Annotated in this window: 44 protein-coding genes and 1 pseudogene (2 of these 45 cut by a window edge); 21 read left to right on the forward strand and 24 right to left on the reverse strand. The window is 49.7% G+C overall.

The annotated features are described in order from the left end of the window. Window positions 1–1396: the 3' portion of a putative bifunctional diguanylate cyclase/phosphodiesterase gene (locus tag GE107_RS08760; RefSeq protein ID WP_219639298.1), read on the forward strand. 1298 nt of this gene lie to the left of the window's left edge; 1396 of the gene's 2694 nt are visible here — the last part of the coding sequence; its start codon lies off the left edge, out of view; the stop codon is at window positions 1394–1396. Beyond that, entirely contained in the window at window positions 1389–2714 is a 1326-nt protein-coding gene (locus GE107_RS08765; protein WP_219639299.1) for an ABC transporter substrate-binding protein, read from the forward strand. The genes GE107_RS08760 and GE107_RS08765 overlap by 8 nt, the downstream gene beginning before the upstream one ends. Here the strand turns inward: GE107_RS08765 and GE107_RS08770 are convergent. From GE107_RS08770 to GE107_RS08785, 4 genes are all read right to left on the reverse strand, one after another. Next, on the reverse strand, window positions 2660–3172 hold the full coding sequence (locus GE107_RS08770) for a hypothetical protein (protein ID WP_219639300.1): 513 nt from the start codon (window positions 3170–3172) through the stop codon (window positions 2660–2662). The genes GE107_RS08765 and GE107_RS08770 overlap by 55 nt on opposite strands. A gap of 211 nt (window positions 3173–3383) precedes the next feature. Beyond that, window positions 3384–4808, reverse strand: a complete 1425-nt coding sequence (gene araA, locus GE107_RS08775; protein ID WP_219639301.1) for an L-arabinose isomerase — start codon at window positions 4806–4808, stop codon at window positions 3384–3386. 53 nt (window positions 4809–4861) lie between these two features. Next, window positions 4862–5557 (reverse strand): L-ribulose-5-phosphate 4-epimerase, encoded by a 696-nt coding sequence (locus tag GE107_RS08780; RefSeq protein WP_219639302.1) that lies wholly within the window; start codon window positions 5555–5557, stop codon window positions 4862–4864. Between the two features lie 2 nt (window positions 5558–5559). Further along, window positions 5560–7176: a xylulokinase gene (locus tag GE107_RS08785; protein ID WP_219639303.1), complete on the reverse strand. Its 1617-nt coding sequence runs from the start codon at window positions 7174–7176 to the stop codon at window positions 5560–5562. 298 nt (window positions 7177–7474) lie between these two features. Here GE107_RS08785 and GE107_RS08790 point away from each other — a divergent pair, with 298 nt between their 5' ends. Together GE107_RS08790 and GE107_RS26505 are read left to right on the forward strand one after the other, a co-directional pair. After that, window positions 7475–8566, forward strand: a complete 1092-nt coding sequence (locus tag GE107_RS08790) for a GntR family transcriptional regulator (protein WP_219639304.1) — start codon at window positions 7475–7477, stop codon at window positions 8564–8566. A 321-nt stretch (window positions 8567–8887) separates the two neighbouring features. Further along, complete coding sequence (locus tag GE107_RS26505; RefSeq protein ID WP_255570325.1) at window positions 8888–11992, forward strand: CBM35 domain-containing protein; 3105 nt, start codon at window positions 8888–8890, stop codon at window positions 11990–11992. Between the two features lie 33 nt (window positions 11993–12025). Here GE107_RS26505 and GE107_RS08800 read toward each other — a convergent pair whose 3' ends face one another. Together GE107_RS08800 and GE107_RS08805 are read right to left on the reverse strand one after the other, a co-directional pair. Further along, window positions 12026–12808 carry a response regulator transcription factor gene (locus GE107_RS08800; protein ID WP_219639305.1) on the reverse strand — a complete coding sequence of 261 codons (783 nt, stop codon included), beginning with the start codon at window positions 12806–12808 and terminating at the stop codon, window positions 12026–12028. A 5-nt stretch (window positions 12809–12813) separates the two neighbouring features. Then, window positions 12814–14655: a sensor histidine kinase gene (locus GE107_RS08805; protein ID WP_255570347.1), complete on the reverse strand. Its 1842-nt coding sequence runs from the start codon at window positions 14653–14655 to the stop codon at window positions 12814–12816. Between the two features lie 200 nt (window positions 14656–14855). On the opposite strand from GE107_RS08805, the gene GE107_RS08810 reads away from it, so the two are divergent. From GE107_RS08810 to GE107_RS08825, 4 genes are all read left to right on the forward strand, one after another. After that, window positions 14856–16226, forward strand: coding sequence for an ABC transporter substrate-binding protein (locus GE107_RS08810; protein WP_219639307.1), 1371 nt, complete (start codon window positions 14856–14858; stop codon window positions 16224–16226). Window positions 16227–16319: 93 nt separating this feature from the next. Next, on the forward strand, window positions 16320–17189 hold the full coding sequence (locus tag GE107_RS08815; protein WP_219639308.1) for a carbohydrate ABC transporter permease: 870 nt from the start codon (window positions 16320–16322) through the stop codon (window positions 17187–17189). Next, the gene (locus GE107_RS08820; RefSeq protein ID WP_219639309.1) at window positions 17190–18011 is read left to right on the forward strand and encodes a carbohydrate ABC transporter permease; all 822 of its coding nucleotides are present in this window, start codon (window positions 17190–17192) and stop codon (window positions 18009–18011) included. 17 nt (window positions 18012–18028) lie between these two features. After that, entirely contained in the window at window positions 18029–20464 is a 2436-nt protein-coding gene (locus GE107_RS08825; protein WP_370636316.1) for a glycoside hydrolase family 31 protein, read from the forward strand. A 68-nt stretch (window positions 20465–20532) separates the two neighbouring features. Here GE107_RS08825 and GE107_RS08830 read toward each other — a convergent pair whose 3' ends face one another. The 7 genes and pseudogenes from GE107_RS08830 to GE107_RS08850 all read right to left on the reverse strand — a co-directional run bounded on the left by GE107_RS08830 (window position 20533) and on the right by GE107_RS08850 (window position 27398). Then, window positions 20533–21153, reverse strand: a complete 621-nt coding sequence (locus tag GE107_RS08830; RefSeq protein WP_219639310.1) for a TetR/AcrR family transcriptional regulator — start codon at window positions 21151–21153, stop codon at window positions 20533–20535. 65 nt (window positions 21154–21218) lie between these two features. Then, window positions 21219–21647: a VOC family protein gene (locus GE107_RS08835; RefSeq protein WP_219639311.1), complete on the reverse strand. Its 429-nt coding sequence runs from the start codon at window positions 21645–21647 to the stop codon at window positions 21219–21221. Between the two features lie 96 nt (window positions 21648–21743). Beyond that, window positions 21744–21927: pseudogene (locus GE107_RS26510) on the reverse strand (DoxX family protein); the annotation flags it as partial. Window positions 21928–21985: 58 nt separating this feature from the next. Next, window positions 21986–22981, reverse strand: coding sequence for a DUF1835 domain-containing protein (locus tag GE107_RS08840; protein ID WP_219639312.1), 996 nt, complete (start codon window positions 22979–22981; stop codon window positions 21986–21988). 180 nt (window positions 22982–23161) lie between these two features. Beyond that, entirely contained in the window at window positions 23162–23290 is a 129-nt protein-coding gene (locus tag GE107_RS26515) for a hypothetical protein (protein ID WP_255570326.1), read from the reverse strand. 38 nt (window positions 23291–23328) lie between these two features. Next, window positions 23329–24198: an SDR family oxidoreductase gene (locus GE107_RS08845; protein WP_219639313.1), complete on the reverse strand. Its 870-nt coding sequence runs from the start codon at window positions 24196–24198 to the stop codon at window positions 23329–23331. 263 nt (window positions 24199–24461) lie between these two features. Then, window positions 24462–27398, reverse strand: a complete 2937-nt coding sequence (locus tag GE107_RS08850; protein WP_219639314.1) for a helix-turn-helix transcriptional regulator — start codon at window positions 27396–27398, stop codon at window positions 24462–24464. 182 nt (window positions 27399–27580) lie between these two features. Here GE107_RS08850 and GE107_RS08855 point away from each other — a divergent pair, with 182 nt between their 5' ends. Beyond that, window positions 27581–28417, forward strand: a complete 837-nt coding sequence (locus GE107_RS08855) for a PEP/pyruvate-binding domain-containing protein (protein WP_255570349.1) — start codon at window positions 27581–27583, stop codon at window positions 28415–28417. Window positions 28418–28601: 184 nt separating this feature from the next. After that, window positions 28602–30053, forward strand: coding sequence for a PEP-utilizing enzyme (locus GE107_RS26920; protein WP_304516780.1), 1452 nt, complete (start codon window positions 28602–28604; stop codon window positions 30051–30053). A 53-nt stretch (window positions 30054–30106) separates the two neighbouring features. Here GE107_RS26920 and GE107_RS08865 read toward each other — a convergent pair whose 3' ends face one another. Genes GE107_RS08865 through GE107_RS08875 form a run of 3 tightly spaced genes read right to left on the reverse strand, consistent with a single transcriptional unit; the run spans window position 30107 to window position 31839 of the window. Beyond that, window positions 30107–30502: a RidA family protein gene (locus GE107_RS08865; protein ID WP_219639317.1), complete on the reverse strand. Its 396-nt coding sequence runs from the start codon at window positions 30500–30502 to the stop codon at window positions 30107–30109. Further along, entirely contained in the window at window positions 30499–31167 is a 669-nt protein-coding gene (locus GE107_RS08870; RefSeq protein ID WP_219639318.1) for a hemerythrin domain-containing protein, read from the reverse strand. Before GE107_RS08870 ends, GE107_RS08865 begins: the two co-directional genes overlap by 4 nt. 39 nt (window positions 31168–31206) lie before the next feature. Beyond that, window positions 31207–31839 (reverse strand): hypothetical protein, encoded by a 633-nt coding sequence (locus GE107_RS08875; protein WP_219639319.1) that lies wholly within the window; start codon window positions 31837–31839, stop codon window positions 31207–31209. 365 nt (window positions 31840–32204) lie between these two features. Here GE107_RS08875 and GE107_RS08880 point away from each other — a divergent pair, with 365 nt between their 5' ends. The 5 genes from GE107_RS08880 (at window position 32205) to GE107_RS08900 (ending at window position 39236) form a co-directional block, all read left to right on the forward strand. Further along, window positions 32205–33185, forward strand: coding sequence for an ABC transporter permease (locus GE107_RS08880; RefSeq protein WP_219639320.1), 981 nt, complete (start codon window positions 32205–32207; stop codon window positions 33183–33185). A gap of 15 nt (window positions 33186–33200) precedes the next feature. Next, complete coding sequence (locus tag GE107_RS08885) at window positions 33201–34115, forward strand: carbohydrate ABC transporter permease (RefSeq protein ID WP_219639321.1); 915 nt, start codon at window positions 33201–33203, stop codon at window positions 34113–34115. Window positions 34116–34181: 66 nt separating this feature from the next. Continuing rightward, window positions 34182–35783, forward strand: a complete 1602-nt coding sequence (locus GE107_RS08890; RefSeq protein ID WP_219639322.1) for an ABC transporter substrate-binding protein — start codon at window positions 34182–34184, stop codon at window positions 35781–35783. Window positions 35784–35865: 82 nt separating this feature from the next. Further along, window positions 35866–37602: a sensor histidine kinase gene (locus GE107_RS27095; RefSeq protein WP_219639323.1), complete on the forward strand. Its 1737-nt coding sequence runs from the start codon at window positions 35866–35868 to the stop codon at window positions 37600–37602. A gap of 8 nt (window positions 37603–37610) precedes the next feature. Continuing rightward, window positions 37611–39236 carry a response regulator gene (locus GE107_RS08900; protein WP_219639324.1) on the forward strand — a complete coding sequence of 542 codons (1626 nt, stop codon included), beginning with the start codon at window positions 37611–37613 and terminating at the stop codon, window positions 39234–39236. Between the two features lie 61 nt (window positions 39237–39297). On the opposite strand, the gene GE107_RS08905 is transcribed toward GE107_RS08900, so the two are convergent. The 3 genes from GE107_RS08905 to GE107_RS08915 form a co-directional block, all read right to left on the reverse strand. Continuing rightward, a complete protein-coding gene (locus GE107_RS08905) occupies window positions 39298–39900 on the reverse strand; it encodes a class I SAM-dependent methyltransferase (protein WP_219639325.1) in 603 nt (200 codons plus the stop codon). A gap of 46 nt (window positions 39901–39946) precedes the next feature. Then, a complete protein-coding gene (locus GE107_RS08910; RefSeq protein ID WP_219639326.1) occupies window positions 39947–40300 on the reverse strand; it encodes a VOC family protein in 354 nt (117 codons plus the stop codon). 61 nt (window positions 40301–40361) lie between these two features. Then, complete coding sequence (locus GE107_RS08915) at window positions 40362–41240, reverse strand: choline/ethanolamine kinase family protein (RefSeq protein ID WP_255570351.1); 879 nt, start codon at window positions 41238–41240, stop codon at window positions 40362–40364. 240 nt (window positions 41241–41480) lie between these two features. On the opposite strand from GE107_RS08915, the gene GE107_RS08920 reads away from it, so the two are divergent. Then, the gene (locus GE107_RS08920; RefSeq protein ID WP_219639328.1) at window positions 41481–42644 is read left to right on the forward strand and encodes a methyl-accepting chemotaxis protein; all 1164 of its coding nucleotides are present in this window, start codon (window positions 41481–41483) and stop codon (window positions 42642–42644) included. Between the two features lie 24 nt (window positions 42645–42668). Further along, entirely contained in the window at window positions 42669–43511 is an 843-nt protein-coding gene (locus GE107_RS08925; protein ID WP_219639329.1) for a methyl-accepting chemotaxis protein, read from the forward strand. A gap of 415 nt (window positions 43512–43926) precedes the next feature. Here GE107_RS08925 and GE107_RS08930 read toward each other — a convergent pair whose 3' ends face one another. From GE107_RS08930 to GE107_RS08940, 3 genes are all read right to left on the reverse strand, one after another. Further along, on the reverse strand, window positions 43927–48126 hold the full coding sequence (locus tag GE107_RS08930) for a fibronectin type III domain-containing protein (protein WP_255570327.1): 4200 nt from the start codon (window positions 48124–48126) through the stop codon (window positions 43927–43929). An 802-nt stretch (window positions 48127–48928) separates the two neighbouring features. After that, entirely contained in the window at window positions 48929–49813 is an 885-nt protein-coding gene (locus tag GE107_RS08935) for a glycoside hydrolase family 43 protein (protein ID WP_219639330.1), read from the reverse strand. A gap of 9 nt (window positions 49814–49822) precedes the next feature. Further along, window positions 49823–52072: an AraC family transcriptional regulator gene (locus GE107_RS08940; protein ID WP_219639331.1), complete on the reverse strand. Its 2250-nt coding sequence runs from the start codon at window positions 52070–52072 to the stop codon at window positions 49823–49825. Between the two features lie 95 nt (window positions 52073–52167). Between GE107_RS08940 and GE107_RS08945 the strand changes: the two genes are divergently transcribed. The 4 genes from GE107_RS08945 to GE107_RS08960 all read left to right on the forward strand — a co-directional run bounded on the left by GE107_RS08945 (window position 52168) and on the right by GE107_RS08960 (window position 56793). Continuing rightward, window positions 52168–53211: an ABC transporter permease gene (locus GE107_RS08945; RefSeq protein WP_219639332.1), complete on the forward strand. Its 1044-nt coding sequence runs from the start codon at window positions 52168–52170 to the stop codon at window positions 53209–53211. 19 nt (window positions 53212–53230) lie between these two features. After that, on the forward strand, window positions 53231–54112 hold the full coding sequence (locus GE107_RS08950) for a carbohydrate ABC transporter permease (RefSeq protein ID WP_219639333.1): 882 nt from the start codon (window positions 53231–53233) through the stop codon (window positions 54110–54112). Window positions 54113–54196: 84 nt separating this feature from the next. Further along, the gene (locus GE107_RS08955) at window positions 54197–55756 is read left to right on the forward strand and encodes an ABC transporter substrate-binding protein (protein WP_219639334.1); all 1560 of its coding nucleotides are present in this window, start codon (window positions 54197–54199) and stop codon (window positions 55754–55756) included. A gap of 110 nt (window positions 55757–55866) precedes the next feature. Beyond that, complete coding sequence (locus GE107_RS08960) at window positions 55867–56793, forward strand: family 43 glycosylhydrolase (RefSeq protein WP_219639335.1); 927 nt, start codon at window positions 55867–55869, stop codon at window positions 56791–56793. Between the two features lie 82 nt (window positions 56794–56875). On the opposite strand, the gene GE107_RS08965 is transcribed toward GE107_RS08960, so the two are convergent. Continuing rightward, complete coding sequence (locus GE107_RS08965; protein WP_219639336.1) at window positions 56876–57343, reverse strand: phage tail protein; 468 nt, start codon at window positions 57341–57343, stop codon at window positions 56876–56878. Window positions 57344–57367: 24 nt separating this feature from the next. Beyond that, window positions 57368–57671 carry the 3' portion of a GyrI-like domain-containing protein gene (locus tag GE107_RS08970; protein ID WP_219639337.1) on the reverse strand. 176 nt of this gene lie beyond the right edge of the window, so only the last 304 of its 480 coding nucleotides appear in the window; its start codon lies beyond the right edge, outside the window; it ends in the stop codon at window positions 57368–57370.

The raw sequence follows: 57671 nt of genomic DNA on the forward strand, positions 1-57671 counted from the left end.
GGTGCTGAGTACGAACAAGCAGTTGAACAAGCAGAAGGAGCAGCTCGCGATATCGGAGAGCCGGTTGCAGCAGTTGGCTTACTACGATCATCTGACCGGCTTGCCCAACCGGCTCAGCATGAAGGAACGCTTGACGAAGGAATTGGAGGCAGCCGCCTCTTCCGGATGGAAGACATGCCTAACCGTTTTGTTTGTTGACTTGGATCGATTCAAGCAAGTGAACGACACGCTGGGACACCTCGTCGGGGACGAACTGTTATGCCTCGTGGCGGAACGGCTGTCGAGCGAGCTGTCCGAAGATTCCTTCCTTGCCCGCATCAGCGGCGATGAATTCGTGATTCTATTGCGGCATGCCGATCCCGAGGAAGCCACGAGAACGTGCGAACGGATTCTGGAGCAATTCCGCAGTCCGTTCGTGCTGTACGGGAATACGCTGTACATGACCCCGAGCGTCGGAATGGCCACGGCGCCTTCTCAAGGCACCGATATCGACACGCTCATGAAGAATGCGGATTCGGCGATGTATGCGGTGAAGGAGAACGGCGGCAAGGGATTTGCGGCTTTCTCGGAGGCGCTGAACGAGAGAATCTCTCAGTCGATGTGGCTCGAGAACAACTTGCATCAAGCGTTGATCAACCAGGAATTCGAGCTGCATTACCAGGTGAAGGTGAAGAGCGCTTCCGGCGACATCTCCGGCATGGAGGCGCTAGTCCGCTGGCATCATCCCGAACGAGGATTGATTCTGCCCGTCGAATTCATCCCGGTCGCCGAAGAGACGGGACTCATCGTCCCTCTGGGCGACTGGATCCTAAGGACGGCGTGCGAACAGAGCGTGAGGTGGCAGAAGGCCGGGTATCCCCCTTACCGGGTCGCGGTCAACCTGTCATCCCGGCAGTTCCATAATCCGCGCCTGATCGAGACGATCAAGGATATTCTGGCCGATACCGGCATGCCCGCGAGCTGCTTGGAGCTGGAAATTACCGAGAGCTATCTTCTCTCGGACGAGATCCGTGTTGTAGTTGTTCTACAGCAACTCAGGGAGCTGGACGTCGTGATCTCGATCGACGACTTCGGTACCGGGTACTCTTCCTTGAGCCAGCTGAAGCGATTCCCCGTTCAGGCGATCAAGATCGACAAATCCTTCATTCAGGGCATCGATTCCGACCGCAGCAACGAAAAGATCGTCAAAGCCGTCATCCAGCTGGCCCACAGCATGAACCTGAAGGTCGTAGCGGAAGGGGTCGAGACCGCCGCGGAGAAAGACCTGCTTCGGCGCTACGGATGCGACGAGCTGCAAGGGTATTTAATCGGGAAGCCGTTGCCCGCGGCTTCATTCGAGAAGCTGCTGGACAAGCTGGCCGTACAACGGACCGGGAGGGTGGGAGTGAATGACTAGAGGAGCATGGCCAACCGTCGGCCTCTTCCTAACCATCGTCGCCCTGCTAACCGCGTGCGCATCGGGCATCGAGCGCAATCCCGCTCAGGCCCCCGCTCCGGGAATCGCCTCGCCCAAGGTTCACAAGACCTCTTCCGGCGAGAAAGATTTGAACCATCCGAGAGGCAAGGTAACGGTGTGGAGTTATTACAACGGAGCGAAATGGATCGTTCCGATTATTGAAGCCGTCTATCCGGATCTGGACGTCGAGGTGACGGCGAAATCTTGGGACAACTTCGAGAACAACTATCTGGAAGCCGTCGATAAGGGCAACGCGCCGGACGTGTTGTTCGCTGACAACAAAATGCTTCGGAATCTGGTCGGCATGAATCTATTCGAGAATTTATCGGCTGCGCCTTATGGCGGGGAGTCGATCGCCAAGCGGTTCAATGACGCGACGATCGCCCCGTACCGGTTTCTCTCCGACAACGCTCTGTTCGGCTTGCCGCTGGATATCGGTCCGGCCGTCGCGTATTACCGAAGCGATTTGTTCCGGAAGGCCGGGCTGCCGGCCGAACCGGAAGCGCTGGGCAGTTACCTGGAGGATCCCGACCACTGGAAGGCGGCGGCTCTGAAGCTGAAGCTACAAGGCTCCTCGATCGCGTTCTCGGATTGGGACCCGATCTGGATGACGGAGTATTCTTCCGGCTACTTCGATCGCCGCCTTGCGTTTACTCGCGTTACGTCCGCCTTCGTCACCGCCATCGACTTAGCCCGCTTCTTACGAAAGAACGGGCTTGCATCCGGTCTGATGCTCGATACCGACGAGGGCCGGGCCTCACTGAACGACGGGAAGACGGCGATGTTCTACAACGGATGGTGGTACCGCAACGAACTGAAATCGGCCGCCCCGGACACTTCCGGACAGTGGCGCATGATGCGGCTTCCTCTCGGACTATACGGGTGGGCGGGCAGCTCCTGCGTCGTCATCTCCTCCTCGTCTTCCAATAAGGCGGGGGCCTGGGCCGTCGTCCGCACGTTGGCCGATCATTTGGCGAATGCATTGGAAGAGAGCTCCGTGGATGCGGGAGATCCCTTCTTCGGCGGACAGAAGCTGCGGCCGCTTTATATGGAATTGGTACGACGCATGCCGCCTTACACCCCTACGCCGTTGGACGAAAATGCGAAGCAGATCTGGGAGCAGCTGATCGGCAACGCTTTGGAGAGCGACGCGTATCCTATCGAAGTGCTGACGAATATCAAACAGTTGACGCTGGACTCGCTTCAATCGGATTTGGACATCTTGAAGGCCGTGCAGCACGACCCTTCCCCTCCGTGAACCAGCTCAAAATTATACGACCAGTAATATCCATCGGTCGTTTTTACAAGAAGAAGTATTACTTCCTCTCCAGGAGTTACAAAATGTACACTGCTCGCATTATCTTCTTTGCGTCCATGTTGAAGAAGTGTAATTTTAGATGAATCCGGGGAAGTTCCATAGACCACTTTTTGTACATCTATAGTCGCTGGAGTTACATCATAAAGCTCTTCCCCAAATCTTGTGATCAGACCCGACTTACGTTTGAAGCTATCACCTAACTGTTCAACTTTTCCTTTTATCACTAACTGAACACCGTATACTTCTTCTTCGATTGAACCGTTGTCATCGGTAACCAAATGCCCATGATCGATTTCATGATTTTGATTCGTTAACGAACCGATACTGCCTTGACCAAGAAATACGCCTGAAACAATGAATAGGGAAAATGTTACGATGATCCATGAGTATTTTTTCATAAAATAGTTTTCCCCCTTATGACTTATAAGGATACATATTATTGGCTTCTGCGCCACACTCTCATTGATAAGACTAGATTCCCGTCGAATATACTCGGAGAACGATATCAAGAAAAAAATGTAGATATTACTACTCAAAAAAAGAAACCGTTTCTTGGCAAATGGACTCATCCATTTACGAAAGAAACGGTTTCTGCATTTGCTTAATGGCTTACTTAATAACGACGTATTCCAAGTTCACCAGCTTGGCGTAGGTTACGATTTGGTCGGTCGTCAGGTTCAAGGAAACGACGGTGTGGTGGCCTCCGCCGTTCTCGATCCAGGCTTTCACTCCATCCTGGAAGTTCGGCTTCACGGTCCACAGGACGCGAGCGACCGGAAGCTTCGGAGCCGGAACCGTCGGCTCGAATGCGGAAATCTCGTTGATCAACAATTTATAATGCGTGCCGAAGTCCGCCATGGATACGACGACGCCTTCGCCGGCTTTGCCGTCGAATACCAGACGCGCGGGATCTTCACGACCGCCGATTCCGAGCGGAGAAACCACGATTTTCGGCTTGTTGCTTGCCAGGGACGGATCGACCTCAAGCATATGGGATTGAAGGATGGCTTCCTGACCGGCCGCCAGCTCGTAGGTGTAATCCTCCATAAAGCCCGTGTTTTGATTCCGGCTCATGACTTTCAGCAAGCGGTCGAGCGCGGCCGTCTTCCAGTCGCCTTCGCCGGCGAAGCCGTAGCCTTGCGCCATCAAACGCTGAACGGCAAGACCCGGAAGCTGCTTCATGCCGTGCAGATCTTCGAAGTTCGTGGTGAAGGCATTGTAGCCTCTCTCGTCCAAGAAGCGTTTCAGAGCGATTTCATAGCTTGCTTGAATTCTGACGCTGGCTTCCCAGGCTTCTTTGCTGTTCGTGCCGTAATCGAAGTCGTACCGCTCCGCATACTCACCCATCAGAGCATCGATTTCCTGCTCCGTAACGGCATTGACGTATTGAACGAGGTCGCCGATGCCGTAGTAATCCACGGTCCATCCGAATTGAATCTGGGCCTCGACCTTGTCCCCTTCCGTTACGCCCACGTTGCGCATGTTGTCGCCGAAACGGGCGACTTTGATGTTGAAGCTTTCGTTATAAGCAACCGCTACGTCCATCCAATCCGCAATCTGCTGCCGCACTTCCGGACGTTCCCAGTAGCCTACGACGATTTTGTTTTGTTTGTTCAGGCGGGCATTGATGAAGCCGTATTCGCGGTCGCCGTGAGCGGCCTGGTTCAGGTTCATGAAGTCCATGTCGATCGTTGCCCAAGGAATGCTTTCGTTGTATTGGGTTGCCAAGTGAAGCAGGGGCTTCTGCAGCAATTTCGTGCCGCGAATCCACATTTTCGCAGGCGAGAACGTATGCATCCATGTGATGACACCCGCCACTTCGTCGCGATAGTTGACCTCTTTCATGATGCTTGTGATTTTATCCGCGCTTACGGCCAGGTCCTGCAAGACAAGCGGATAAGGCAGCACGCCGCTGTTATTCAAGGCATCCGTCATCGTCTGCGCGTGTGCCTTCACTTCAGCCAGCGCTTCTTCCCCATACAGATGCTGCGAACCTACGACGAACCAAAACTGTTTCGCTGCTGTTGCCGACATTCTGATCATCCTCTTTTCCGAATTATAAATTGAATAATGACAGACTTACCTTCTTACTTCTGCCCGTAGTAGGCATCTTTCCCGTGTTTCCGGAGATAGTGCTTATCCAGAATGCCTTGCGGCAGTTCTTTGGCAAAATGATTCAATTGACGCGCGTACAAATTCATTTTGCAAACTTCCTCCAGCACGACGCTGTTGACGACCGCAGACTTCACGTCCTTCCCCCAGGTGAAAGGCGCATGTCCTTGGAGCAGGATGGCCGGTATGGCCATGACGTCCAGTCCCCGCTCCTCGAACGTTTCGATGATGACGCGGCCCGTCTCCGCTTCGTAGCCCCGGTCAATTTCCTCTTGGTTCAAGAATCGGGCGCAAGGGACGGCGCCATAGAAGGTGTCCGCATGCGTCGTTCCCATGACGGGAACATCAAGTCCCGCTTGCGCCCAGATGGTGGCCCAGGTCGAGTGGGTATGCACGATGCCGCCGATCTGCGGATAATGCTTATACAATACGGCGTGCGTCGCGGTATCGGAGGAAGGCCTTAGCGCTCCCTCTACCACACGGCCGTCGAGATCCACAACCACCATGTCGCTCGGTTTCATCTTTTCATAGCTGACTCCGCTCGGTTTGATGACGAACAGACCGCTTTCCCGATCGATGGCGCTCGCATTGCCCCAAGTGAATTTCACGAGTCCGTGCTTCGGCAAATCCAGATTGGCTTGATAAACCTCTTCTTTCAGCTGTTCTAACAACGTTAGCCCCTCCCGTTCTCCAACAGATGGTCTACAGCGGCCTGTTCGATGGCGAGCCCTGCCCGGTAGCGTTCGATGAACGCTTCAAAACCTCTCACATCCGCCGCATCCGGAGCAATCTCCTGTCCTTCGGCATCTTGGAAGACCTTCTGTTCGAGGAAGTCCTCCAAGCTCTCTGCTTGATCCTTGTTGATCATGTAAGAGGCCAGCAGCGCCATGCCCCATGCCCCGCCTTCGCCGGCCGTGGACATGACCGAAATCGGCACGTTCAGCGCGGCAGCCAGGATTTTCTGTCCGACGACGGGAGTTTTGAAGAGGCCGCCATGAGCCAGAATGCCGTCAATGGCCACCTGTTCGTTGTCGGTCAAAATATCCATGCCGAGCTTGAGCGCTCCGAAAGCCGTGAATAAGTGGGTTCGCATGAAATTCGCCAGATTGAAGTTGCTTTCCGGCGAGCGGACGAACAACGGCCGGCCTTTATCGATTCCGGTAATGTTCTCGCCCGAGAGATAGCCGTAGCTAAGCAAACCGCCGCCATCCGGGTCGGCTTCCAGCGCCTTGCCAAGCAATACGCTGAACAGTTTCCCGGAATCCGCTTCGTATCCCATTGCCGCGGAGAATTCACGGAACAATCCCATCCAGGCGTTAAGATCGCTGGAACAATTGTTGGCATGCACCATGCCGACCGGACTGCCGTTCGGCGTCGTGACCATATCGATCTCCGGATAAACCTTGGATAGTTCTTTCTCCAAGACAATCATCGCAAAGACGGAAGTGCCTACGGATATATTTCCCGTACGCTTCCTGACGCTATTCGTCGCCACCATGCCGGTTCCGGCATCGCCTTCAGGAGGACATAACGGAATGCCGGGCTGCAGATCCCCGGCCGGATCCAGAATGCCGGCTCCCGCCTCCGTAAGTTCACCGGCTTGCTCGCCGGAGAGATACACTTCGGGAAGAAGATCCTCCAGCTTCCACGGATAGCCTTTGGCTGCGATCAGCTCGTTAAATTGCTTGACCATCGATTGATGATAGTGATGGGTGGATTCATCAATGGGGAACATGCCGGATGCATCCCCGATTCCGATCGCTTTATTGCCGGTCAGCAGCCAGTGAATGTATCCGGCCAGCGTCGTCACGAAATCAATGCGCGGCACATGTTCCTCTTGGTTTAATATCGCTTGGTACAAATGAGCGATACTCCAGCGCTCGGGAATGTTGAATTGGAACAGGTCCGTCAGTTCTCTTGCCGCCGCGCCGGTTGTCGCGTTGCGCCAAGTCCGAAACGGCACCAGCAAGTCACCCTTGCTGTCGAACGCCATATAGCCGTGCATCATAGCGGAGAATCCGATCGAACCCACGGTCCGGAGGGTGACTCCGTAATTCCGTTCCACTTCCTTCTTCATTTCACGATAAGCGCTTTGGAGGCCTGTAAGGATATCCTCCTGGTTGTACGTCCAATATCCGTCTCTCAACAGATTTTCCCACTCGTAGCTTCCCGATGCGATGGTCTGGAAACGACGATCGATCAGCACCGCTTTGATCCGCGTAGATCCCAATTCGATACCCAGGGAGGTTTCTCCCTTGGTGATCGCTTCTTTCAAGTCTACATGACTCATGATCGGCATATCCCCTCTCCGTTCGCGGTTATCAAAAGAAGGCGCTTTCCCTTACTGACAGACTTAGTATATTTTTTGTACGTACATTTGTCAATATGGTCCAATAGTTATACCTACATAAGTTGCAGCGCCCTCTTTAGTCGACATCATGTCAGTATATTCCTATGGGCAAGCGTTGAACTTGTACCGTTGGAACCATAAAAAACCGCAAAAAATGGCGCTGTATTTGCAATCCATACAGTTCATGCTAGAATATGTACGTACAACTTTCCGAACAACGATGAAAGAAGTGGTTGGCATGAAGCCGAAGTATCAGATTATCATTGATGATATAAAAAGCAATATCCTGTCGGGAACCTACAAAGCGGGCGACCAAATTCCTACGGAATCCGCTTTGCAGGACAGCTACAACGTTAGCCGCCAGACGGTACGGAAGGCCATTCTGGAGTTATCGAACGAGGGGTTCCTGAGAAGCGAGAAGGGATCCGGCACGTACGTCAGCAGCCAGTACCGGTCCAGATCGGGCGGGAAAGCCATGAAGAAAACGATCGGTGTCATCACGACCTATATCTCGGATTACATCTTCCCCTCCATTATCCGCGGAATCGAAAGCCGATTAAACGAAGACAATTATTCGCTGCTGTTAGCCAGTACCAATAATGATATCGCGCAGGAAAAAAAGGCGTTGGAAATGATGCTGTCCTACGGCGTGGACGGACTGATTATTGAGCCTACCCGAAGCAACGTATACAACCCCAATATTGCATATTACCTGTCTTTTAAGGAGCAGGAGATTCCGTTCGCGATGATCAATGCCTACTATGAAGAGTTGGAGGTTCCTTTCTTCTGTCTGGATGACGTGCAGTCCAGCTATCTCGCAACCCGGGAACTGATTGCCAAAGGCCATACGCAGATCGGCATTATCGCGAAAATGGATGACTTGCAAGGGAAGTTTAGAATGAAAGGATTTATCAAGGCGATCGGGGAAGCCAAATTACGGTTTCAGCCCGAGCATGTGCTTTCATTCGATACGGCGACGAAGCCGGATTTATCCGCTAACTTGGAAGCGTTTCTGGGCGACAATCGGGATGGATTGACTGCGCTTGTGTGTTACAACGACGAGGTAGGCCTGGAAGTCGTCCATGTCTGCAGAAGGCTGGGAATCTCCATTCCGGACGAGCTGTCCATCATTGGCCAGGACAACTCGTATATCGCCAAAAACGCGAATATCAAACTGACGACGCTGACTCACCCTCAAGAGCAAATGGGACGCGACGCGGCGGACTGGGTCATTAAGAATTTGCAAGGCAAAAAAGACTTGCCCGCAGGCACCTACTACCAGCCCGTATTGATTGAGGGCGAAACCGTAAAAGCGATTGAAGTGGAATAGTTAGGGTCTGAGTGCTTTCAAGCGTCTCTATATAACCAAGCCCGTCGGAAGGATCCGGCGGGCTTGGGGTCGTTTCACTTGTCATCAGGACGGCTCAGCGGAAAGAAAGTGCAAAAAAAGCACACAAACGACTGCATGGAGACAAGCTGTGTTCCTCATTACAATAAGATTATTGCATGAATTCGCATTTGGTTGGTATTTTTTCCATTTAATGAAAGCGCATTCAATCAATAATGGGAGGTGATCCGTATGTAGCTTGTTAAGCTATATTGTGTGGTAAGGCATACGGAAATAAGTTAGAGTTCTAAGGAGGTTTGATCTATGTCCATTTATCAATTGGCTTATCAACGCAGTCGATTTCTCGGTTTCGTTTTGCTTATCCTTTGCTTAGGCGTTCCCATGATTTCTTGGCCCAAAGAAGTAAGTGCTGCCATTCAAGCGACCTATTATGTATCTCCTGTCGGCAGCGATTCGAATCCCGGGACGCAAGCGGCGCCCTTTTTAACGATCCAAAAGGCAAGGGATACGGTTCGGACGGTCAGCGGTTCCATGACGGGAGACATCGTGGTTTATTTGCGGGGCGGGAATTACTTCCTCAGCAATACGGTTAATTTCACGAATGCGGATTCCGGGTCCAACGGCTTTCAAATTCGATATGAAGCCTATCCTGGGGAAAAACCGGTAATGAGCGGCGGCACCAAGATTAATGGTTGGACGAGAGATACAACGAATACGAACCTGTTCAAGGCAACTTTGACTAGAAACAAAAAACTGCGCGCCTTATATGTCAACGGTCAAAGAGCTTACATGACGAGCAAGACGATCAACGCGCTCGGCGGCTATGGTACGTATTCCATTACGGCTGGGCAAGCTTCCTGGGCTTGGGCCAGCGGATCGCAGTCTGCGGGAACGAAATTTAATGCGACCGACTTGCCGATTGCGACGAGAAACCAATCGGATATCGAGCTTGAAACGCAGATGACCTGGAACCGCGTAATCGTCAGCGTAGATACGATCACGAATATCGGCAGCGGGCAGGTTGCCGCTATGCTGCAACAGCCGTACGGAGCTATTGCTCAGCGTATCAATTGGTCGCCATATAGTACGAACGGTTCCCAGAACGTATACAATGTGTTCGAATGGCTGACGAGCCCTGGACAATTTTATTTCGACAGAGCGAACCAAACGGTCTATTACTATCCGCGCGCCGGCGAGGATATGAGCACGGCGGAAGTCATTGCGCCGAATTTGGAAACACTGATCAATATTCAAGGGACGCCGATTACGGGACGGGTGCAAAATCTCGCGTTCAAAGGCATTACCTTTGCCCACTCGGATTATAACTTGTATCAGGTCGGAAACTCGTCAGGAGCCGCAACCGTACAAGCGGCAACGGTTGTCACTGCCTACGGGAATCCAAACTGGCATCGGGATTTCTACCGGAATTATGATATTTTCCCTGGGGCAATCAAGGTTAATGCCGCCAATAACATTCAATTCCTTGACGGCGAAGTCAAGCTCACCGGCGCGGATGGCATCGTCTTGGAGAATGACGTGCAGAACGTACTTATTTCCGGAAACTTCATCTATTCGACAGGCGGGACTTCGGTATCCGTCGGTCACCCGCAGCACGTTTACGTGAATGACCCGTCGAATTACCAAGTTTCGGACGGCGCGCCAGTTTCCAAGGAGAAATTTGCAAGCGGTACGGAGGCTGTTCCCCAAAATATTACGGTTTCAAATAACTATATATTGGATAGCAGCAGACTGTTTTTGGGACATGCGGCGATTACCGCGTTTTTTACGGATTCGCTCGACGTCAATCACAACCGGATCAAAAATACGCCGTATAACGGGATTTCGTTGGGGTGGGGATGGTCGAACTTCAACGGCAATTCCGTCTCCACGTTACCGAACATCCCGACGACGACGGCGAAGAACAACAATCTTAGCTATAATCATATTGTAGACACGATGCAAGTTTTAAACGATGCGGGACCGATTTACACGTTAGGAAGCATGCCCGTTACCACGATCAGCAACAACTATTTCGAGGGCGTCCCTGCCGGTCATAAATATGCCATGCATCCGGATGAAGGATCGGCTTATATCGCGATGCAAAATAATGTAATGAACGTAAATCCCGGGATAACCTGGACGCTGAACTCCGATAATACGGCGACATTCGGTTATAAACATGATTTAAACTTCACGCAGAACTATGCAACCGTTAACAAAATCTCCAACTACAACGTACCGAACAGCGTGATACAAAACGTAAACGCTTATTCGGATAACGTATGGCCAATCGAAGCCTATAACATTACGTTGAATTCCGGCGTGTCCGACTCGTATAGGGGTCTTGTTACGGCAACAGGCGTGCCTTTGCAGGACTACGTGCTCCCTTCCAGTGTTTTTGTGGATGCATCGACGACATCGATCGGCATTAAATCCGCTGGCGATGCAAGCAAATCCATCTGGCTTGCGCCTTCGGGGACGACGAATTTCGTAGAAGGCGCAACAATGAAGAGAGCAAGCGGAACAGCCAGCTCGATTGCGGTACCACAGACAGCGGGTACGTATAAACTGTATGTTGTAGACGCCCAGGGGAACCGATCAGCGGAATCCATGTATATGGTAAGAGTAACCGCGTCCTCTACGGGCAGCGTGTATGAAGCGGAATCCGCGCAGCTTTCGAGCGGCGCTAAAGTAAACACGGATCACCCGGGATATACGGGAACCGGATTCGTTGACGGATACTGGAGCTCCGGAGCGACCACGACCTTCAGCGTCAATGTTGCGTCTGCAGGCAGTTACCGTGTGACCGCTCGCTATGGTAACGCTCAGAACAACCCGTCAACGGTGAGCATTTACGTAAACGGTACGAAAATCAAACAAACAAGCTTCCCGAGGCTCGCGAACTGGGATACGTGGAGCAATCAATCCGAAGTGTTGACGCTGAACGCCGGAACGAATACGATTACCTACAAATACGATACTGGCGATACAGGTTGGATCAATCTTGATCGTATCACAGTATTGCCTGTGAAGTTTGAAGCGGAATCCGGGCAGCTTTTGGGCGGCGCTAAAGTAAACACGGATCACCCGGGATATACGGGAACCGGATTCGTTGACGGATACTGGATCTTGGGAGCGACCACGACATTCAGCGTAACCGCCGCAACGGAAGGGAATTATAACGTAACGGCGCGTTACGCAAACGCCCAAAACAATCCATCGACTGTGAGTATTTATGTGAACGGAACGAAAATCAAGCAAACCAGCTTCCCAAGACTTGCGAATTGGGATACGTGGGGGGATCAAACCGAAGTATTAGCCTTAAACGCAGGAGTCAATACGATTACGTATAAGTACGAATCCGGCGATACGGGTTGGATTAACCTCGATTACATCCAGGTTCAATAAGTGATAACAGGACCTGTTTCCCTTCTTGGGAAACTAGGTCCTGTTTTCGTCGGTTTCATTCGCTAACCGGCTCTTATACTCGGTTGGCGTCATTCCCGTAAACTGCTTGAAAATACGGCTGAAGTAAAAGGGATCGGGATAACCGACGGCTTCGCCAACCTCTTTGACGGTAAGCTCTTTTTTTAGCGAGAGCAGATGCTTGGCTTCGTTCATTCGGAGCGACATGATGTATTTGGATGGAGACTCCCCGGCAAATTTCAAAAAAATCTTGCTCAAATGCGGAGCATTAATGTTAAATTGTCTCGCAATATCTTCGAGGCTGATTTCCCGATAATAGTTAGATTTAATGAACTCGGCTACCGACTTTACCGTTTCTTCGGGTGAATATTGCTTTTTGGACAAGGGGGTCGGAGATCTCAAATCCGATCTTTTGCTCTCAATCTGTATTTTTAATCCAGAGAGCAGACCTTCCAAGTCCTTTTTTTTGACGGGTTTGAGCAAATAATCGATCACATTCATTTTCAACGCCTGTCGCGCGTACTCGAACTCGCTATAACCGCTGATAATGATTTTTTTTACCGAGGGGTAAATCTTTTCCACTGTGTTAATGAGTTCAATTCCGTCCAGAACGGGCATGTGGATATCCGTGATAATAATATCCGGAACTTGCGTGTTTTTCATGAACTGCAAGACGCTTTCTCCGTTATTTGAAGCGCAAATCACTTGGAAAAGTTCATCCGTATTCTGTATCTGTGAGACAAGTGTCTTACGCAGCAAAGGTTCGTCTTCGGCGACGATAATCGTAATTGGATTCATTTCCCTTATCCTCCTTTATCTTTCAAGTAGAGGGGGCCGCCAACCGTAACGACAGCACCGCGATCAGGCAGATTGCGAACATCGAATACCATCTGAGGGCCATAATGCAATTTCAACCGAATGTATACATTGAGCAGCCCCATGCCTTGCAATCTAAGAGCCGGAAGCACATTGCTGTCTTCGATCTCTTTAATTTGTTCGAATAACCGTGCGAATTCCTGATCTTCGAACCCAGGACCGTTATCCGCTACTTCAATAATCCATCGATTATCCAGGATTTTCCCGCTGACTGATATCATCCAGGGAGGACTTGTTTTCGTTCCGTATTTTAGCGCATTTTCGACGAGCGGCTGGATCATGATCTTGGGGATTTGAATTCTTTGAATCGAGTCATCGAAATGAATTGTGCTGGAAAGCATATCTCCATAACGAAGTTTCATGCACGTCAAGTACATTTCGGTATAGTTGAGCTCTGTTTGAATGTCCACAAGAGAGGATTCGTCAGTTGCAATATATCGCATCATGTCGGACAAATTGTCGCACATGACAATAATCTGTTCATACATCTTTTCATAAGCCATGGCGCTAATCGTCGCCAGTGAATTGTACAAAAAATGCGGATTCATTTGGGACTGAAGCGCGGTTATTTTAGCTTGCAGCTCTTGCGTTCGCGAGAGCAACAATTGATCAAACGACTCTTTGAGCCGGGCGTTCATTTTCACGAAAGAAGCATGAAGCCTGTCCCATTCGTTTAAACCGCTGTTTAATTCGGCCGCGGTGCCGGAAACGAGAGATTCCAAGCTCATTGATTTAATCGTTTTATTGAGAGCGCTTAGAGGACGAGTTATTTTTCTGGATGCAAAATAAGACAAAATGATGAGAAAGGAAAGGATAACCAAAGTAACCAGGATAGCCAGTTTCGTGAACTTGTTGAGCGGAGAGATCAGGGTTTTGTTTGAAATCATTACAGCAATATTCCAGTTCGTTAATTCAGAGTGCTTAATCGTAAGCAGAACTTTGTCTCTCGCTATTGGATCGTTGATATACATGCGTTGATCGGATGAAAAGTTATTCGACGGATTGCTTAGGATGCGATTCACGAATTGTTTGACCTGTTCGGAGGATTCATACGGATATATGACTTCACCGGCATTGGTATAAATGATAACCTTTTCAAGAGATGGATTGTGTTTGGCTAGTTTGATGAAGCCGTTAAATACTTTGTTGTAGTCCTGCTTAACTTCAACAATGCCTTCAGGAGTATTATATTTGTCGGAGAAACGGCGGAATAACGACAGAGATACGCTCTTTTTTAAATTTACGGTACCCGCGTTCGACTCCGATAGAAGGAGCACTTTCTTGTTCTTGCTGTCATTTACGAGATGGAACCAGGGCTGGCTATAAATATCGCTTTTCTTTTGGCTGTTATCGAAACCTACTCCAATGGAAATTCCCGAAAATAAATGCAGGTAAACTTGTTGTACGGGGTAAGAAGGACCAACCAATGCAACCAAAATATCGTAAAGATCGGTGTTAGACTTTTTTAAACGTGGATGATTGGGGTCAGAAGAAAGAGGCTCGTTTTCAATGCCTGAAGGTTCGTACGCCGAGATACGGTCGGTAATGAGATTGGAATATAAGATACTGACGGAGACGGAATCTAATTTTTGCACCTCCAGATCCAGTTGCGTTTGAAGCGCTGCGGACAACTCGGATATGGAGTTAAACGCTTTTGTTTTAAGCAGGTTAGAAGCCCATAAATAAAAAAGAACGAATAAAATCGTGATTCCGACAATGATAATCGTCGAATAGGTGAGAAACAGGATCGAACGGATCGAACGCGGCATTCGCAGCAAATGAATATACCACCCGTTCTGACGTTGATTTGCCTCTCATTGTGCATCTTGTGGGAAACAATTGTCAACCCTCGGCAAATTAATACAAATCAAACACACAAACATCTGCATGGAGGACATGACAGCGCTTTACTATAATGAAATTGCATAATGTGAATGCGGTTACAAAACAATGTGAAGGGGAGTTTTGCATGAAGAAAGCGTTGAGCATGCTTCTAGTGCTCGGACTAGCGGGCGGATTGTTGAGCGCCTGCGGTAATTCCGGGAACAATGGAAATTCGCCGCAAGCATCGAGTGAAGCAAGCAGTGCTCCTAGTCAGGCAGCCGCGACGGAAAGCTCCGCTTCGGAGAAGAAGGACGTGACCCTGTCCTATTTAGCAAGTCAAGACTGGATTAAAGAGCCGGAAATGAAGTTGGCCGAAAAATTCGAAGAGCAAACCGGCATTCATATCGACTATCAAATCGTACCCTCGGATCAATACTTCAATGTGCTCAAGGCTAAACTGGCGGCAGGGGAAGCGCCTGACATCTTCGGCGGGCAGAGCGGCAAATTCGACTTAGGTCCTTTGTACGATGTTGAAAATAACGCGGTCGATTTGACGAATGAAGAGTGGGTAAAAAGAGAGGATCCTCTGTTCATTGAGCAAGCAACTTGGAATTCCAAAGTCTACGCGCTGACGATATGGGATCCGAGCTCCAGCTGGATTATTGTATATAACAAGAAAATTTTCGAAAAGCTCGGATTGAGCATTCCGAAAAGTTACGCGGAGTTCCTCTCCGTTTGCGAAGCGATCAAGGCTTCCGGTATTACGCCGATCTATGAGCCGGTTTCCGACGGTTGGCACCACGTACTCTGGTTCCCCGAGTTGGGGGTAAGATACGAAGAACAGGATCCGGGGCTTGCCGGTAAATTAATTAACAACCAAGAAAAGTTCGAAAATGCGGCCGTTCTGGAGCAATCGCTGTCCCAATTCAATGAATTGATGCAAAAAGGCTTCTTTGGCGATAATGCTTTGTCCAACACCTACGCCGATACCGAGAAGAATATGGCCAGCGGCCAATATGCGATGACGGTTTACAATATCGGCTTGCCGGCGCAGATTGAAAAGGCCGTTCCTGGCAGCAGCGCGGCGGACTACGGATTTTTCCCGATTCCGCTCAATGACAACCAAGGCTTGAACGTTAACCCTGCGGCGCCAAGCAAGTTCATATCCGTCAGCTCCAAGCATATCGACGAGGCCAAACAGTACTTTGCCTACTTAACCCAACCGGAAAATCTCCAATATTTGCTTGATAACGAACCCAAATTTACCGATCTGAATTTCTCGGGAGTTAAAGCCAAATTCAATGAGAATCAAAAGGCGTTTTTCGATACTTACGGTCAACACACGGGCACCGTATATCAAACGGCCATCAATTACTTGAATCCACAATGGATGGATATCGGCAAAGATATGACCGCAATGATCGGCAAGCAAATGACGCCGAAAGATATTTTGAAAAACATCGATAAAAGACGCGAGCAACTAGCGAAAACCGCGAAAGATTCGAACTGGAAATAAAATCGGCGAATGATAAAACGGGGCTCGATTATAACATCGGTTATTATCGAGCCTTGCTTTTATCGAATGTCGAAAGAGAACGGGGAAACCACGATGACGAAACGAATGTATCCGTTTTATTTTGTCTCGATTGCGTTATGCTTTTACGTTGTTTTTACTGTTGTTCCTGGTTTGATGGGGATCTACTTATCTTTAACGGACTGGAACAGCTATGCCAAAGAAATTCACTTTGTCGGACTCGCCAACTTCAAGACGATTTTTTCATCCGATGAAAATTACCTGCTTGGAATAAAGAATACGGTAATTTTCACGATTTCAACGATCATGATTAAAACCGTTATCGGGTTGCTCTTAGCCGTTCTCGTGAATAAAGGAATCAAATGGAAAAGCCTGCATCGCGTCATCCTGTTTCTGCCGGCTGTTATACCGATGCTTGTAGTTGGAATCATATTCAAATCAATCTTCGAACCCCAGCAAGGATTCATGAATGAGGCTTTACGGGCGATCGGGCTGAATGCGTGGACCCAACATTGGTTGACGGATATTCAGTGGGCCTTCAAATCGATTATTGCGGTTGATGTTTGGAAAGGCGCAGGCTACATTATGGTCATCTTGTTAGCCAGTCTGCAAGCCATTTCCAATTCTTATTACGAAGCCGCGGAAATCGATGGAGCCAACGCTTTCATGAAATTCAGATTTATTACCGTCCCTTTATTGATGCCCGCGCTTACGGTAACGACCGTCTTGAATCTATTATACGGACTTAAAGTTTTCGACACGGTATACGTCCTTACGAATGGAGGACCGGGATACGCGACGGAAGTTGTCTATACGCAAGTGTTCAGTCAGTTTTCTCTTGGAAGTTATGGCGTCGGTACAGCTTTAATAACCGTGTTGTTTTTCATCATGACTCTGCTGGGCTATTTCGCCATCAAGTTAATGTCAAGAGAGGAACAGAATTGAATGAAAAACAAATGGATGAGAAATTCGATTCTGAATCTTGTGATCGGTTTGATCAGCATCATCGCCATAATCCCAATCTTGCTCATCGTCATTAATGCTTTTAAAACTTCTTATGAGGCAAGTTCGATGAACTTTAACTTGCCCGCTGAACTGCAATTCCAAAACTTCTCGACGGTTATCGAAAAGGGAAAGCTGGTTCATTCTTTCTTCAATAGCTTTGCTTATTCCAGTATTTCTTCTTTGTTTTGCATACTCTTCTCAGCTATGGCGGCTTATGTGCTGGCTCGTAATAAGACAAGGATAAATCGGGTTGTTTACTTGTTCATTCTCATGGGAATTGCATTGCCGATGAATTACTTCACCTTGATTGACGTGATGCAATGGACGGAACTCATAAACACAAGAGCAGGAATTATCGTTCTGTACATGGTAACGCAAATTCCGTTCAGCGTATTTATATTGTACGGATTTATTGGAGGCGTGCCGCGAGAGCTCGATGAGGCGGGAGTTATCGACGGGTGCGGGCCGAAACGCCTTTTCTTCTCGGTGATCTTTCCGATGCTGCAGCCGGCAGCGGTGACCGTCTTCATTTTATCTTTTTTAAATACGTGGAACGAATTTCTTTTGCCGCTCTACTATTTAAACAGCGCTCAAAAATGGCCGATGACCTTGGCGGTTTACAATTTCTTCGGACAATTCCAACAGTCTTGGAATTTGGTGAGCGCGGATATTATCCTAACGATTCTTCCGGTCGTCATCCTCTATCTGTTAGGACAACGCTTCATTATCGCCGGTATGACTAGCGGATCGGTAAAAGGTTAACGAAAGAGGGGGATCCTGTGCAAATTATACAGAGCGTCTCGATGCAGGATGGTTTATGGCTCGAAACGACAGAAGGAATGCTGAAGCTGACTCCTTATTCGGATAAGATTATTCGAGTCCGTTTCACCAAGGAAGCGGAATTTAGCCATAAACCAAGTCTGATGGTCGTTGAAACGAAAGGGGAGCCGGTTCCGTTTTCCTTTGAAGACAAGATCAATCATTTGGAATTTCGTACAACGGATCTCGTTATCAGAATGGATAAGCGTACAAGCGCTTTTACTTACTTGGATGCTAGCGGCAACCTCTTGGCGAAAGAGCCCGCCCGTGGGGGAAAGACGCTCGTACCGATCGATGTCGTCAAATCGGTCTTTGACGGCAATGCCGTGCTGGAAGCGGGACAAGGAGCCGATGGACTTAGAGTCCGGGCGGATAAGATTACGAAGGTAATCGACAGAAAAGCTTACCATACGAAGCTAGAGTTTGAATGGGTTGAAGGCGAAGCCCTATATGGACTCGGCTCGCACGAAGAAGGCATGTTGAATTTGCGGGGACAACACCAATTTCTCTATCAGCAAAATATGAAAGCGGTCATTCCCGTTCTCGTCTCGACGCAGGGATACGGTATTCTGATGGATAGCTATTCGTTGATGAAATTCCATGACGATGCATTCGGCTCCTATTTGTCGACCGAGGTGGATGACGAGCTTGATTATTATTTTATATACGGACCGGAATTTGATGATATCGTGAAAGGGATAAGATATATCACTGGCAAGGCGCCTATGCTGCCGAAATGGGCGTACGGTTACATTCAATCCAAGGAACGGTATCGATCGCAGCAAGAATTGATTGACACGGTACGTGAATACCGTTCGCGCGGGTTGCCAATAGACTGCATCGTATTGGATTGGAAGTCCTGGACAGGAGAGCTTTGGGGGCAGAAGACATTGGATCCTGAACGCTTCCCCGATCCAAAGAAAATGATGGAGGAGCTGCACCGGCTTGATACGCGCCTCATGGTTTCCATTTGGCCGATTATGAATCCCAATAGCGACAATCACAAAGAGATGGCGGAGCATAATTGCCTTCTAGGAAATCGCGCGAATTACGATGCGTTTCAGGAAAAAGCCCGGGAACTTTATTGGAAGCAAGCCAATGAGGGGTTGTTTTCTTATGACATTGACGCATGGTGGTGCGATTGTACCGAACCGTTCGAGGCCGATTGGAACGGCTCCGTCAAACTTGAACCGGAAGAACGGATGCGTATTAATACAGAGGAAGCGAAGCTCTATTTGGATCCCGAATATATCAACGCGTATTCATTGCTCCATTCTCGCGGGATTTACGAAGGACAACGCAAAACGACAGAAAGCAAACGCGTGGTTAACTTGACCCGTTCTGCCTATGCGGGTCAACATCGATACGGTACGATTACCTGGTCCGGCGATATTTCCGCGAATTGGGAAACGCTGCGCAAGCAAATACCCGATGCGCTCAATTTTTGCGCGACGGGATCACCCTATTGGACGATGGACATTGGGGGATTCTTTGTCCAAAACAAACCTGATCTATGGTTTTGGAGCGGAGATTATAACGAAGGCGTTCAAGATTCGGGCTACCGTGAATTGTACGTGAGATGGTTTCAATATGGCACCTTTCTGCCCATGTTCCGATCCCATGGAACGGATACGCCCCGCGAAATCTGGCAATTCGGTGAGCCAGGCGAACCGTTCTACGATGCGCTTAACAACTTTCTATGCCTGAGATATCGATTAATGCCCTATATTTATTCTCTTGCGTTTCAAATTTACCATGATGATTACACGCTTCTACGAGCGCTGCCGTTCGATTTCCGGCACGATCCTAGAACTTTCAACATCAAAGACCAATTCATGTTCGGTCCTGCCTTGCTCGTCAATCCCGTTACCGAGCCTATGTATTTCAATGTCGGGTCGCAACCTATAGAAGGTGCGATAAAGACCAGAAAAGTTTATTTACCTGAAGGTTGTAAATGGTTTGATTTCTGGAATCATCGAGTTTACGATGGCGGTCAAACGTTGGAGTGTGACTCTCGTTTGGAGCGAATTCCATTGTTTGTTCGTTCGGGATCCATCCTGCCTATGGGGGATGAAATTCAATCTACGAATGATCGTTCTCGTGATCAATTGTATGTTCGAGTGTATGCAGGTCAAAATGCGACTTTTGATTTCTACGAAGATGAAGGCGACAACTATAGTTATGAGAATGGCAATTACTCGATTATGCGAATGCATTGGGACGATCAAAACCGAATTTTTTCGATTGAAGAAAGATTAGGTTCTTATCCGGGAATGATATCGCAACGGGAAGTCTTAGTTTTCATATTTGATCCTCAAGATTTAGAGGAACAACAACATTCCAAGTATGCGGTAATTCGTTATACCGGGAGTTTCGTTGAAACGGTATTTGAATAGGGGGGCGGGGAATGAAAACAGGAGCCCATCGCAGAAGTCCGATGGGCTTGTTTTTGCGGATCGAGGAGTTAGTCGGCGGTCGGGCCGTGAACGCCGGGACCGGTACTTTCTTTGAATCCTTCCAAGAATGCGCGAATAACCTCCGTAGTTTCATCCAGCGCGCTCGGTTTCAGGGACTCATTGGCAAGCCAGAGAGCCGTTTCGTTTAACCCGCCCGAAATAAAGTGGGTCAGGGCATCGAGAGGAATCATGCGTAAGTGCCCTTGTTTCTGCATGATTCCAAGCTGCTCCCTCAATAAACGCATGGAGTGGTTCTTATCCATCTCTCTCCAAGTTTCCCAACCTAGAATCGCCGGGCCATCTATCAACATGATTCGCTTATTTCGCTCTTCAACAGCAGCCATAATGAATGCGCGGCAACCTAAGAAGAGCTGCTGCCACGAATCTTCGCTTGTCGAAGCTTCCCTCTCCACCCTTTCGGCAACCTCTCGCTGGACATCTTCCAGTACAACCCGAAACAGTTCTTTCTTGTTGCGAAAATGATGATAAACCGCTCCACGCGTTAGATTCGCTTCATGAACGATCGATTCCAATACCGCTTTCGCATAGCCGTACACGGTAAAATGGGTTCTGGCGACTTCGATCAATTTACGTATCGTTTCCGTTGTCTCTGCTTTGCTTCTCCTCATGATCGGCAAGTTCTCCATTCATCAGACATGTATGCGCCCAAACGAGCTCATGAATGATTGTACCCTTATTTCCAGATCTCTTCGACATATTGGCTGTTGAAGTCACCGGTCGGAGGGATGACGGTAATGACATCGATCAAGATCCCGTTGGGATCGGAAGTGATGAAATGCCGCTGTCCAAAATCCTCGCTCCGGATCTCAAGCTCGAGGGGAAGCTTGGCTCCCCGAATCAGACGTTCGTATTCCGCATCAACGTCGTCTACCTCAAAGTTAAGAATCAGTCCCTTTACTTTGGTTCGATAGGCGTCGGGAATGGTCGGATGGGCCGCGTCGAGAATAGCCAACTCGAACGGGATGTCGTTTGAGGACATTTTCAAGCTTACATACCAGTCCGCTTCGAACATCTTCTCGAATCCGAAATGCTCCATATAAAATGCTGCCGTCGTAACAACTTGCTCTGTCAGAATGACGGGATAAAAACTGGATACTTTCACATCAACAACCCCTCTCAGTCAGGATAGGTTTACTTTAACATACATACAGAATGTATGTAAATAGGGCTCGCGCGGCACATGGGGGTTTCCGCTTCCTTAAAGTTTGCGGCTCTTCGGACGCAGCGCCCACGAGGCGATATTGAGTGCGCATAGAAAAGCGGAAGGATTACATGGAACCCGCAATCGCCGTAATCGTTCGCAAACAAATCAGATAAAGCCGCACCCGTCATTAAAAAAAAATACCGGCATGAGCCCATACTTTAAGCCGAGGAAAACCCGGTCGGTCAAATCGACATTCGTGGCCGAAGATCCTCTCGTCCAAACGGCAAGTTATTCCTTTATTCCCTATAAACCAATTGCTTTCTCTCAGCGTCCCATCGCCATGTTAAATCTCCATGCAGCCACAGGCCACCGTACCACTCATTCATTCCCTTCACCTTCAGCCAGTCCTTTTCCCCTGCTGCTACTTCCATCCCTACCTCCGTTAACGCGACTTCGCAGTTTTCAAAAGGGGCAGCTTCCTTTCGATAATCAGGAACTGTATGAGGACCGCGGATCTCTAATAATGCATTCGGTTGTTCCGACATGCTCCTTAACCGATACCAAAATTCCAAATCACCCATTCCTAGCAAGCTTAAGCGGCTCCCGATCTCTTTAAACAGCTTGCGCGGGGTATCCACCCCATGCCGGACAAGCTCCAAGGTTGTCTGTTCTACGATTCCCAGCCCATTCCTTGCGGAAGGCAAACGGGATACATGCAGTTCAAGAGCCGCGTGAGCGAAGGGCAGCGCCGACGTGTCTTCATGCAAAATTGCAACATGCCTTACTATATCCGGGGAAGCGTATGCGTCCCAGATTCTGCTGCCCGTCTTAAGCTCCTTCTGTCCGATCCTCTGCCACGCACCTGCCAATGTTTCCAACTGTTTGGTTGTAAGCTGGCCCAATCCTCGAAACAAATCAATCCCCGGGTAGTCGCCGATACATAGCAAATTTAGCTTTGTATGCCCAATTGACCGCCTTGAAAACCAATTCAATAAATAGCATAACATGAGCTGATCAAACAAATCATGCTCGAACCAGAATACAATCTCGTCGTAATTACGGAAGTTTAGCAAAATCTGTTCTTGCGACTTATAATGGGTCAAATAATCATCTGCCGAAATCCCCAGGGTTCTCTCCAAATATTCCGCTCTAGGCGACCTCTGATGGAGCTCGTCCATCTCAACGAATACCGGGCCGACCGGATACACTTCTCTCCAGACCAGGATATCTCCGCGAATATTCGCCTTTCTCAACTTAGCGCCGACAACATCTCCGTTGACGATATGGAGCATCGAAACTCCCCCTTCAGCGTTCCGTTCCAATATCGGAAAGATTCGATCTTCAACCGGTCATTCCCTGCCAATAATCCGGCCCCCATGGATTAGACAATAAAAAGAGTCAGCCTCATGCATCACGATAAGCCGACCCCATTAATTCCTTTTATTTTTTCTGCTCTTTATCGGCCTGAAACTCTACATCCATTCGAACGACAGCCCGGCGCTTTGCTCCGAAGCGGCCACCATGCTGACCGACTCATGCCCCGATACGCAGCCGCTTAACAGAACAAGCAAACTAACGGCACATACTAGCATCTTTTTCATCCGTCATTCACTCCAATTCCTTCGAAACATAAAGCCTTCTATCGGCTGATCTTCCACTCGGCCGCCGTTTCGGCAACGAATGCTTCGAAGGAAATCGGCTCCCGCATGAGGATTTCGCGCTGAAGCTCGAAATCGCGCTCCGTCGCCGCCAGGCCCTTCTCTTGGAAATACCGATACATGATTTTCAAGTCGCGAGCCAACCATTCCGGGAGAACCATTCGCGCTTGTTCAAACCAGGCGTCCAAATCGTCCCCGCCATAACGGACTTCCTCTCCGAATATACGGGTGTAAATGCTCGCAATCGATTCCCCCGTCAGCGGATCCGGACCGATGACCGGATACTCTTTGCCCTCATAGCCGTCCAGAAGCAGCGCATTCACGGCCGCCTCCGCGATATCTCTTGCGTCTACGCGATTCAATCCGATCGAACCGATCGGCTGTGGGTAAATTCGATAACCGAGTATCGCATCCCGAAACATGTAATCATTCTGGTAGAAATTGTTCGGACGCAGAATGGTGTACTTGGCTCCCGACTGCCGAACCGCTTCTTCAATTGGAATCTTGCTTTTGAAATGGGGAATATGCTTGGAGTCTTCCGGCATCGGTACCGATAAATACACGATTTTTTTGACGCCGGCTTTTTGAGCCGCTTCAACCGCAGCTAGGCCTTGAGCGGTTTCCGTGGGAGAGAGGGCATTTAATAAAAATACGGCATCCGCTTGATCAAAAGCCGTTACCAGCGTATCGGGCGATTCCAAATCTCCCGGATAAACGCTGACGGATGCGGGCAACCGCTTCGCGGCATCGGCATTCCGGGTCAACACCCGAACCCCCGCCCCCCGCCGGACCAAATTTGCCGCGACTTGACTTCCTACCGTACCGGTACCGCCCAACACAAGTACATTCATCTTCAGCTCACCGCTCCTGTACCATCATTTTCTACTGACACTATCCAAATTTACAATGTATACAAATTGGGGCCTATCGAGTAAATAACGTATTTTCGGAGCTCGAATGACGTATTTTTAACGTAAGTAAAAACGACTTCGTCGTCCTCAAGGAACAGAGAATGTCGTTTTTATCGAAGATCATTCAGAAATGAATTCTGAATGATAAAAAAAAACCGCTCATCCCCTTCTCCAATCGGGTGATGAGCGGCCTTCCGCATGAGCTAAGCTTTCATCAAATATTTAACCAGCGAAGCTCTTGAGTTGATACCCAGACGCCGGTAGATGTTCTCCAGATGCGTGCTTACGGTACGCGGACTAATAACCAGAATCTCCGCGATTTCAATGTTCGTCAATCCTTCGGCCACCAGACGGGCAACATCCATTTCTCTCTTGCTTAATTCCGGTTCTTTGTTCGCAGCGCTCGCCGCGTTGGGCTTTGGCATGCGAATCCCCAGCTTTTTCATGAGGTCTTGCGTCATGTACAAATCATGTTCGGCATCCAGATGTTCGAATATCTCCATGCATTGAAGCAGGATGTTCTTGGCCGCTTCCGGATCTTCCTTCAGCATGATCGCACCGGAGACAAGCAAGGAGCGAGCATGTTCCAAGGGCATTCTCAGCTCCGCAAAGCAGCTCGCCGCTTCCTGGATGCGGATCAAAGAAGATTCCCGGTTCCCATACGCCAAATCGACTTTGCAATACAACCGCTGTCCCAGCGCCCAAGCGAAGAGGTTCTCTTCTTTCCTGCCGGCCAACAGCTCCTTGGCGGTTTCCAGCGCTCCTTCCCGGTCACCTGCACCCAGTTGAATTTCCCCCCACAAGGCAAGGTTAAACCAAGGAAAGCAAACATAATGAGGTCTTGTTCGAGACATGGAAGCATAATAGCCTGCCGCGCTATCCGTACCCAGGGCAATCATCATCCCGACCGGGGCCATCATGTCCGCGATATGCCCATCTTTGGTTGGGAAAGCGGGGACTAGACGCATCATATCGTCCAGACACATCTGAGCGTCAGCGTATTTACCCATCCAAGCATAAACAAAACCCTTGGTAATATAAGCATAGATTAACGGACGGCCGACGTCGATTCTCTTGGCTTTAGAGAGGCTTAGATCGGCCTTGGAGGCGGCCAGCTTCCAATTGCCGCCTAAGAGATCCGCTTTGACCTGTATCCAATAGCTGCGGATCTCGTGTTCCAGAGCATGCATGCTTCCCGCAACTTCCAGGGCTTTCTGCGAATAGGTTCTGCTTAACTCGTACCTGCCGCAGAACGTAAAGTTTATCGAACTTAAGAAATATCCGCGAAACAGCGTTTCCTCTTCAACCTCCATCTTCTCCAGTCTTTCGATCAAATCCCGAACCTTATCCGGCTTATAATTCTCCAGATACACGCAGGATGTCCAATAATCGATTTCCGCTACGACCGCTTGAGCCGCAGCCCGAGGGGTTCCAATCAACTTGTGCACCGCTTGAATTTCCTCATAGATTTGGCAATATTCCTTGGACCTTTTGAGCCGGCTGAGGAACGTTAGATTTGTATACAGAAGTTGATAACAGACTTCGGGGAAATCCTGCTGCCTTCTTGCGAGATTTAAGCCGTCTTCCAGATATTGAAGGGACTGGTCGATTTCCCCCGACTCCCAATAGATCACCGATAATAATCCATGCACCCGCGCGATTTCAACTTGATCATCATATTGAACGTACGTTCGAATGGCCTCCAAGCAATACCGCTCCGCTTCACTTCGCTCCCCCAGCATTCTATGGACTTCCCCCAAACGCTGAAGGAGCCGGGGAATTCGGCTTTTTTCCTCCGGCAGCTTGCTTGTTCGGATCAACCGGAGGACCGATTGATAATATTTTGCGGCAGAAGCGTAAGCGTGCAACCGATAGGCCCTCTCCGCCTCCTGGAGGAAGACGCGGATCGTTCGAACGGGGTCCGCTTCCGCCCCCGCCCCCTCATACAGATGAGCCAAGTGCTCGGTGTCGTCAAACCCGATCTCTTCCGCAACCTCAATGTAATGCATATAGGCACGCCGCCGAACCATGATCGGAAGCTCTTCGTAAACGACATCCTTCGCTAGAGCATGATAGAAGCCGTAGTGGACCTCCGTATCTTGAATCTCTTCATAAATAAGCCCTGAAGTTTTGAGCCTTTGTATGGCGGCCAGAAAGTCATCTTCATTCATCTGCGTGAGGCGATGAAGAATCCGATGGGCCGCAGTCCCCTTGGACAGGGCCGCGTAGAGGAGCACTTTGTGATCCCCGCGATCGATCCGCCCGATACGGTCTTTCATCAACTCTTTGATTCGATAGGGAATCGCTTCGATCGACGGGATGGAGAGCGTCCAATCCCCATCAGCCTTAGATAATACACCCGTTTCGAGCAAAGAATGAATCAATTCATCGATAAACAAAGGCACGCCCTCGGAATGTTTCATGAGTAAGGGAATTAAGCCATCGGGCAACGCTGGTCCCAGCCGGTCTGTAAGCAGACGAGCAACTCCGCTTTCACTCAAGCGATGAAGACGGAATTCTTGAAAATACTCTTCTTTTCGCAACGATTGGATAAAGCCGTTTACAGGATGATTCACGGATAATCCAAACGTGTCGACGGTAAACACCAGCAGGAGAGGAAAGGTACTCATTCCGCGGCTCAAGTAGTGGAGAAATTCCAAGGAAGCAGGATCCGCGAAGTGCAGATCCTCCTGTACGATTACAAGCGGCTGATTTTCCGCCATTCGCTCTATGAGGCATACCAGGGACTCGAATAAACGCGTCTTCTCCAATGCGGGATCTCCTGCTCCCAGCGGCTCAGGAAGCGGGAATCGGCGCAACAGCTTGCCTAAGTCGGGCAGGTCCTTTGCCCACGCGGCTGCCTTCTCCGGATCTACACCGCGGAAACTCTGATTCAACATTTCAATCACCGGAGTATAGGCCGCATCTCCTCCGATAGAATAAGAGCGGCCAAGCATGATTTTGCATTGATGCTCACCGGCGATATTCATGATTTCCTGGGATAGCCGGGTTTTCCCGATACCTGGTTCACCCAGGATGGTAACGATAGCGCCTATTCCATCCTTCAGGTTGGCAAGGATCGCGGGAATTTGGTTGAAGTGCTTCTCCCTCTCGACCATTGGTGAATTCTTCAAGATCATGATTGGAAAACAACCCTTCTATGGGGACTCACGGTCAATCCTTATTTGAAGATATATTTTCTACGCGTTGCATGAATTGTCCTTTACCCTATATACGTAATTTTCCTGATAGCTGAACGACCGCCATTCACGTATGATGATCGTAGGAGAGGGTAAGTGAGGAGTGTTGGTTTGTGAGCAGGATGATTCCCTTTACCGAGGCACGGGCAGAGGACGAAGTCGGCGAAAAGGCGAAAACCCTAGCGTATCTGCTGAAGTCCGGGTTCCCTGTGCCCGGAGGATTCATGATTCCGGCTCATGCCTTCGAGTCTGTCATCCAAAGAGATCAAGACCCGAATAGGTGGGTTCTCCCAGCGTTATTGCGTCAAGAAATTGAGGCAGCTTACAACCGATATGTGAAACCTCCCGTGGCCGTTCGTTCCTCCTGTTCCACGGAAGACCTGGAGTCGGCGTCGTTTGCCGGGCAATTCGAAACGATAATCAACGTTACTTTCGTTAACTTGATGGAAGCGATTATGCGCTGCTTGCTTTCGGTCTATCAGGGCCATGCCCAATCCTATCTGGTAAATAGATTCCCTGCAGGCGGCCAGGCCCCGGCAATGTCCATTATCGTTCAGGATTTCGTAAATGCCGACGTTGCCGGGGTTGTCTTTAGCAAAAACCCCCTGACAGGAAATGAAGATGAGATGATCGTCAATTCGAGCTTCGGATTAGGCGAGGCGGTTGTATCCGGCCTCGTCACTCCGGACGTTTTCATTCTTTCCAAACCTGAGAGGGCAATCCTGAGAAGGCAACTCGGAGACAAAGCCTGCAAGACGATCCCCGATCGGGATGGGACCCGCATCGTCGAAACGGGCCCTGAAGAAAAATCGATGACAAGTTTAAGCGATGAACAGCTGTATGAACTCCGGAACATGACGATGGCCGTTGAATCGCTTCTTGGCCGTCCGGTCGATCTTGAATTTGCATACCGCCAAGGAAAATTATATATCCTGCAAGCAAGAAAGATTACCGTTTGAAGGGAGAAAAAAAAAGATGAACCCTTTATCGGACTGGAAGAACAACTTGATCCTAAGCGAAAACGATCGACAGCTGGGATTTTGGATGCTGGATGATGCTCATTTCTCCAGACCGTTATCTCCTCTGTTTGCCTCCTTTATGTTACCCGCCGTCACAACAGGAACCAAGCGAGCCTTTGAAAACATGAAAATGCCCGTCGTTCAATTCATCGCGAAGACCGATCAAGGTTACTATTATCAGACGATGCCTCCCCATCCCGAGCCGCTCGAAGAACGAATGGTCAAGCATAAGAAAAAAATGGAGGAGTATTATCCTCAGATTCAGTCGTATTTGGAGCGCAAGGTGAATGAATTCTTTATGCCATTCTATAATACGTTGTCTGAACGGTCTGCGAAGGATTTATCGTTGAATGAAGCCCTGCAGTACATAGAAGAATTGCAGGATTTCTATATGAAAGCGTGGGAGTACCATTTTGAAATCTCGATCCCTCGAACCTATTTGGCGATCGAGTTGGAGGAAGCTTACGCGAAGGTGACCGGGGCAGAACGTCCTGATGAGGTGTACGATTTGTTGAAGGGGATCATGAATATGTCTCTTGAAACCGATCGCGGATTATGGCTATTAGCCGAACAGGTCAAAACCTCCGCATTACTTCGCGCTGCTCTAACGACGTCAGGGAATCCGATGAAAACCCTGGAGCAAACAGCGGAAGGCAGGGAATTCATGAAGGAGCTGCGGGATTTCTTAAATATCTATGGTCACCGTACCGCGATGACCCATGAGTTCATGGAAGAAACATGGTTTGAGAATCCGTCCTATGCTTTGTCCGTCATTACGAATTACGTTCGGAAGGAATACGATTTCGACAAGGAATTCAAGCAAGTCGTTGCCGAACGCCACGCTAAGGTGTACGAGCTGTTCGAACGCCTTCCCGAAGGGGAAATGACAAACCGTTTTAAAGAAATCTACGGATGGGCGCTGTCTTGCTGGGGGGCTGACGAGGATCATCACTTCTACATCGATGCGATGATGGCAGCCAAATCCCGATACTTCTTGAAGAATGTAGGGCGCACTTTGGTTCAGCATCGAATTCTTGCCGGTGAAGAGGACATTTTCTTCTTATACCTGGATGATTTGTTGGAGGTCCTGCAAGAGCCTAAGGCCCTTCATGAGGTCGCCCGGGAGAATCAAAATCGATTGAAAGAATATCAGGGCAAACAGCCGAATCCTTTCTTCGGCACCCCATCGGACGAGTTGCGGAATCCGGTCATTGAGCGTATTTTCGGATTGCCCCAAGACCTCGTGGAAGAACAAGCGAAATCCTTCAGAGGATACGCAGCTTCTTCGGGCATGTATACCGGCAGGGTCAAGATCATTACCGGGCAAGAAGATTTCCACAAGCTGAATAAAGGCGATATCCTCGTGTGTAAAACGGCGACACCGCCTTGGACGGTTCTATTCTCCGTCGCCGGCGCCCTCATTACCGATGCTGGCGGAATCCTGTCGCACGCCAGTATCGTGGCCAGGGAATATAAGCTTCCCAGCGTAGTCGGCACGAAGGTGGCAACTTCGATCTTAAAGGACGGAGACGAAGTCACCGTAGATGGAACGAACGGGGTTGTTTACTTGGCGTAAATGGCACAAAGGAGCTGTGCAGACAGCTCCTTTCGACGTTTGCCTGAATCGCTTTATTTCACCGCAGTCGCTTCGATCTCAACCAACAGTTCCGGAAAAGCCAGTCTTGAAATCCCGAGCAGCGTGGCGCTCACCTGAGCGTTTTCTTGGGTAAGGCGCCCCACGATCACATCGTAATTGGCAAAGAATTGATCAACATCCGTCGTATAGTAGTTAAGCCTTACCACATCCGACAATGCGTATCCCGCTTCGCTTAACACGACTTCCAGATTGTCCATCGATTGCTTCATCTGGGCTCGCATATCTCCGATATGGATCGGCTTGCCATCCGGATCCATGGACGTTTGCCCGGCGCAATACAGCACGTGCTGCCCCGCCTTCACCTCGGCTGCCTGCACGAAGCCCAATTGATCCTGCCACTTCCACGGATTTATCGTTCTGTGTCTCATGCCAATCTTGCCTCCAGCTCCGCCCAGTCATCGGCCGAGAGAACGCTTCGCGCCAACTTGCCGGCTGCCTCAAAAACCTCCGGCGGAGCGAACTTCTTCATGGGACCGAACATCTCGAGACGATCATGAATGTTACATCCCGGGATCATGTACTGCAGAAATAATCCCATCTTCTCCGGGGGAATATTGGATTCGATCTCATGGCCTAACGCGATTAATTGTTCATCGGTACGTGCAGCCCAGAGCATTTCCATGCCTATCGTTTCTTCCCTATGCAGGTGAGCCAAATAATGAGAGGCAAAATGGAAATAATCCAGCACGAATTTTTTCGAGATCTCCAGGCGTTCGTTCGGGTTCTCCATTTGCGCAATCGTCTGCAGAAGACGATCAAGTTCGGTCAATTCCTTATCGAGGGAAACATGGTCGTTCTCTAATATCTGTGCTTTCTCCACGCTTTGTTCTTTGTAGATAGGATCACAATAATGATCCTCATGTTCTGCGTGAGAGTGAAGCATTCTAAACAAAGGCTTGCATTGCTGGACCAACTCGTCAACTTGCACAGAGTCTGTGAAATCCATCGAACTCACTTTCAAGGATGCATGGGCTAAGCCGTAACGTACTCCTTTGTGAATCGCCGTAAAAAATCCGTCGAATCTCTTTGCCATCGGGCAAACACTTCCTTTGATTTTGTTATGTGATGGATCTCATTTTATTTTTTGCTGCTCTTCGTCGGAAATGAAATACGCATGAATGTCGTAGTGCGGAACTTCAAACCCCTCATGCCCGTGAGCCTGGAACTCCACATCCATTTGGACGACAGCGGGGGACGGGACTCCCTTCATGCCGGGAAGGTTGACATGGTTAACTCCCTTTTCAAAATCATCCTGGGCAATCATATATTCGAGGAACACGAGCTTCCCTTCGTACACGCCATAGATTGGCCCGGTCGGAAGGTCGCCGGCTTGCGGATTCGCCCAATGTTCGCCCATGGCGGGAACAACCCCCGATATTTTAATGGACCCTTCTGGCAGCGCCAGCACATACGCTTCCTGCTTCGCTTTATCCCAACTTACATTCTGTGCGTGTACGGCATCTGCCAAATCCCGGATCCAGACCGTCGGTTCGCCGTTCTTCATCCGAATCGAAACGGTTTTGCCGTTGAATGCTGCGGTTTTATGATCCTTGTTTACGGAAAAGGTCTTGCCGAATAACTCCGCGAATGCGTGGCCGGAGACATACAGCTTGCCATCAGCCGACCGATGGTTTGCCGTTGAAACCACTTGGACGCCATTGACTTGAACGGTGAGGCCTGCGCTTTTCCCCTCGGCCGCCGCCATGCTGTCCGTCCCATGCGCCGATACGCTGCCGCTTAACAGAATAAACAAACTAACGGCCAAGCCCAACATTTTTTTCATCCGTTAATCACTCCATTTTCATCGGAATTCGATTCCCGTTATTCCAAATTGGATTTCCGCCCCATGTTCCCGGCCCTCCTCCCCCTCGTGTTTCATGACACTTTCCAAATTTACTATGAACTCCATGAAGGCACTATCGAGTAAATGACGTATTCTCTAAATTCGAATGACGTATTTTTCTCATCAGGTAACGATCGAATAAATCAGGTCACCTGCGATAGAGAGAACCTCCATCCCGGACCTATATAATGAGGCCATCCTGATCGGGAAGAAGAGGTTACAAGGCTATGGCTAATCCATCCATCGTACGTTCAGCGTCCAAACGGGCACACCCGGAGCGGCAGAGTGGGATCGCCCGGCTGCTGAGAGACATTGCTAGAAATCGAGTGCTGCTGCTGATGCTTTTACCGCCAACCATCCTATTCTTTATTAATTGCTATATCCCGATGTTCGGCGTCCTCATCGCTTTCAAAAATATCAATTACGTCGATGGAATCCTGGGCAGTCCATGGGCGGGACTGAACAATTTCCGGTTCCTCTTCGCCACTTCCGATGCATGGCGAGTGACCGTCAATACGGTCGGCTACAATATCGCGTTTATCGTATCCGGACTGATCCTTTCGGTTACGGTCGCCATAGCGGTCAACGAAGTGCGCGCCAAGCTCGCTTCACGGTTTTACCAAACCGTGATGATTATGCCGAATTTCTTGTCCATGGTCGTCGTCAGCTATATCGTGTACGCCTTTCTGCATCCGGAATACGGCTTCCTGGTCAAATACATACTGCCCGTATTCGGATACTCCTCCGTGAACGCCTACATGCACCCCCAAGCCTGGCCCTACATTCTATGGTTGACGAAAATGTGGCACTCCGTCGGTATCGGGAGCGTCATCTATCTGGCATCCATAACCGGCATCAACGAGGAGCTGTACGAAGCCGCGGTCATGGATGGCGCCAGCAAGTGGCAGCAGATCACCCGCATTACGCTTCCGCTTCTGACTCCCGTGATGGTCATCCTGACGATTCTGAATATGGGCGGCATCTTCCGCTCCGACTTCGGCTTGTTCTATCACGTTACGCTCGACTCCGGCGCGTTGCGCTCCACGACCGATGTCATCGATACGTACGTCTACCGGGGGTTGATCCAACTTGGCGATCTGGGAATGTCTTCCGCAGCGAATTTTTACCAATCAGTAGTCGGCTTCTTCCTTGTTATCGGAGCCAACGCGCTGGCTCGCAGACTCAATCGTGATACGGCACTCTTCTAGAATGGAGAATGGAAAATGAGCAAAGCAGCTAGCGTTAATTCGTATCAGAAAGTGTCCAAGCCGGCGGAGGTCTTGCTTCACTTAACATTCATCGCGTTCAGTCTTGCGTGTATCCTGCCCGTCCTGCTGATCGTCGCCATCTCGTTCTCCAACGAGAAGATGCTTACGCTCAAGGGCTACAAGTTCTGGCCGAACGAGATCGATCTCTCCGCCTATCGCTACCTTTTTACCAATTCGGCTACGCTGGTAAGGGCATATGGGGTTACCTTAACCGTCACCTGTATCGGCACGATTCTCGCGGTCATGCTGATCGCCTTATACGCCTATCCCCTCTTCCGCAAGGACTTTCCATTCAAGAAGTTCTTTAATTTTTACCTTCTGATCACCATGCTGTTCTCCGGAGGGCTGGTTCCGTTCTATCTGCTGTATATCAACTATTTGCACCTCAGAGACTCGCTGATCGCGCTTATCCTTCCGGGTCTTACCAACGCGTTCTTCATCTTTATTACGCGCACCTTCTTTCAGCAGACCATACCGGAAGAGATGATCGAGTCGGGCAAGCTGGACGGGGCGTCGGAGTGGCGGATTTTCTTCCAGCTCGTGCTTCCCATATCGCTGCCGGTTCTGGCCACCATCGGCCTGTTCACGACGCTAACGTATTGGAATGACTGGTTCAACTCCTTGTTGTTCATCAACGATACCGACAAGTTTTCCTTGCAGTACGTGATGATTCAAATGATTCGCCAAGCGGAGTTCTTCAAGAACCAATTGGCGGGAAGCGGCGTCGCGCTGCTGGTGCAACAAGCGGTTCCGACGGAAAGTCTTCGCATGGCGATGGTTGTCGTCTCCATCGGTCCCATTCTGTTCGTCTATCCTTTCTTCCAGAAGTACTTCACCAAAGGACTCACGGTCGGAGCGATCAAGGGGTAAAAATGTCTAACTCTGGCGAAAACGCCGGTTAGAATATATGATTAATCTTATGGGAGGCAGAACGAAATGAAGGCAGCGAGAGGTTGGGTCTTGGCCTTAGCTTTGCTAATGGCGATCGTGTCCGTCATCTCAGGTTGCGGCAGCAAGGCTTCGAATTCGGAAGGTTCGCCAAGCGGGAAACCTTCGGCGACCAGCGCCGGCGCGTCATCCAGCGATGCAGGTTCCGGCAATCCGGACGTCTCCACGTATCGCAAGCTTAAAGTGTATACCGTAGGAAGTTTCCCCCAGAACGACACCAAGGCAGTCGTAGCGGAAATAAACAAATACCTGAAAGAAAAAATCAATGCCGAGATCGACTTCCAAGGACTTCCCTGGTCCTCCTGGGGAGAAAAGATGGCGTTGGCCTACCAATCCGGGGAACAGGTCGACCTGACCTTCGCTCCGAACTGGGCCGATTTTGCCAACAACGTTGCCAAAGGCGCCTTCCTTCCGCTGGATGGCCTGTTAGCGAAATACGGCAAAGGAATTACGGATACGCTGGACCCCCGCTTCCTTGACGGCGGCAGAGTGAACGGCAAAATTTACGCGATTCCGACGAACAAGGAAATCGGCGAAAGCCACACCATTATGTTCAGGAAAGACATTATCGATAAATACGGATTCGATGTCAATTCGATCCATACGCTGGAAGACCTGGAGCCCTGGCTTCAAACGATCAAGGAGAAGGAGCCCGGCCTCGCTCCGATTTGGCTGTCGGGCAGCGGTGCCGATACGCTTGGTTATTTCGACAAAACCAGAAAGAGCATGGAGGAGAACTTCCGCTACGAGCTGGTAGCAGGCGCGCCTGCCGCGATCGTGCTGGACACGAAGACGGACAAGATGATCGTTAACACCATGGAGTCCGATGCCGCGATTTACAGATTGAAGCTCTACGGCGACTGGTTCAAGAAGGGATACATCAACCAGGATGCCGCAACAACCAAGACGAGCGCCGAAGATGCGCTCAAAGCCGGCAAGACTTGGATGAAGTTCGGATCTGACAAACCCGATTCCGACAAGGAAGATTCGAGTGCCACGGGCATCGAACTCGTCAAGCTGAAGGGTAACGACCCTGAGATGAGCACGGCCAGCATCAGCAACTCCATGATGGCCATCGGACGTACATCCGTCGATCCGGAGCGGACGATGATGCTGCTGAACCTTCTTCACACCGACAAGCATCTCGTCAATCTGATCGACTTCGGCGTGGAAGGCCGGCAATACGTAAAGGTGGAAGGCAAGGATAATTTCATCAGGTTGCCGGACGGAATCGCTACCCGCGCGGATACCGGTTGGGCTCCGGGCATCGAGTGGATGTTCGGGAACCAGACGCTCACTTATTTGTGGGAAGGCGAGAGTCCGGACAAATGGGAGAAGTTCAAGGAGTATAACAATAGAGCCCATAAGGTAAAATCGTTCGGCTTCAGCTTTAATACCGAGCCGGTCAAAACGGAAGTGTCGGTAATCAGCAATATTGTCAAGGAATATCGCCCGCTGCTGGAAACGGGAAGCTTGGATGTGGACAAGGTACTGGCTGAATACAACGCTAAGTTAAAGGCCAACGGAATCGAGAAGATCCGCGCCGAGGCTCAGAAGCAATACGACGAATGGAAAGCGAAGAAAGCATAAGAGGCAAGGGGGAGGACTGACGAGGTCGGGTCTTCCCCCTTTCGCGCCGCTCTGGCGTGTGCGTGCCGGGAGGAGAGAGACTGTGAGACTATCATTGCGAATGAAAGTAAGCGCTCTCGTCCTGCTGCTGGTGACGCCTCTTTTTTTCTTTCTTTATTACACCAACGTCTATTCGACGAACATCGTACGGGAGAAAGTCGCCAAATCCGCCTCGGATACGCTGACCCTGCATCTTGGCGCTCTCGATGAGCTGCTGGAACAGACCACCAACTACTTGCTTCGAACGGCCAACGAGAGCATGCTGCTCGAGCTCTATTCGGAGAGCGGTCCTGACAGCGTGAATTATTATTTGTCCATTCGGAAATTGATGGACCAGTGGTATAGCGACGTCAGCTACTACTCCATTATTCGCACCGTGTTCGTATACCGTCACGACCGCGATGAGCTATTCCTCAGCAGCCGGAAGGAGTATTACAAGGAAAGGGACGACATTCGTTCCGGGCTGTCCTCAAGACTGAAAACGTCTTATTTTCCGACTTCCTTCAAGTGGGAGATCGTGAACGTCGGCGGCGAACCGGTCTTGTTCAAGACGCTGCCGGATAAGAGCGGAAGGCTGCTCATCGGCGTCCTTGTCAGCATCGATTCTTTGGCGCAGCCTCTTATCCAGTTAGAGTCGACAAAGAGCGACGAGAAGATCGGGATCATATCCAAAGACGGCCATGTGTTGTGGGGGCAATTCGAGGCTGAGGATCTTGTCCGCATCCGCAGTCAATTGAACCATCCGCCGAATCGCGCCAGCACGACCGTTCAACTTGGCGACGGCAGTTCCTATCTGTTCGTCAATAAACCCTCTCTGTTCTCCGACCTCAACATATTCATTCTCTTGAACGAGAAGTCGCTGTTAGACGAACTGCCGCTGTTCCAGCATGTGATTAAGGCCATACCCGTTGCCGTCATCATGATTTTGGTGATTTTGCTTATTCTATTGAGCCGGCTTGTGTTTAAGCCCATTCAGCGGTTGGCAAGCGGGATGCGCATCCTGGGTAAGGGACAGCTGGATTACCGGCTGAAGGAGGAGAACTCCAAGGAGTTTCAGTTGATTACGCAGCAGTTCAATCGGATGGCCGAACAAATCAGCAATCTGAAGATTGACATCTACGAAGAGCATATGAAAGTGCAGCAAGCCGAACTCAAGCACCTTCAGGCCCAGATCAATCCCCATTTTTTTATGAACTCCTTGAATATCGTCTACCATCTTGTGGAGCTTCAGAGGTACCCCCTCATCAAGAAGATGATCAGTCACTTGGTCTCCTATTTCAGGTTTATCATGAGCACCAACGATTCGTGGATTACCCTTAGCAGCGAAATGAATCATATCCGCAACTACATGGAGATCCAGATGGTAATGTATCCGGATAAGCTGATCTTCCACGATCAGCTGCCGAGGGAGCTCGAGAACGCGCTTGTTCCGCCTTTGCTGGTCCAGCCGTTCGTGGAGAATGCCATAAAACATGGCTTTATCAATAACGCTAAGCCATTCCGTATCGCCGTAACCGTGAGTGAGGAAGACGGGGAAGACGGAGTGCCGCGCTTGGCCATCCAAATCCGCGACTCCGGGCCGGGGTTCTCCGAACGGCAACTGGAGTCGCTCAACGCCGGAATTTACGAGAAGGCGCCGACGGACCGCCAATTGGGAATATGGAACGTTCGCAGACGGTTAAATATGTTCTATGACGAAGCCGCGAATCTCGCCTTCCGCAACGATCCGCAGGGCGGCGGAATCGTGGAGATGAGGCTGCCTATGCAGAGGAGGCTATGATCGTTCGTATGTACAGAGTCCTGATCGTAGACGACCAAGCGTTTGCCCTGCTCGGCTTGCAGCAAGGCGTGGACTGGAACGGGTTGGGCGTGACGGAAGTCTTTCTGGCGGATCATGTAGAACAGGCGGTGGAGTGCCTGGGGCAGCATGCCGTCGATTTGCTGATTTGCGATATCGAGATGCCCGGGAGGAGCGGGTTGGATTTGCTCGCTTGGGTGGAGCGGCACTCGCCGAACACCCTTACGATCATGCTGACTTGCCATGCGGATTTCGAATACGCGCAGCGGGCTATCCATCACGGGGCGTACCATTACTTGTTGAAGCCCGTCGATTACGCGCAGCTTAAGAAGGTGGCGGGAGATGCCATAGCGGAGGCCGGCAGGCAGAAGGAGCAGCATAAGTTCGAGGTGTTGATGAGGGATTATCGAAGAAAGTGGGAGCAGCAGCTTCCCCTCCTGGTGGAGCGTTTCTGGCAGGACATTCTCGGCCACCGCGCGTCTCTTCTTCCGGATTCGTTGCAACGGTCCGCACAGACGTACGGCTTGGACTTCAAGCCGGGCGATCGTTATATCCTGGTTCTATTGGGACTGGAACAATGGAAGGAAAACCTGAGCGCGCGGGATGAGGCCATCATGGAGTACGCGCTTCGCAATTTGGCCGGGGAGCTGATCTTGAGAGGGCTGGAGGGCGTCGTCCTTCAGGATCATGCGGGGCTTAATTTGGCGATTGCCTACGAGAAGCGCGAAGGGCCCCCCGTCGGCCACGTTCTGGAACGCAATTGCAGGCAATTCCTCAGCGAGTGTGAGCGGTTGCTGCAGTGTTCCTTGTCCGTCTACATCAGTCCGACGGTATTGCTGCCGGAGATCGTGAGTGCCTACGCATACGTGACGGAGAGAGAGCAACGCAACATTAGCCGCTCCAGGCAAGTGTTTACGCCTGTCTACCCGGCTTCCGACAAACCGCTGGAGCATATGCCGGCAGTGGTCCCCTTAAGCTTGTTTGCGGAATGGGCCACCATCCTGGAGCTCGGCGAACTCGAAGAACTGGATCGGCGAGTCAAGCAATGGTTCGGCAGCAGCGGGACGGACACATGGACGAAGGAATCGCATCGTCAGGTCATTCATGGCATTCTCTTTATTATTCACACCGTTCTAGCGAAGAAAGGTTTAGCCATGCACGAGTCGGCGGAGTTAAAGATCTTGACGGACAAGGAAAATTACCCGAAGCATTCCCTTGTCCTTCAGAGCTGGGCAAGGGAATGCCTCGGAGCAGCCGTACGGCTTCTTAAGACGAGCAACAATGCGTCCTCTGCCGTCGTCGCCAGGATCAGGCAATACATCCGTTCACGTCTGAGTCAGGAAATCACCCGTGAGGAGCTGGCATCCCATGTCTATCTCAATCCGGCGTATCTGTCCAGATTGTTCAAGAAGGAGACCGGGTTATCCTTGTCGGACGCCATCATTCAGGAACGAATCCAGGAAGCGAAGCGAATGCTGGAAGAAACGGAATACAAAATTACGGATATCGCGGAACACGTCGGCTATACGAGTCTGGGGAGTTTCTCCAATTTGTTCAAAAGAGTTGTCGGCGTCACGCCTCAGCAATATCGGGCAAAAATCAAGGTGAATAGCTGATCCCGTTGCCGAACGTTGCCTTCCATCCACAAATAGGCACGTCCATCCTGCTCACCCAATTTTACTTTCGAGAGTCAAGAACGAACATAGATGCATCCTGTCCCATGAATAGTTTGCTTCCCGTATAGAATGTTTTGGATTGAATAAGCCTATACCCGATCTTAATCATCATATCCGTCAGTTCTGCTTGATTAAAACCGTTATGTACGATATCTGGAACCACTTTTTCATTTTTGTCAAAATCAACGATCAGCAAGTGTCCTCCGTCATTCAGTACATCAAACAACCTTGCTAGGACAAATTCAACATCAGGAATGTGAAGCAGCACCTGCGCCATGAAAATATAGTCCGCACGAAGATCCGATAGACCTTCTTGTTCAAAATCAAAGCATAATGTATCTGCATGCCGAAGATTCAAATCGGAAATCTTTTTCTCTACTTGATTTATCATGTTTTGTGACGTATCCAGGAAAAGTATCGAATTGAATTCGTTTAACAGATTCATTCCGACAAGTCCCGTCCCGCAGCCAAAATCAATCGCATTCTTATCTTTAGCGTCAACTGCATATTCGCGGATCGCATCGGATGAAACCTTGGCAATATGGATTCTTTCAGGCGTGTCATACATACCCGCTATCATTTCGAACTTATCCGTATTTCCCATCGGCATCTCTCCTATCTATCTTCAATTTTGTATCTTATGGCTTGAATCATTCGGTAATGTGCCAAAGCACACCTGCGGGGTCTATAAGGTGGACCGCACGCTTACCATAGGGTTGAATTTCAGGCGGTTTAGCTTTGACGTTATACTTCGCAACAACCCCGCTGCGTTGAATGCGCTCCCACCATGCATCCAGGTCCTGAACACACAATTCCAACATGTAGTTATTTTGCATTTCAAGGTTGTGATAATTTTGTAGATGAAATTCCAATTCGTCAATTCTAAAAATCGTGAGTCCATGATCTGAAAAGATGATTTCAAATCCTAGATCTACATAGAATTGAACAGCAAGCGGGTAATCTAAACCTGACGGAACAAAGGGACGTAATTTATTGGCTCTCATATTATTCCGAACCCTCCTCGAAAATCTTAGCTTGGATCCCGAACCATGGTTCGCCTTGCCATTACAATTGATAAATCCCTTGTTCAATTCGCTGAATGCAATATTCGGCATGCTTGTAGTAATCGAAGTCATGGTGATTCTCACCCTTCGTAAGTCCGCTGTAAAATAGACCCCACGCGGCCTCTCGAACCATCGACACGAGTTTCATGTCCTGCAGGATGCGGAATGCTTCCTCCTCGAAATATCCGAAGTATAGCTTCAACCATTCACGCTCATCTGCTTCACTGAACTGGTTCGTAAACGGGATGAGAGCCAACTCGAAAAACACATCTCCGACTCCCGACAACTCCCAATCAATGATTTGCAGCTGTTGGCCTGTATAGATCATATTGCATAAAAAGGTATCGTTGTGGCAGAATTTATGGTTATATTCTTTGTCGCTACTCCGCCCATGCATGATTTCCTCTACTCGGTTCAACAATCGGTTTAATCCATCAGGTTGCTTGACTTTAAACTGATCTGCGCCCTTCAAATATCCATGAATTAAATCGTATGGAGTACATGTTCTGCCGTGGCCTTCCATACTATGTATCCGTTTGAAGCGATCCATAATCATTCCTTTGATATGATCGTCTTTCAGATCGTCTTTCTCGAGCATTCGACCTTTAACAAATTCCGTGACTACAAATTGTTCCGGAAAATCGCTGGAAATGACACGAGGAGCAAATCCCTCACGGCTTGCCTTCTTCATGATTTCGACTTCGGAGCGCCGTGTCAGGTTCAAATACTCATTTTGCCTGCTATTGATGCGCAGAACGTATGCATGCTCTCTCGTTTGTACCTTATAGGTATGATTGCTCAGCCCTCCGCTAAGACTTTCAATACTTACGAATTCATGGTTTAGCTCGGGTACTTCTCGAATTATATCTTCAACTTTCATGTTCAACACGATCCCCTCCCATTATCAATTGTCTTGGATGGTTTCGAACATCATATTCCCGCAGCTGATGGTTGTCAATAAGAAGCGCCCAGTTCTGGAAGACGTTTCTCGTAAAGATGCCCGCTAAAGAGATTTCAAATTAGCAGTTATAAAGTAGGATAATGGCGCATGATGTCGAATGACTATGTATTAATTTCAAACTACAGAAATGATTAAGCAGCGTAAAAGGGGAGTCACTTAATGCCAGTCGGCCGCAATACCTTAATTAAAAGTGTGACTTTTAAGTTTTTATCAATGATCTTTCTGGTTTTTCTTGCCGTTTTTTCCACACTGTTCTTTTTCTCGGGAAAAGATATAGAAAGAAATGATAAAAACAATTTTATCGAAAAAGGCCGGGCGGCGGCGCAATCCTTGGCCCTATCCTTATCGCGCACGGCAGAATTGGATATTAAGAACGGCATCTTCATTGACGGGAAGCTGTATAGAGGCGATCAGCTGGAGAAGCTGATATTTGATGACAATTTAGCCGTAATTAAAGAAAGCGAGCAAGTGGCCGAAAAACGAAAGCAGGATCCAAAATATGCGGAACAAAAAGTAACCTTGCATGACGGTAAAGAAATACCCTTATGGCAATACGAATTAAAATATATAAGCAATAGCGACAAATATACAGATTTGCGGTGGCAATCCATCATCGATAGTTACATGGGCGATCGAAACATCGTGTTCGCTTTGCCGACCAAGTATTCCAAAGATCCCGACAAATCGGGATATATCGGAACACACAACTCCGTATACAGTCCGGTTGGGGAGAAGTCGAAGGATGCTTGGGGGGATGAAGGGCTGTTAAGCCAAAAATACAGAGCGAATCGCATATTTAACGACAGCACAGGGTTTAACGCGGCTAAATACACATTGGAAGAAGTAAACGCAAGCAAAAATGAACAGGAAAACAATAACGGAGCGCTGGTACAGCAATATCCGCGCGTTATCGAAAACACAATCGTGAATATGTGGGATGTTTCCTATCCGATTACGATAAACGGCAAACACTGGGGCAGCGTCAGAGTATCCATGTCGCAGGAAAAAGCCGAAATGTTGATTGCTAAAGAAAAACAAGCGCTTATTATAAAATTCGCCATAATTGGATTTATCGTATTGATTTTCTTGTATATCTTGACCTACTTTGTAGTAGGAAAAAGGATTACAACGCTGTATAAATCGACAGAAGCGATTTTTTCAAATGGCAGGATTCGTTTGTCTTCGAATTTGAATGTCGGCGGACATGATGAAATCGGGCAGTTGAATAATCAAATTAATCATTTTCTAAGAAGCTTGCAAGAAACCGTTGTATCGATACAAGAAGTATCCTCGCAAATAGAAGGCTCCTCGAACGATTTGTAGGCAACATCAGACGTTGCGAAAGAATTGACGGAACAAGTCGTTGTTGAGATGCAGAATATGACAAGAGGCGCGGAAGCGCAAGCCGGAAGTGTTTCTCAAGGCGTCCTTGCAGTCGAGGAAATTACAGAAGGAATCTCCAAAGTGAGTGAGTCTTCTGCCGCAGTCATGGAATCGTCAAGCGTAATGGTCAGGCATTCGGAACAGGGCCATGAATCCGTACAAATTGCAATGAGACAATTTGAAGCGCTAGGCGAGGCATCGGGTAAAGTGAGCAATAAAATAGAAAACCTGGATCGGATTTCGCAAGAAATTGGAACCATCGCTACAACAATCACCAAAATTTCCGCGCAGACCAACATTCTCGCTCTGAACGCAGGGATCGAAGCGGCGCGGTCCGGGGAGCACGGTAAGGGTTTTGTGGTTGTGGCAAATGAGGTGAAGAAACTGGCGGATCAATCAAAACGATCTGCAGACCAAATTAAGGAATTAATTGAACGCATACAAGGAGCCGCGACTGAAGCGGTAGAAGTGGTGCAAGCAGGGGAAGCGGAAGTAAAGAAAAGTAAAGACCTCATGCAGCAGGTTGGGGAATCTTTGGCCGAAATCTTGCAATCCGCCCATCAGGTTGATACTGAAATTCAAGGAATTACAGTCACAACGCAGGAAATATCGGCCGGAGCGCAGGAGGCTCGGGCATCGATTGAGGAAATTGCAGCGATTGCAAATAATTTCACGCACAATATGAAGAGCGTAGCAGCAGCTGCGGAAGGGCAAAAGGATTATATGAACAGCGTCGCCAAATCGGCGAAGATGCTGCGTGACATGTTCGAGCAACTGCAATCTACTATGCGCAAATTTGAAGTGTGAATGAACCCGTCTGACGGAGGAGCCCCTGCTTCTTCCACCGGACGTTAAGAATCCGGAATGGGAAGCCGGATTTATCAGTTACATAGCCTTAAACGGAAGAAGGGCCCGAATTAGCCGTATTTCAAGCTAATCGGGCCTCATCTGCTCCATCCCCAAACCTGACCCCAAAAACCGTCCGACGTTGAAGGTTCCGTCGAGCCGGTTCTTTTCGCACACTGCGTCTTCTTAAGCTTTAAACCGCAGAAAGGAAAGGAGATTCCAGCCCTTCGGGTCAAGAATGTCTTCCTTGCTGAACTTCGCTGCATCGGCCTTGTCCACCATATCCTCCTGCTATGTACAGAATAAATCAATTGTAAGGTGCCCTTGTCTCAGTAACGCGTATTACGCGCGTCGATACACTGCCGTTCTTGGCAAATTATTTCGTGGAAATGACGTGCGTGAACAAGACGGTACCGTCATCAAGCGTAACGGTGACCAGATAACGGGTCTTCGATTTCAAGCCCTTTGTATCCAAGGTATAGGTATATACCCCGAACGAATCGATATTGAACAGGTCGCCGGTGTTGGCGTTCCCTTTCGAAGCGACATCGACCTTAACTCCGTCAAGAGTAAGAGAGAGGTGTGCTCCGGTGATAACGGGTGAACCGTTGGCATCCTTCAAGCTGAACGTCACAGGTACGGCCGAATTCACCTGAATGTTATCCGATTTACGCGTAGTGTCTGCGAATACATACTCTTCCGGAACGATCACTTCGATGGGCACCGTATCCGCCGTCGTCATATCCGAGATTCGCGTCACGCGAAGCACGAGATGGACCGTCGTCTCTGACGGCGGCGGGGTGACGGACCCATCGGTGCCGATCGTTGCGCTGTCCGAGGAGACGATCTCGATCCGGAAGCCGTTCGGTACGGCAGGCAGCGTCAAAGTTCTCGCGTTCCGGTTGGGAGCTTGAACGGACGTAATGCCGGCCGCAATCTCTTCGGCCGTTCTCGAGATCGTGACGCTCTGCTTATCAGACAAGGCCGATTCCGTTCCCGTGGCGCCGATTGCCGCGACTTTGTAATAATAAGTGTGCTCCGACGGCAAGCCGGAGTCGATGAAGGCGGCATCGGTCATCGGGGCGCTGTACACCTTCGTATACGTGCCGTCCGCGCTGTCCGAACGGTACAGGTTATATCCGACGGCGCCGATCGTTTTGTTCCAGGCGAGCTTAACGCTAGTTGCGGAAGCTGCCGTGGCGGTAAGCCCCATTGTCGTGTCCGCGGCAGGCGCCAGGTCCGGTTTGACGATCAGAATCCAGCTGATCAGCGGGTCCTGAGCGGCGGTATTGCGGATCGTAACGTTTAGCGAGCCGTTCGCGACGTTCACGCCGGTATACGCCATCGTGTTGCTCGGGATATACGTAACGGGGCCTTTCACATCGCCGTTCAGGAGCAGGTTCGCTTTTCTCGTCGTATTCGACCACGGATCGTTGAAGCCAAGGTATACATCGTACGCGCCGTTTTCCAACGTGAATTGATAGGAGAGATCCGTGCCCTTCGGCGAGTTGGTGATGTTGCCGCCGTTCAAGTAACGAACCGTGGAGAAAATATCTCCGGCGTTCGAGCCCGAAGGAAGAGAATCCGTCCCCAAGTAGCCCCACGGCGTGTCATCAGCCGCGTTATACGCTTGTTCGATGACGTTTTTGTTCGCGAGCGTGTTTTGCATGTAAGAGGCCATCAGCTTGTAATCGGCCGTCGCGTATCCGCCTGCGTTGACGAAGTACAGCGTTTTGCCCGGAATGACGTACAGCTTGATGCTCTGCACTTTATTGTGGAAATTCGGCAGCGTCATCTGGACGGTAATCGGCCCCGGCTTCGAGAAGTCTGCGGCGGTCGGCTCGCGGGAATTCACGGTCCACGTCACCGGAGTCGAGACGGTTCCGTCTTCAACAAGAACGTCGACCGTCTCCGGCAGGTTCGGCACCGCTCCAAGGGCTGCTGTCTCGGGGAACGGGGTCGTGACGTTCACTTGACCCATGGCGTCGAGCAAGTCCGGCGTCCAGGAGGCATACCACTTGATCGCGATGTCCGTCCCCATGCCGAACTCGATCGGCAGGAACGCGTACTTCGCGCCGTCGTTGGCGAAGTTGCCCCCGTTCCAAATGTCGCCGACGTAGATGAATTTGCCGCGCTTCGGATCGACCGGAATGACGTATGTTGCTTGCGTATTGAACGCCTTGGTCGGATCGGGATCGGTGGACAGCGTCTTGACGAACGGGTCCGTCATCGCCGACCAAGAGCCGAAGATGTTGTCCGCCACCGTATATTTGTTCTGGTTCGCCGACCACCCCGTCGCGCCCGAGGTGATCAAGTAATACTTCCCCTTATACTTGAACATCGCCGGGGCTTCGCGTTGGGCGCCAGGGAATACGCGAACATAGTCGACGCCGTAGACGGCTTTGTACGACGTATCGCGGACCGGGTTGCCCTGCGCGTCGGTATTGCCATCCTTATGCCAGCCCGCCACGTCCAAATAATCCGGCGTCAGCTTCGAGATATAGATCGTTAAGTTCTCTTCGCTGGAGTAGATGAGGTAGGCCGTGCCATCGTCGTCTTTGAACAGGTTCATGTCTCGAGCCATACCCTTGTCGCTCGGATGATAATCCGTTTGTCCCTCCGGCGTCATGTCCATCCGGTAGCTTCGCTGGTAGACGAACGGTCCGGTCGGCGTGTCGCTGATCGCGACGCCGGCTTGGGCTTTGCCATAGTTTTGGGCGTCGTTGTTCGGGTCCTTGTCGCCGTCGATATGGGCCCACATGACATATTTGTGCGTGCTTTCGTTATAGACGACCTTCGGACGTTCTACGATTCTGCCCTTGCGGATGTCGGCCCAAATGTTGTCGGTGTCCGTTCTTCCGGCGTAGAGCCGGGAGATCAGCGGATCATTCGCGAAGTCGTCCTTCGATTGGATGAGCGTGAGCGCCATGCCTTCGTCCGTCCAGTTCAGCAGGTCGGTGGAGGAGTATACGCGTACGCCGGAGGATGGCCATCCGCCCTTATGATACTCCCCGTACCAGTAATACTTTTGCGTCTTCTCGTCGTACATGAAGCCCGCGCCGTGCGCGTCGATCGCATTGCCCGTCGTGTCCGTCCATAGGGCGCCGGGATTAAACGCCGTACGCGTCGCGCTAATGCCGAGCGGCGCAGATTCCGGAGAAGGGATGCCGTCCGCGATGGCGCTCAGCTTATAGAAATAACCGGCTCCCTGCGTAAGTCCCGTATCGGTGTACGTCGTGCTCGGACCGCTATAAATCTGGGTGTACGAACCCGTTGCGATGGTCGCTCGCTTCAGCGTATACGTGACGTTCGCACCTTCAAGCGCGTCCCAATTCAAGACGACCGTCGAATCAGTGGCCGAAGCCTTGAAGCCCGCAGGCGCGTCGAAGAGGTACGTCGTCGCTTGGGCGGAAGCCGCAGTCGATTCGCCAAAGGCATTGTAGGCGGTAACCCGATAGCGGTATTCCGTATTGGGCGTAAGGCCCGTATCCTGGAAGATCAGCTGCTGCCCGTCGTAGATTTGAGCAAAGGTAGCGCCGCCATCGGAGGATCGGTACACTTTGTAGCCTGTGGCTTTGGCGGCTGCCGTCCAGTTCAGGTTAATCGTATGCGAGTCCGCAGCGGTCGCCGTCTGCCCGGAGGGCGCCAGCGGAGGAACGCCTACCGTCCGTACGCTCAGCTCGGATGACCATTGGGATTCCGTGAGCCCGCCGTACAAGTAAGCGACTTTATAATAATACGCCGTGTCGGAGCTTAACCCGGTATCCACGTAGTTCGCGCTCGCACTATTCCCCAGGTAGGCGTACCCGCTGCCCGACGTCGTGGAGCGGTACACATTGTAGCTGATTGCTCCATCGACTGGTTCCCAGCTCAAAGAAACGGACGAGCTTGTTTTCGCCGACTCGTCGGATTGGATCGTCGACGAATTCGCCGCAGGCACATCGGTTACCCGGACATCGTCCGCTAGAACGGACTGCCACTTGTTCCGGATCCCGATTTTGCCGCTGGAGAACGTCGTATCCACCACGTCGAACACGAGCTTATCAACGCCGTTTTCCACGATATAGCCCCGAATGGAGCTTCCGATCATCACCAGCTTCAGCGTGTACCATTTATTTTTGCTTAAAGCGTAAGACACGGTTTTGATCGTCGTATCCTTCCCGCTTATTCGCTTGGAGAAGACGAGACTGGCTTGCGCTTGCATCTGGAAGTAGTAAAAGTTTCTATAGTCCTGGACGCGTGCGAGAATGCCCGGATAGGCACCGCCGCCACCCGTGTAGAACCGCATCGTCACCGTTGAATCCGTCCAATTATCGCCGGCTGTAATGATGCCCTCGCCCGCATCGGATTGTTTCAGCACCTGGTTGCTCGAATCGGAGGGGTCCGTCGCCACGCCCCAAGTGCCGGACGCGACCGTCCACACGGGAACGCCGTCGACCGTTTTCCATTCGGTGAAATCATCCTGGAAGTCGATGGCTTCGGCCGCCGAAGCTCTCGGCACCGAAGGAAGATTGAAGAAAGAGATGCAGAAGGACAGGATCAGAAGCCAGACTGCCGGTTTTGTCTGCACTGTCATATTCGCTCCTTTGATTATTATGTAGAATAGCGATCAATCGGGTTTATTCCTTTCGAAAAGGAAGCCGTCTCACCCCGCTTTCAGTAACCGGTTTCATGAAACCGGTTACACTTTTGGGTGCAGAAAAGCTTACATGACCTGCCACCCTCTACGATTTGAAGGTTTTGAAAGCGCTTTATTGTAAGGATATTGTACACCTGAACCGCTCTAACGGCATCAGACTATTTTCTTATAATCGATCGCCTGGGAAGACGGGTTTTGTTGAAAGATGGAGTTGCTGCCGGGGGGCTTGTGGTGGCGTGTGTTCCAGTTGAAATGATGCGATTGGTAGAAATCAGAGAAGAGCCCTTTGTGGCGGGCTCTTCTCTGATTTGGCGTAAAATTTGCGTTATTTGTGATAGGGTTCTCCGCGCCGAACAAGAAAGACCGCTTGCGCGGTTCTGCTTCCTCAATTATACCTACAGCTCACCTAAGGATTTCGCAAAAATAACGTCTCCGGAAGTCACTACAGCACTCGTAGTCGGGTATTTCGCAGAAATAACGTCTCCGGAAGTCACTACAGCGTTTGTTCTTTGTTGCGGAGGGTTTCGCAGCAAGACGAGCAGAACAAGAACGGGAGCGCCAATACCGAATGCGGCTCCCCTCTCGCTTCTGTTTTTGTTTTGTTATTCGTAGTCGGCCAGTCCGAGGTAGTGAAGCGAGAAGAGGATTTCGAAGCTGTTCTCGGAATACATGCCTTCAAATCCGAATAAGAACCGCGGGGTATTCTTGTTGGCCGCGCATAGATCTTAATATTGTTGCCTCAATCCCTCTTCTCAATGGTAAGACGGCCGCCATCCTCCACCGCCAGAAACAGCACGGGACGCTCGTTCGGCACGTCGTTGGGTGCATGGATGGTCAACATGGATTGACCGGAGAATGTCCGGAAGATCATCCCATGTCCCCCATCCTTCGTGAACAACGGCATAGGATCATGCGTCCAAGGACCCGTGATTTGCCCAGATAGGGAACGTGCGATTCCCAGCGCATAACCTTGAGCGCCATGCGAGGACCAAAGCATGAGCAATTCGCCGCTCGAAAGTCTATGCAAGAAGGGTCCATCCGTCACATAATTTTTCCCTGAATCTCCAAATCCCTTGGTCCATGGAGCTTCCGACGCCCGAAAGAGCAAGACCGGTTCGCCAACCGTACCTGTGAAGTCTTCCAGCAGCCGAATCGCATACATTTCACCGTCTTCCACCTGCAGCCACTCACGGCAAAAAACCATCCATGGAGCACCGGTTTCATCCACGAACAGAGTACCGTCCAGGCACTCCCAATCGTGAGGCGTCAAAGGCAATCCCATGGAATGAAAAGGGCCTTCCGGCGATTCTGCCGTCAAAATACCAGTCCCCCGGCAGCGCCCCTCCGCTTTAAAGCTTGCAAACATGTAGTAGCGCCCGCCCCAATGGTATACCTCCGGCGCCCAAAAGTGACGGTCCGCCCAAAAGTCGGGTTCGGGACGAAAGGCCGGAATCGGGCCTGCCCATTCCTGCAAATCGCTGCTCACATATACATCGAACCCGATCGCCGGGCCCTCCCATACATTCTCGCCAAGAGTTCCATATAAATAGTACTTGTTCTCGTTCTTGTCTGTAAGCACAAACGGGTCCCGCAGATGAATATCCGATAATCGCTTAGTCTTCATCCTATTCCTCTATCCTTTCGTCTGCAATCTGGACTGGCTCCTATATTGATTAGGGGATACGCCGTACGACTTTTTGAAAAGCGTGAAAAAGTGACTGCGGGTGGTAAAGCCGGACTTTTCCATGATCGCCGTAATCGTTTCGTCCGTTGTAAGGATCATATTGCTCGCACACTGAAGGCGAACGTCGTTAATATAATCGTTCATGGAAATAAGATGGTGATTTTTGAACAACTTCGCCAGATAGCTGGGTGACAAATTCACCTTCTGGGCGATGGTGTCCAAAGTTAAGGACGGATTGGCGAATTCCGTGCGGATGATTTGCATCACGTTGTCGAACAGGTCGGAGTACTTGTTTTCCTTCTTGGACTCCAGTTGAAGTGCCAGATCGTCAAACAACTGGTAAAAGTCGGCGAGGATCTTCTCCAGCGTCTCGATCTTGCTCAGCTTCGAAAGATAAATGTTGATATTGAAACGCACGGCAATCGCATGATTCGCTTCCAGCAATTCGACGGCGCCGCGAATGGACAGCAGCAGTCGGATCAGGACGGAATTCAGAGTGGTCAAGCTATATTGCGAAGCCTTTCGAATGATATCCGACAAGGCTTCTTTTGCCTCGTCGATACGTCCCCGGATAAGGGCCTCCGTCAGCTCCTTGTCCTGGTATTTGAATTCGTCCGTCCGCGCCTGCAGGCTATTTCCGAAAATCAGGGACCGATGACCAAGAATTAACCGGTAATAAGACAAGTCGAGCGTGTTCAGATAATAGGACTGCAAGTCGCCCCAAGTCTCGAACGTATCGCTGAATGTCGCCGTCAGGGAGATTTTCAGGAACTCATTTGTTTTTTCCTGAACCTCCTTGACGAGAGCGATCAGTTGCCCGTCTTGCGCGGGGGCTTCGGCAGCGTCGTAGTTCAGCAGCACCAGAATCTGGTCCTCATTGATGTCAATGCATTCATACTTGTAAGCATGATCTAACAATTCGGAGATGATGTTTTCGATGCCGTATTTCAAGAGGCTGCGATCGACAGGATTGAATTTGGTGCAGAAGTCGGAAAATTGGTCGATTCTGAATAAAACCAATAACGACAACGCCGCAGGGTCCAACGCGATGTTGAATTTTCGAAACGATGCCTGCACCGCTTCAGCGGGAAGAAGATCGCCCGATTGAACCATTTTCCGTAAAAAGTCTTGTTTTCGAAAGTAAAAATCGTTCCTCTTCTCGGACTCCAGGACCTTATAATTCTGAATGACCATTTTGATCGGGATATACAACCTGCGCGAGAAATAGAAGGTCAATAACACACTTGCAACAATGAAGAAAAATACCAGAAGGTAGGTTGTGTATTTCATTTTCGTAATATTTTCGACAATGTTCTGATAAGGCGTAACGCTGATTAATTTCCAACCGAATGCACCCGTATCTGCATAGGTGACGAATGAATCTGTTCCGTTGATATCGACACGGAAACTTCCGGTGGGTTCCTTCGATGCGTCAATTCGCTTTACATAGTCATTATCTTTTAAATCGGCAAGCAATGGGTGTGCGCCGTCGCCGGACAGCAGCTTGCCGTCATGATCGACGATAAAGACTCGGCTCTTGTTCTGCCCGACGGGAGAGCCGATCGCTTGCTTCACCCATTCTTCCGAAATATTAAGAATGATAGCCTCATTAACCTTCCCGCTTTGCATCTGCGAATCGAAAAATAAATAACTGTATACATTGACATATTTATTGGCACCAGATGTGATGCCTGCAAGAACATTAGGGATTTTACGAAGCACAATACTGTGCGAGTGATAGTGTTCCATGTCATCCAGTATGGCAAATATCCCTTTATCCGCAAACGAGGACCGGTTGTAGACGAAATTTAAGCTGGGCGAAGCATAAACGGAATGGCCATTATAAATATAAATGGACTGCAGAAACGGATAAATGTTTTTGTAGGATTGCAATTTCGTCAAATACATCGAGTAATCTTCCGGCTTCACATCGGTATACAAGAGATCCGATATGGTTTTATCGAAGAAGGCCGTAACGGAGAGGGACTTTGCTGTTTGCTCCATTGCGGTAATATTGCGGCTTGTATTCAATAAATTAGTTTTCTGTTCCTGATACACCCTGTCAAGCGCATACGTTTCAAAGTTTCGGTATAGAAAGGAGGATTGCACGAAAAGAATCGATAGCGTGCTTAATAAGAAAGGGAGGAGGATCGTAAGGAACAGTTGAAACGGATTTTTGAGAACGAAATTTTTTAACATGGATGCTACACCCCTTATAAAAAGAATAGCAACTGAGACGTATCCATTCAATTTGAAAAAACGACCAAACACTGAAATCGCCGGAAATAGAACAAATGGCCGGATTCAGGACTTCGGCTTTTCCCCAAAAAAGAACGGATCTCCCGGATGAGAAATTGTCGGTTGCCGTACGGGGCGGTAAAGTTAAGCCAGTGATAGGGAGCCTGAGACGCAATGTGCGAATCTTAATACCGAAAGGAGTACGAGGTGCATTGAAACACTTGCAGTTAAGTATTTTGGCTTTGCCGGCATTTCTACTGATCTTCATCTTTTCCTATATTCCGATGAGCGGGATATTCATAGCTTTTAAAAACATTAATTTTGTGGATGGCATCTTTCACAGTCCATGGGCCGGGTTCGACAATTTCAAATTTTTCTTCACTTCCGACGATGCTTGGCTCGTCGTAAGGAATACGCTTCTTTATAATGTCGTTTTCATTGTCGTCGGGACGATCATTGCTGTCTTGTTTGCTGTCTTGCTGAATGAAGTTTTAAGTGTAAGGTTGTTAAAGTTTTATCAGACTGTTTTTTTCTTTCCCTACTTTTTCTCTTGGGTTATTGTCGCCTTTATGGCGTATTCGTTTATCGGGCCGTATGGCATCGTGACCACTTTTTTGGAAAAACAAATCCACACCAGCTTCGATTTTTATACAACGACATGGGTTTGGCCGATCCTTCTGACGCTTATCAATATTTGGAAAGGCGTTGGTTACGTTAGCATCATCTTTTATGCGGGCATTATGGGGATTTCACAGGAATATTTCGAGGCGGCGGCGATTGACGGAGCTACCAAATTTCAAATGATTCGCAAGATTACGATCCCGCTCTTGATGCCGCTTATTTCGATCATGACGCTATTGTCAGTGGGGAAAATTTTTTATTCGGACTTTGGCTTATTCTACTTCGTTCCGAGAGAAGTCGGCCAGTTATATCCGGTCACGCAGGTGATCGATACGTATGTTTACCGAGCGCTGAAGGTTTCCGGCGATATCGGCATGTCCGCGGCAGTCGGGCTGTTTCAATCCGTCATGGGCTTCATCGTCGTTCTGGCAAGCAACTATATTGCAGGAAAAGTGGATGAAGAGAACAAAATTTTTTGAGGAAACGAGGAAGAACAACATGAAGTTCAGGAAATCGTTGCCGAAAATGTTGATCCATATGCTGTTCATTTTGTTTAGTTTGGCTTGTATCTTACCGCTTATCTCGATTATCTCCATATCGTTCAGCAATGAATCGGATATTCTCGATCACGGCTACCGGCTCTTCCCTGTCAAGTTCGATTTTACCGCATACGTCTACGTTTTATATCGACCGCTGCAAATTTTAAACGCTTTCAAAGTTTCCTTGTTCGTCAGTGTCTTCGGTACGATCGTTTCCGTATTGGTGATGGCGGGCATCTCCTATTCGCTGTCGCGCTCCGACTACAAATTCAAGAATCAGCTCAGCTTCTATGTGTTCTTCACGATGTTGTTTAACGGCGGGTTGGTTCCTTCGTACATCCTCATAAGCAACTATCTGCATTTAAAAAATACGGTCTGGGTGCTGATTCTTCCTTACCTGGCTATGCCGTGGTTCATCTTGCTGCTGCGTTCCTTTATGCAAAAAATCCCGCACAGCATTATCGAGTCGTGCATGATGGACGGTGCAAGCGAATTTCGGATTTTTGCCCAGATCATCCTTCCGCTTGCCAAACCGGGGCTTGCTACCGTCGCGCTTTTCTCGCTGCTGCAATATTGGAACGATTGGTGGCTCAGCTTGCTTTATATCGATAACGAAAAACTGGTTCCGCTGCAATACATGCTATACAGGATGATGAACAACATCGAATTTCTGACTCATTCCAGCAATGCGCTGCCGTCTGGGGTTACGGCCGCCCGGCTACCTTCGGAATCGGCGCGCATGGCGATGGCGATTCTCGCAGCGGGTCCGATGCTTGCCGTATTTCCGTTCTTTCAGAAGCATTTCGTCAGAGGGCTTACGGTTGGTGCGGTTAAAGGATAGCTTAAGGATAGCTTAATCATGGATTTAAATACCCATTTAGATCCATATTAAGAATAGATCAACAACTTAAGGGAGGACTTTCAAATGTGGAAAGCATCGAGATTCTTCAAAACTGGCATGATGGCTGCCGCGACATTCACTTTGTTCGGCATGCTGCTTGCTGGGTGCGGAGGAAGCCCGTCCAAAGAGGGTGCAAGTCCGGCCGACAGTAACAATGGCAAACCTGCGGAAACGGGGACTGCTTCACCTGCGGCATTGCCTGAAGTGAAGCTGACCTGGTATTTCGTCGGACCCTGGCCGCAGCCGGAGCAGGATGAAGTATTTGCGGAAGTCAACAAGATTGTGAAGGAGAAGATAAACGCTACCGTCGATTTTAAGCCAATCGCCTGGGGCGATTATGACCAGAAGATGCAGGTGGTTATTGCCTCCGGCGAACCGTACGATATCGCGTTTACTTCGAATTGGATCAACAACTATGCCCAAGACGTAGCGAAAGGCGCATTCCTGCCGCTGGATGACTTGCTCGCCAAGTACGCGCCGAAAACTTTCGCGTCCGTACCGAAAACGTTCTGGGATGGGACGAGAGTCAAAGGAAAGATTTACGGCGTTGTCAACCAGCAAATAACCGCACGTACGCCGCATCTGGCTGTGCCCAAAAAGCTGGCGGAGAAAATCCATTTTGACATTAACCAGTATAGCGGGAAATTGAATCCGGATACACTGAATCAGCTTGAGCCTTATGTGCAAGCAGGCATCAAAGATAACCCGAAGCGGGCCTTTATCGCGTCATTTGACGGGCTGGGAGGCGACTTCTTCAATCTGGAAACGATTGCCGGGATGCATGTGCCGGGGGCCGTTGATTATTCGGATCCATCGCTGAAAGTCGTGAATCAGTTTGAAACTCCGCAGGTGAAAAAATATGCGGCTCTCATAAGGGACTGGAACTCGAAAGGCTACACGAACTCAAAAGAGCGTATTGCTATAAAAGTAGATCCGAAAGGAACCGAGGATACTGACGGATTCAGTATCGGAGGTGTTTTCAAACCGGGAGGAGATATCCAAGACTCCGTTGGTGTGGGTTACCCGGTATTGGAGATTCCTACCGTACAGCCCCATTTGACTACGGGCGGAATCATCTCATCGATGCAAGCGATCAGCCGCACTTCGAAAAATCCGGAAAGGGCCATGATGCTGCTGGAGCTGATGAATACGGACCAAGAGCTTTACAATTTGCTTAACTTCGGGATCAAGGGTAAGCATTTCGATCTGGATGCAGACGGTTTTAAGGTGACAGGGCCTGACGCGCAGGGTTATAATCCAAATGTACCTTGGATGTTTGCCACAAATTACATGGCGTATATCGATAAAGGCATGCCGAAGACGGTATGGGAAGACACCAAGAAGCTTAACGCAGATGCCACCCCGTCGAACTTGATCGGATTCTCCTTTGACCCTGAACCGGTTAAAGCGGAAATCGGGAAAACAAGCGCTGTCTTCGACGAGTATTCTCATGCAATTGAATTAGGAGTTTCCGACGAAGCGAAATACAATGAGTTTTTGAACAAACTGAAAGCTGCCGGGTCCGACAAAATTATCGAGGAAATGCAGAAGCAAATCGATGCCTGGAAAGCGTCGAAGAAATGATATAATGGAAAATCGGTCAGCCTTGCGATTAGGCTGGCCGATTTTATAATGTAAGAAGAAGTCTGTTGGATCCGGTTTCGGTTAGATGCACGGAGGGAGTGGAGGATGGAATGAAATCACCCTTGTTTAGGGATCCTATCTATGACGGTGCGGCAGATCCTGTGGTGATCTGGAATCGTCAGACCAAGGAGTGGTGGATGGTCTATACGAACCGCCGGGCAACGGCAGAGGCAGCGGGTGTGGCGTGGGTTCACGGAACCGATCTCGGCGTGGCGGTTTCCCGCGACGGAGGCAAGGAGTGGTTATATCGCGGCATCCTGCAGGGTCTGGATATCGAATGGGGAAGAAATACGTTCTGGGCGCCGGAGATCATCTGGCATGACGGCTTGTATCATATGTACGTCAGTTATATTCAAGGCGTACCCGATCATTGGGGGCATCCCAGGGATTTGCTGCATTATACCAGCCCGAATATGCTGGAATGGCGCTTTGTCTCCAAGCTCGAATTGAGTTCGGGAAATGTGATTGACGCCTGCATCTACCCGTTGCCGGACGGCCGTTTCCGGATGTGGTACAAGGATGAGGGCCATCACTCTCATCTGTATGCAGCAGACAGCAGCGATCTCTACCATTGGCAGGTTGCGGGTCCGGTTATTACCGATCGATCCCAGGAAGGGCCGAACGTGTTCCGCTTGGGCGGCTATTATTGGATGATTACGGACGAGTGGCGCGGGCAGGGCGTATACCGTTCCGATGATCTTCAGACGTGGGAACGAAACGGCCTCATTCTCGACCTGCCTGGCCGGCGTAAGGACGACGGAACGATCGGCCTTCACGCAGATGTGGTCGTACAAGGAGAAGAAGGATATATCTTTTATTTCACTCATCCTGGCCGTGTGAATGGACATCATGAAGATTCGGGCTATGAAACGCGCCGCTCGTCCATTCAGGTGGCCAAGCTGGAGGTTGTGAACGGTGTGCTGATCTGTGACCGCGACAAGGAATTTGAGCTGAATCTTGGAGCGGAAGATGGTTAGGGATGCTGCTTTGAGGTGCAGCGCTAATGTAGGGCCATTCTTTACCGAATGGCCCTTTCTCTTTCGTACTATACGATCTGCTTCAATATTCTCCTTTAATGACGAAGAATGAACCTCGAATTGTCCCAGCCAGTTTGGACTTCTGCCTTGCAAATTTGAATTTCTTCTCTTCCAACTCCTTAGGTACTTCCATCCCCTCAGACAGCTTAAATCCAACGGCCCGCTTCTTAGGATCATCCACCGTATACATGACGTTGACCGCTAGACCATCCTCATAAAAGACGTACGCAAATTTGATATTTTCAACTTGAAACCGCGATGTTTCTAGAGGTTGGGCCGCAAACTCGATACCACGTTCTTCTTTCAAAACTCGTTTCACATAATCAAGCGTTTCCTGGCTTTCACTGGCAGGTACGACCGTAAATTCGTGATTGTATTTGTTCATGAAGTAACGGGCCTCATTCGCACGCATACCGGCAAGCGCTTCTGCTACTGGTGAAGATTCCAGGCCAACCGTAGACACATTTTTAAAATCGACGATAGGGGACATCCTCATTCCTCCTTCTGCTCTTGTTTACTTCTTTACAACCGGAATCCACATTTCGCCGTATACGAAGCCGTCTCGCTGCCCCATCTCAACCGTTGCATTCGGCCCGCCAACATAGGCATAATTATCGGCTGTCGGCAAGACTTGACCAAAGGCAATGCCGGTAAGCATACTGCTCAACTCATCAGCCGACTTCCCTTCACCTTTAACGACGAGGTATTGCCCCTTAGGGAATTGGATCAATCTGTGTTCTTCCGCTATCGATGAATCTGTCATGACGCCGGCATAATACATCATCTTGTGATTTACCGCTTCGTTTACGGCAAAAATA

The sequence above is a fragment of the Cohnella sp. CFH 77786 genome, from assembly GCF_019400745.1.
GTDB lineage: Bacteria > Bacillota > Bacilli > Paenibacillales > Paenibacillaceae > Cohnella.

Bases quoted from the DNA above. Each gene is read 5' to 3' on its own strand.
- GE107_RS08765 (WP_219639299.1), top strand. From the start codon at position 1,389: ATGACTAGAGGAGCATGGCCAACCGTCGGCCTCTTCCTAACCATCGTC.
- GE107_RS08770 (WP_219639300.1), bottom strand. From the start codon at position 3,172: ATGAAAAAATACTCATGGATCATCGTAACATTTTCCCTATTCATTGTT.
- araA (WP_219639301.1), bottom strand. From the start codon at position 4,808: ATGTCGGCAACAGCAGCGAAACAGTTTTGGTTCGTCGTAGGTTCGCAG.
- GE107_RS08785 (WP_219639303.1), bottom strand. From the start codon at position 7,176: ATGAGTCATGTAGACTTGAAAGAAGCGATCACCAAGGGAGAAACCTCC.
- GE107_RS08790 (WP_219639304.1), top strand. From the start codon at position 7,475: ATGAAGCCGAAGTATCAGATTATCATTGATGATATAAAAAGCAATATC.
- GE107_RS26505 (WP_255570325.1), top strand. From the start codon at position 8,888: ATGTCCATTTATCAATTGGCTTATCAACGCAGTCGATTTCTCGGTTTC.
- GE107_RS08800 (WP_219639305.1), bottom strand. From the start codon at position 12,808: ATGAATCCAATTACGATTATCGTCGCCGAAGACGAACCTTTGCTGCGT.
- GE107_RS08805 (WP_255570347.1), bottom strand. From the start codon at position 14,655: ATGCCGCGTTCGATCCGTTCGATCCTGTTTCTCACCTATTCGACGATT.
- GE107_RS08810 (WP_219639307.1), top strand. From the start codon at position 14,856: ATGAAGAAAGCGTTGAGCATGCTTCTAGTGCTCGGACTAGCGGGCGGA.
- GE107_RS08815 (WP_219639308.1), top strand. From the start codon at position 16,320: ATGACGAAACGAATGTATCCGTTTTATTTTGTCTCGATTGCGTTATGC.
- GE107_RS08820 (WP_219639309.1), top strand. From the start codon at position 17,190: ATGAAAAACAAATGGATGAGAAATTCGATTCTGAATCTTGTGATCGGT.
- GE107_RS08830 (WP_219639310.1), bottom strand. From the start codon at position 21,153: ATGAGGAGAAGCAAAGCAGAGACAACGGAAACGATACGTAAATTGATC.
- GE107_RS08840 (WP_219639312.1), bottom strand. From the start codon at position 22,981: ATGCTCCATATCGTCAACGGAGATGTTGTCGGCGCTAAGTTGAGAAAG.
- GE107_RS26515 (WP_255570326.1), bottom strand. From the start codon at position 23,290: ATGAAAAAGATGCTAGTATGTGCCGTTAGTTTGCTTGTTCTGTTAAGC.
- GE107_RS08845 (WP_219639313.1), bottom strand. From the start codon at position 24,198: ATGAATGTACTTGTGTTGGGCGGTACCGGTACGGTAGGAAGTCAAGTC.
- GE107_RS08850 (WP_219639314.1), bottom strand. From the start codon at position 27,398: ATGATCTTGAAGAATTCACCAATGGTCGAGAGGGAGAAGCACTTCAAC.
- GE107_RS08855 (WP_255570349.1), top strand. From the start codon at position 27,581: ATGATTCCCTTTACCGAGGCACGGGCAGAGGACGAAGTCGGCGAAAAG.
- GE107_RS26920 (WP_304516780.1), top strand. From the start codon at position 28,602: ATGAAAATGCCCGTCGTTCAATTCATCGCGAAGACCGATCAAGGTTAC.
- GE107_RS08865 (WP_219639317.1), bottom strand. From the start codon at position 30,502: ATGAGACACAGAACGATAAATCCGTGGAAGTGGCAGGATCAATTGGGC.
- GE107_RS08870 (WP_219639318.1), bottom strand. From the start codon at position 31,167: ATGGCAAAGAGATTCGACGGATTTTTTACGGCGATTCACAAAGGAGTA.
- GE107_RS08875 (WP_219639319.1), bottom strand. From the start codon at position 31,839: ATGGCGGCGGCCGAGGGGAAAAGCGCAGGCCTCACCGTTCAAGTCAAT.
- GE107_RS08880 (WP_219639320.1), top strand. From the start codon at position 32,205: ATGGCTAATCCATCCATCGTACGTTCAGCGTCCAAACGGGCACACCCG.
- GE107_RS08885 (WP_219639321.1), top strand. From the start codon at position 33,201: ATGAGCAAAGCAGCTAGCGTTAATTCGTATCAGAAAGTGTCCAAGCCG.
- GE107_RS08890 (WP_219639322.1), top strand. From the start codon at position 34,182: ATGAAGGCAGCGAGAGGTTGGGTCTTGGCCTTAGCTTTGCTAATGGCG.
- GE107_RS08900 (WP_219639324.1), top strand. From the start codon at position 37,611: ATGTACAGAGTCCTGATCGTAGACGACCAAGCGTTTGCCCTGCTCGGC.
- GE107_RS08905 (WP_219639325.1), bottom strand. From the start codon at position 39,900: ATGGGAAATACGGATAAGTTCGAAATGATAGCGGGTATGTATGACACG.
- GE107_RS08910 (WP_219639326.1), bottom strand. From the start codon at position 40,300: ATGAGAGCCAATAAATTACGTCCCTTTGTTCCGTCAGGTTTAGATTAC.
- GE107_RS08915 (WP_255570351.1), bottom strand. From the start codon at position 41,240: ATGAAAGTTGAAGATATAATTCGAGAAGTACCCGAGCTAAACCATGAA.
- GE107_RS08920 (WP_219639328.1), top strand. From the start codon at position 41,481: ATGCCAGTCGGCCGCAATACCTTAATTAAAAGTGTGACTTTTAAGTTT.
- GE107_RS08930 (WP_255570327.1), bottom strand. From the start codon at position 48,126: ATGACAGTGCAGACAAAACCGGCAGTCTGGCTTCTGATCCTGTCCTTC.
- GE107_RS08935 (WP_219639330.1), bottom strand. From the start codon at position 49,813: ATGAAGACTAAGCGATTATCGGATATTCATCTGCGGGACCCGTTTGTG.
- GE107_RS08940 (WP_219639331.1), bottom strand. From the start codon at position 52,072: ATGTTAAAAAATTTCGTTCTCAAAAATCCGTTTCAACTGTTCCTTACG.
- GE107_RS08945 (WP_219639332.1), top strand. From the start codon at position 52,168: ATGGCCGGATTCAGGACTTCGGCTTTTCCCCAAAAAAGAACGGATCTC.
- GE107_RS08950 (WP_219639333.1), top strand. From the start codon at position 53,231: ATGAAGTTCAGGAAATCGTTGCCGAAAATGTTGATCCATATGCTGTTC.
- GE107_RS08955 (WP_219639334.1), top strand. From the start codon at position 54,197: ATGTGGAAAGCATCGAGATTCTTCAAAACTGGCATGATGGCTGCCGCG.
- GE107_RS08960 (WP_219639335.1), top strand. From the start codon at position 55,867: ATGAAATCACCCTTGTTTAGGGATCCTATCTATGACGGTGCGGCAGAT.
- GE107_RS08965 (WP_219639336.1), bottom strand. From the start codon at position 57,343: ATGTCCCCTATCGTCGATTTTAAAAATGTGTCTACGGTTGGCCTGGAA.